Here is a 57671-nt window from a genome sequence, read left to right on the forward strand (position 1 = left end):
ACCATTTCAAGCCTGCAGCTGAAAGATGCCAAGGCCTCGATCACCCTTGATGACGATGGCTCCGGCGGTGAAGGAATCCTTGGCAGTGAGGCGCTGCAGCAGTTCAATCTCCTGCTCGATACCCGCACCGGCAGCGTCTACCTTCGGCTCAATCAGGGCACTGCGGCGCGGACTGCAGAGTAATCGGGCAACCGGTCCGATCAGCGCCGAACGTCGAACTGCTCGCTCTCCAGCAGCGCCCAGACTTCGGCCTCGCGCACGGGACTGAAGTCCCCGGGAATGGAGTGCTTCAATGTGCCTGCGGCCAGACCGAAACGGACGGTGCTCTCTGCATCAAACCCGGACACCAGGCCATGCAGGATCCCGGCCGCAAATGCATCGCCGCCACCAATCCGGTCAACGATGCCGGGCAGTGGTCGCGAGGGTGCCTGTGCGCGGGTGCCGTCGCGCCCGAGCAGCAGCGCACCCAGTACGTGATGATCGGCGCTGACCAGCTCGCGCTGGGTACAGGCCAGCCACTGCAGTTGCGGGAAGCTGGCGAAGGCGGCAGCTGCGGCGGCTTCAACGCGGGCAACCACATCGTCCTGGGCAAAGCGCAGCCCAAGCACCAGTTCGATATCGCGATGATCGGCAAAGATGATATCCGCTTCGGCGAACAGCTCCCGCAGGATGGCGGCAGCGTTGCCACCCCAGCGTTGCCAGAGCGAAGGGCGGTAGTTGCCGTCGAAAGACACACGCACGCCTGCCTTGCGTGCGGCTCGTGCAGCGCTCAATACGGATTCTGCAACATTGGCGCCCAGGGCCGGACTGACGCCGGAAAGGTGCAGCCACTGCGTATCACGCAGCAGTGTCGGCCAGTCATGGTCGGCAAGGGTACCGTTGGCGAATGCCGAACCCGCCCGGTCATAGACCACCTCACTGGCGCGCTGCAGTGCGCCGGTGGCCAGGAAATATAGGCCCATGCGGTCGCGGTCGACTTCGCGCACACCTGCCACGCCCACGCCATGCCGTCGCAGCTCGGCCACCGCATGCCGGCCCAGCGCGTTGCCGGGTACCGCACTGACCATCTGCACATCGTGGCCGAGACAGGCCAGTGAGACAGCTACATTGGCCTCGGCGCCCCCCACGTGGACCTGCAGCTGCGGTGTCTGCAGCAGCAGTTCACGACCGGGTGCGCCCAGGCGCAGCAGCAATTCACCGAAACAAACGACGCGGCTCATCGGTTCTCTCTCACTCGGTAGGGGTGCAGCCCAGCATGCGCAGATCGATGGCATCGGCCATGCGCCGGTAGCCCTCGTCATTGGGGTGCAGGTGGTCGCGGGTGATGTCGGCCGGCAGTGATTCGGGCGACTTCGTATCGCGCATTGCGGCATCGAAATCGATGATGCCATCGAACCCGGTCTTCCCGCCGCGTGCCCACTGGTTGATCGCGTTCCGGGTCGCTGCGGAGACCGGCTCATAGCGCTCGGAGCCGCCGAATGGCGTCAACGTACCCAACCAGGCGCGGATGCCGTGCACATGCAGTCGCGCTGCAACCTGCTGATAGCCCAGCAGCATGTCCGCCGCACTGCGTCCAGGCACCGGCTGCGTACCGCCGCCATGGCGGATATCGTTGATGCCTTCGAACAGGATCACCTGATCGGCATCGGCCACCGCGATCACATCGCGGTCCAAACGTGACAGGGCGCTGTGGCTGCGGCCATGGTCGAGCAGTTTGTTGCCGCTGATGCCCTGGTTGAGCACCACGAAGCGGTCCGGGCAGGCCTGCTGCAGGCGCTGCGCCAGGCGCTCCGGCCACTGGTTGAAGGTGCCACGGCGGGCGGTGGCGCCTTCGGTGATGGAATCGCCGAGTGCCACGATCACCTGCGGGCGTTCGGCACGCTGTACGAGCACCGCGGAGAACACGTTCTGCTGGTAGCTCAGGCGCACGCTGTCGGCGACCGATGTCTGCCTGCCGTCCGCTACCCGCACTTCGGTGCGGCGCACGGCGGGATGGGTAGGCTGCGGGAAGTAGGCCGTCACGCTGATCTCCTGCAGCGGCGCCACCGGCATCGGTACCGGGTCGCTCAGCAGCGCGGCACCCACCGGCACCTCGATGACCGCGCGGCCATCCACCGTTACCGGCAGAGGAGCGGACTTGCCGTTCTTCACTCCTACGCGCAGGTCCTCGATCCGTAACGGCGCAGTGCCGAGTTCGTTGCTGATGCGCAGCCGCAACGCGTCGCCACGGCTGCCGATCCGCATGTCCTGGCGCACGGTCTGCGCGGCGAACTGTACCGGTGCCTCGGGCATTCCGTCCTTGCGGTCGGGTGCCGGTGACGCGGTCCATGCGGTAACCCAGACCGGCGCCGCCCATGCGGCGGGGGCGGTCATGGCGGAACAGAGTGTCAATGAAAGTAGAAGTGTCCAGCGCTGCATGGGCAGGAGTCCGGTCAGGTATCAGGAGAAGTAGGTGCCGCCGTTGACGTCCAGGTTCGCGCCGGTGATGAAGGCCGCCGCATCCGAGGCCAGGTAGACCGCCGCATCCGCCGCTTCTTCCGGCAGGCCCTGGCGGCGCAGCGGAGTGGCGCCCGCCACCGCAGTGCGCACTTCCGGCTTGGTGAACTGGTCATGGAAGCGGGTGGCGATCATGCCGCAGCACAGCGCGTTCACGCGGATGCCCTTCGGACCCAGCTCCTTGGCCATGGCGCGGGTGAAAGTCATCACCGCCGCCTTGGCGGTGGCATAGATCGACGCGCCAGGGCCACCACCATCACGGCCGGCCTGCGAGGCGAAATTGACGATGGCCGCGCCTTCGCGCATGTGCGGCACCACCGCGTGCGTGGTCAGGTAGGTCGAGGTCAGGTTCAGGTCCATCACGGTGTGGAAGAACGCCGGGTCGATCTCGGCCAGCGGTCGACGCTGCACCATGCCACCGGCCACGTTCACCAGCAGGTCGATGCGCTCGCCGAACGCGGCCTGTGCCGAAGCGACCAGGCCGGCCACGGCAGCGGCATCGGTGACGTCGGCGCGATGGGCGATAGCCTGGCCGCCGGCCGCCTCGATGATCGCCAGCGTCTCCAGTGCACTGGCTTCGTCATTGGCGTAATTGAGGCAGACACGGGCGCCTGCAGCGGCCAGCTTGATCGAGACGGCGCGGCCGATATCGCGGCCACCGCCGGTGACAATGGCCACCTTGTCCTGGAACGACATGCGGAAAACTCCTTGGTTTGTGGGGGAATGGATGTACTTGGAAGAGAAGGAGACCCAGGCTCAGCCGCCGCGACGGTCGAGCTTGTGGATCGGCCCGGTCCACCACCACAGTGCAGCCAGCGACAGCGGCACCAGCGCGGCGACGAGGATGAAGATCGGGGCATAGGAGTGGCGGGTCAGCACCGGCACCAGCCAGGTGGTGATCAAGGTGCCGGCGACCGCCGCCAGGCCACCCAGGCCGGCCAGCGTGCCAACCGAGCGACCGTCGAACAGATCGCCGGGCAGGGTCTGGATGTTGCCGATGGCCACCTGGAAGCCGAACAGCACCGCAGCGATCGCCAGCACGGCCAGCAGTGGCTGGTTGGCCAGCACCGCGCCCAGCAGGGCGGGGGCCATGATCACGCAGCCCAGCGTGATGGCCAGCTTGCGTGCACGGTCCACGCTGTGCCCGGCGCGGATCATGCGACCCGACAGCCAGCCGCCGCTGAGGCTGCCCAGCATTGCGCCGACAAACGGCACCCAGGCGAACAGGCCGATCTGCTTGATGTCGAAGCCGAAGGTTTCAGCCAGGTAGATCGGCAGCCAGGACACGAACAACCACCAGATAGGGTCCAGCAGGAACCGACAGGCGAGCATGCCCCAGCTCTGGCGATGGGCCAGCAGCTGGCGCACGCTGGCCTTCGGCGCCGCCTCTGTCTGTTGCCCGGCCTGGTCTTCCATGATCAAGCGGCGTTCGGCATCGCTCACCCACGGATGCTTGTCTGGCCCGGCTCGGTACACGAACAGCCACGGCAGCAACCACAGGAAGCCGATCGCACCAACCAGCACGAAGGTGCCGCGCCAACCCAGCCACAGGTACAGGCCGGCGATGGCCGGTGCGGAGACGATCGCGCCGATCGACGCACCTGCGTTGAACACGCCTTGCGCCAACGCGCGTTCGCGCGCCGGGAACCACTCGGCATTGGCCTTCACCGCGCCGGGCCACGCGCCTGCCTCGCTGATGCCGAGCATTGCCCTCACCAGGCTGAAGGACAGCATCGAATGGGTGATCGAGTGCAGAGCGATGGAGATCGACCACACGCTGATCGACAGGGCGAAACCCAGCCGAGTGCCGATCATGTCGAACAGGCGCCCGAACAGGAACTGGCCGGCGGCGTAGAACAGCATGAACACCGTTACCAGCAGGGCATAGTCGTCCTTGGTCGCGCCTACTTCCTTGGCGATTTCCGGCCACATCACCGCCAGCGCATTGCGGTCGATGTAGTTGATGACCGTAGCCACGGCGATCAGGCCAACGATCAGCCAGCGTACGGCCGACCGCACCGGCACCTTGCGCAGATTGGCCACCACAGCAGGGCCGTTCATTTTCCATCACCCTTGCTGCGGTCGATGCGCGCGTGGCTGCCGCTCCAGCGGTAGGCATGGCCGTCCACGGTCACGCTGTGCTCGCCCTTGGCGCTGCTGTCGTCGGCCACGCCCAGCGCGATGCGTGCACCGCTGGCCAGGCGCAGCTCGATCACTTCTGCGTCGCTGCCACGGGTGCGCACCACCTCGCGGATGCGGCTGTCGGCACCGTGCACGTACTCGGCGGTGCCGTTGTACTCGCCGTGGGGTTCCAGCACGCTGAAGAAAGTCACATCCTTCTGTCCTTCCACGCGCTGCAGCAGTGCAGGTTCACGGCGCAGGTTGAATTCGGGATCGTTGGCGCCGCTTTCCACCAGCAGTGCCTGCGATGGTGCGCTGCTGCCGAAACGATAGGTGTAGAAGCGACCATCCAGCAGCCAAGCCAGCGAGCGCGGTTCGCTGCCAGGCTTGCTGCGCGCATCCAGCCACAGGTGCTGGTAACCGTTGTCCGCACCCAGCACCGGGCGCTGTGCGGGGAAATGTTCGGCCTCGAAGCCGGTGCTGACGATATGCCCGTTGAAGTGCAGCGGCAGGTCGTAGCGCGCGGTCTTGTCACCGTGTACCTGCATCAGGTCCAGCACCACCGGAAGGGCAAGGTCCGGGTGGCGCAGCAGTGCCTGGGTACGGGTGAAGACCACGCCAGGGTAGGCGTCGCGCATCATTGCCGAGGCTATCTGGGTATCGGCATCGGCCTGGAAGAAACGCACCTGCGGCGCATGTTCCTCGCCGCGCTTCCAGTCGCCCTTGAAGTGGCTCTGCTCGTCCACCACCAGGGTGTTGTGGGCCACGGTCTGCTTGGCCCAGCTGCGGTTCTCGGCCAGGTAGATGCCGCCGCGCTTGGCTTCCACGTTGAGGAAGCGGGCGGCGCCGTAGTCGGTCACCACCGGGTTGCCTTTGTCGTAGAACAGCCAGTTGAGCTTGTCGAAGTGGCCATGGCCCATGCCCTGCATGGTGTCCTTCTGCACCAGCGCCTGGCCGCGTTCGCCGTTCATGCGCAGGATCGCCAGGCCGCCGCGATCGCCGTCGGGCCCGTCGCGCAGCAGCATCGGTCGATAATCGAAGGGCTTGGCCTTGTTGGCGGCCAGTGCCTGCGCCACTTGCAGGCCTTCGGGCGACAGCAGCAGGCGCTTCTGCTGCTGTGCCACCGACAGCAAGCGATCGTCGCCGGTGCGTGCATAGGCGATGCCGATGCCAGCCACCAGCTCCTCGGTATCGATGCCTTTGTCGAGGATGGCGTCGTTGATCGGGAAGAACAGGCCGCCGTAGCTGGTCTGCACCAACACGTCCACTGCCTTCAGCAGTACGCCATCGCGACGCTGGAAGATCTTCCGCTGCGGCTCGTTGCGCTCGATGGCGTTGGCGAACAGCAGGAACGGCGCCAACGCATAGCGCTGGTAGTAGGGGCCTTCCTCGTAATAGCCATCGGGCGAGAACAGCAGGTCGATCTGGCGCAGGAAGCCGAACTGGTCGTTCTTCTGGCTGCCACGCAGGGATTTCTCCACCAGCTCCGGGTCGCGCAGCACGTAGCCGGTCATGCCGGTCGCAGCCACCGCCCAGGTCGCATGGTTGTGGATCTGGTCGTAGTTCTTCGGCTCGCTCACCAGGAACTCCGCCATCGGTCGCAACACCTTCGATTCGATGGTGTTGCGATCCTCGGCGGACAATGCATCACGGATCGCGTCGTAACCCTGGATGGCGTTGACCAGCCACACCGAATCGTTCAGTACCTGCCAGAACACGCGGCCGGGAATCTGCCCGCGGCCTTCCGGGTGCGGCCCAAGCGTGGGGTAGAGCTTCGCGTACTGCAGCAGCATGTCGCGCGCGTAATCAACATAGGCCTGGTCGCCGGTCAGCCGGTACAGCGTGCCGGCCGCAAGCAGCGCCTGGTAGTTGCGCTTGTGCTGTTCATGGGTGCGGCCACCGCCTTTGTCCCTGGGCACCGGCACGTCGATACCGGCTTTCATCATCTTCTGCAGAGTCTTCTGCGAGCGTGCCTGTTCCTTGGCAAACCACGGGTAACGGCTGCCTTCGCTGGCCATCTGCTGCCATTGCGCGGCAGTCACCAGCACTGGTGCGGCATCGGCCTGGCGCGCCGATGCCGAAGGTGCCGCCAGCAGCGGCGCAGCGGGAAGCAGGGCGAACGGAACGGTCAAGGCCAGGACCAGGGAAACGGACAACGGTTGCAACCTCATCGATCAACTCCGGTGCTGGTGCGTGACAGGGCAACCTCGCCCACCTTGGGATACCAGTCCACGCCGGTCGCCTCGCGCGCGGTCATTGCGAGGCCGGGATCGGCGCCGACAGTGGGCAGGGCAGGCGCGGGTACCCACGACGCATTGGCGGACTGCTGCAGAGTGACCGCACGGCCTTCGACACCGCCGGGGAACACCGGGCTGGCCTGCGGCGACTGCAGGTTGCCGCTGAAGCTGATGCCGGCCAGCGAACTGGCGGCATTGGGCGGGTTCCTGCTGGTGCGGTTGACGATCAGGTTGCCGGTGAAGCGACTGTTGCTGGCGGCGACCACGATGCCCTTGGCTTCATCATGGCCGACGCCGAAACTGATCTTCGCCACATCCACGAAGGTGTTGCGGCTGATCGCGGCGTTGACCACCGGCGCATAACCGGACAGCGGCGAATCGGCTTGCGCATCCATCACCGCCAGCGCGGAACGGTTGCTGGAACCGGCCAGCCGTTCGAAGTAGTTGTTGCTGACGGTCTGGTCGGCATTGATGATGCGCACGCCGCCGGTGCCGGCCTTGTCATCGCCCAGGAACACGTTGTCGATCACGCGGTTGCCGTTGCCGTGGCGTAGCGTGAGCGCGCCGGCCGAGCGGTAGAACACGTTGCCACGATAGGTATTGCCACCCGACTTGTTGCTGATGATTTCGGTCTCGCCGTCGCAGCCTTCGAACCAGTTGTTCTCCACGGTGCTGTTGGAGTCGCTCAGTGAGGTATCGCTGGTGCCGACGCGTATCGTTTCGCCACCGTTGACGCCCAGTGCCGGGCGCGGCCCGAACCAGTTGTGGTCGATACGGTGCTGGTTGTCCAGGCCTTGGGTTGCATCGCGCACCACCACCACGGTGGGGCCGGCATTGGTCTTGCCGCGCAGCTGGCTGTGGTCGAGGCGGTTGTGGCTGCCATAGAAGGAAATCCAGTAGTCCTGGTCGCTGGCATCGGGGTTGGTGTAGTCGTCGATCACCAGGCCGGTGACGCGGCTGTTGCTGGCGACCGCCTTGCTGGATTCGCGGAACGCCACCACCGCGTCGCCGGGTGCGTAGCCGTTGCGGAACACCAGATTGGACACCTGCAGGTAGCTACCCGCCAGGCGCAGGTCCGAGCGTCCGCTGAGGACGACCTTGCCGGCCGTCTGCGCGCGCAACACGATCGGTGCTGCGTCCGTTCCTTGGCCTTTCAGCAGGAGGCGGGCGTCGGCCCAGGTGCCATCCGCCAGCACGATTTCATCCCCTGGCTGCAGGGATGCCGAAGCCGTCGCAAATTCGGCCATGTCGTGAACCAGCCAGCTTGCCGCAGACGCTGTCTGAGTGGTCAGGCAAATTGCCAGGCCAGTGGTCAGGCACTTTGCGATGAAATAACTGGATCCTGGCTGGTGAGTCGAGCGAATGCGCATGAAATCCTTCCAGAGGCGGCCTTGCCGTCGTTTCAGGGTGGGCTTGCATACCACTTCGGGGTCCTTTGTAAGCCGGATTTGGCGCAAAGTCATGCTGCACAAGCACATTAAATGGCGACCAAGTGGTATGAAACAAAGGCATTTGAATAATTGCATACCAGTTGGTTGACATTTTCATGTCGCCATGCCGAAGCTGCATCCCACGCCTGCCGTGCAGGCGATCCTTTGGGAGGAGGAAACCATGCGGCGACCCGCCGGAGCAGTGCACAGCATCTCGTTGTCCCCCACACCGCTGATCGTGGCGCTGCTCGCCGCATTGGCGGGCATACCCACTGCCCAGGCGCAGTCTGGCAAGGACGCGGCGGGGCAGGATCCCACCACGCTGGACCAGGTGCAGGTCACCGGCATCCGCGAGTCCATGCAGAGTTCGATCAACAAGAAGCGCGACGACACGGTCATTGCCGATGTGCTCTCCGCCGACGACATCGGCGACCTGCCGGCGCCGTCGCTGGCTGATGCCATCGAGACCCTGACCGGTGCCGCCTCGACCCGCGACAAGACCGGCGCCTCGGAGATCTCGATCCGTGGCCTGGGCGCCTTCCTCAGCAGCACCAACTTCAACGGTCGCGAGATCACCAACGGCAGTGGCGACCGCTCGGTCAACTTCAACATGTTCCCGGCCGAGCTGATCAACACGGTGGCCATCTACAAGACCCAGCGCGCCGACATCATCGAAGGTGGCGTGGCCGGCACCATCGGCCTGGAAACGGTACGGCCATTGGAGTACGGCAAGCGCTCGGCGCAGATCGATATGCGTGGCAGCTGGGCCGAGTATGACAAGAAGTACCGCGACGACGACGGCATCGGCTACCGCGGCACCGCCAGCTACATCGACCAGTTCGAGTTCGGCAATGGGCAGAAGCTGGGTATATCGCTGGGCTTCCAGCGCCTGGAAGGTTCCGATCCGGAAGAGAGCATCACCAGCGGTTCCACCTGGTATGCCTGCGATGGCATGCAGAACGTGGCCAATGCCAACTGTGGCGAAGTCAGTGCGCAGGCCATCGCCAACGGCGCGCCGTATTACCTGGTGCCGAGCAGTCGCATCTATCGCCTCAAGCAGGAGCGCAACGATCGGCAGAGCGAGTTTGCCGCACTGCAGTGGCGGCCCAATGACGTGGTCGAATTGAATGTCGACTTCGAACACACCCAGCGCAACTGGTACGAGAACCGCAGCGACCTGAGCCTGTCCAATGCGCGCCGCGGCATCACCCAGCGCGAGGTGGACGACGAGGGTATCGTGAGACACCTGCATGGCAGCACTTCGATCGATTCCACCTCCAATCGCTATTGGCGCGGAGAGGAATACACCGGCGGCGGCCTGAATCTGATCCTGCGGCCAAGCGCGGCGTGGGAACTGTCCACCGATCTTTCCTACTCGCACACCAATCGTCTCGACAGCGAGCGCATGACCCGGCTGCGCGCGAACCAGCGCGACGTCAACAACGCTATCGTGCCCGGCATCAGCAGTGGCGCCACCGGGTTCGTGGACTACGACTGGGACTGGCATGGCGAAGTGCCCAGTGTTGCCCTGGCGCCGAACTTCGACCCCAACAACTGGGACGCCTACACCGGCGCGGCGCGCGTCACTTCCAGCGCAACGGAGAACGACCACAAGATCAAGGCCGGCCGCTTCGATGCCAGCTTCATGCCGGAATCGGGCTTCTTCACCCGCATCAAGGGCGGCGTGCGCGCCAGCCAGGCCGACTACCGCCTGCGAGACAACACCCTGGTGACCGACTACGACCAGCGCGTGGCGGCCGACAAGGCGAAGATCATCGCCGCCAGCCAGGCCTGCCGCGCGCCGTTCCCGCAGGATGACTTCATGGATGCCGCCAGCGGCAACACGATTTCGTCCTGGGCCTACTTCGATCCGAACTGCCTGTACCAGTCGTTCCGTGGCAGCCTGGACAGCGGCCTCGATCCGGGCTTCCAGGATCCGAACAATGTCGATATCACCGAGAAGACCCGCGCGCTCTACCTGATGGGCGAGTTCAGCAGCTCGTTGTTCGGGCTGCCGGTGACCGGCAACCTGGGCCTGCGCTGGGTGAAGACCGATGTGCGTTCCGAAGGGGTACGTACCGGCCTGCGCATTGAAGACAACGGAGACGGTACGATCCGTCTGCAGCCCACCGGCGACTACAGCACCCAGGTGTTCAAGGCGGGCAACGACAAGCTGCTGCCCAGCCTGAACGCGGCTTTCGAACTGCGGCCGGACCTGTTGCTGCGGGTCGGCGCCTACCGCGCGATGTCGCGGCCGGATATCGCCGCGCTGGGCGCAGGGCGCACCATCAACGTCAGCAGCGATGCCACCTACGGCAATCTGGCCGATGCGCTGGACGACATCAGCGCCAGTGGCAACCCGGCTGCACAACCCCTGATGTCCTGGAACGGGGACCTGTCGCTGGAGTGGTACCCGAACCCGGACACCCTGCTGGCCGGTGCGGTGTACTGGAAAAAGTTCAACGGCGGCACCGCCACGGCGCTGGTGCCGGAGACCTACACCATCGATGGACAGAGCGTGACCGTGCCGGTGCGGCAGCAGGTGACCACCGACGAAGACAGCACGCTGACCGGCTTCGAGCTGAGCGCTACCCATCGACTGTCGTACCTGCCCAAGCCTTTCGACGGGCTGGGCTTCAAGGTCAGCTACAACTACGCCGATGCCGACTACCAGACCCAGGATTCGCGGCTGGGCGAGCAGCTGGCCAGTGATGGCACGATCATTCCGGCCATCGTGCCACCGGCGGGTCTGAGCGGTTTCTCGCGGCACGTGCTGTCCGGTTCGATCTACTGGGACGTTGGGCGCTTCAACATCCAGGCCATCGGCAAGTTCCGCTCGCACTATTACCAGGACTTCACTGGCAATACCGCTCAGCAGAACCGCTACTACGACGACAACACCAGCGTCGACCTGCGCCTGCGCTACCGGGTAAACAAGCAGTTGTCGCTGTCGCTGGAACTGATGAACCTGACCAACGAGCCGCGCGTGGCCTACCAGCCGCTTTATGGGAACTTCCGCGAAGTGGTGACCTACGGGCGGCGTGCGTATTTCGGTGTACGATACAAGTTCTGAACAGGGCGGCGCGGCCAGTGGTCGCGCCGTCGCTCCAACCGGACCCTTGCCGGCCGCGGTGGCAGGGCAGGGACCCGGAAGGAATCGCCAAGGGTCAGCCGCATGTCCGCCAACCGCCTTTACCAGACCATCGCCGCCAAGCTACGCAAGCTGATCGAGGACGGCGAATTTCCGCCGGGCTCGCGCCTGCCGGGCGAACGTGAGCTGGCCGAACGGTTCGGCGTCAGCCGGGTGACCATCCGCGAGGCCGAGATCGCACTGGAAGCACAGGGTTGGATCGCCATCCGCATCGGCTCCGGCGTGCATGTGAAGCCGCGGCCGACGCAGGTCCCGGGTGGGTTGCCGGATGTCAGTGCCTTCGACCTCACCGCTGCCCGCGCGGTATTCGAGGCCGAGGCTGCCGCGCTGGCCGCCAGCAACCTGGATGATGCCGGTATCGCCGAACTGCAGGTGTTGGCCGAAGCGCTGTGCCGTCGCGACCTGAGTGACGAGGAAGCCGGCGAGTACGATCGCCGTTTCCATCTGACCATTGCGCGCCTGTCAGGCAATCCGGTGGTGGAGTACTTCGTGCAGCAGATCTGGCGCATGCGCAGCGAGCTGCCGCGCGTCACCGAGGTCTATTCGCGGGTCTGCCATGACGATGGCGCCAGCCGAGCCGACGAGCACATGGCGATCTTCGAAGCCTTGCGTGCGCGTGATCCGGTGGCCGCGCGCAATGCGATGCGCCATCACTTCCAGCGCCTGTTCGAAGCGATGCTGCAGGCCACCGAGAGCCAGGCGCTGGAAGAGATCCGCCGCCGCACGCAGCAGGATCGCGAGCGGTTCATGGCGACGACGCGGATTTGATTCCGGGAAAGATCCTGGCCCGCCCCCACCACGCCCGTTGCCCCAGAACGGGGCTGCCACAACATTTGCTGGCCAATTGATGTCGCCGGGAGTGCCAATAGCGGTAGCTAGGAGCCAGCTCGTGCGCGCTTCCGCTTGAAATCCAGCGGCCTTTCATGACTCTTTTGAGCAGTCCCTATCAGATACTCGACGTATTTTAAGTACTCCGCACAATCTTCAGGACTCATCTGGAGTATGTAAGTAGGGCGTTTGCCAACTCCGCCGCGAGAAGTGCCCACCGCGCACGCGTGCCAGCGTGCGCGATCGTCCCGCTTCATCCAGACGCGATCGTGTAGATCGTCGACGACGCAGAACGTAGGCTTCATTCTAAATTCGCCCATACGAGCAGCAAATCGGTTCGCGACGCCTTGGGTTACTTTGATTGGCCCTCCGTCGGATCTGCCCGGATTTCCTTTGTAGATGAAATTAGTCTTCTTGTTCTTACCGATCACCTGCAGCAGATCATCGGCATACTTCACCTCAGCCGCAGCCCGTTCGTCTGCTGTCTCGGGCGTATCACTCCAAGGTGCTTCGCGCTTGAACAGGAATGGATCAAGGATTGTGATCTCGACAGCGTCTAGTAACCAGCTTTTCAGGAAGTCGTCAGCTACGGCTCGGCCTTGCGCCACCGCCTTCGATGATGGCCCTCCTGCAACGATGAGCTGAGAGAAATCCCCCATTGGCGGCCCATCTCTGAATCGGCAAACTGCCGTTTCACTCGAACGTATCGACTCGATGCTCCTAAGAATGGACGCAGTTTCTTTGGAAACATGCTGTTCCAATCTCTGCTGCTGTTCTTCGAAAATGTCCAGCATTCTGTGTTCCAGACGGTATTCCCACAGTCGTTCCTCACGCAGGCTCCAAAGCAGCCGTTCATCGGAAACGATGCTTCGCACAAAGCAATACAGATCCTGTTCTTCCCCGGGCCATGGGCGCCCCGCTAGTTCGAGGTAGTCTCCGATGCGGCGAGCAATGTGCTCGGCCAACCTATCGCGCATATTCATCCTTGAGTTGCCCTTCGGAAAGTCGGTTTACACAAATGTATACGAATTCCACAATAGAATTGGCAGTCAAATGTCGTTGTTACGCTTGGCCGACGATGCGCCGTTGCCAGTAGCCTGGGGCTCGAACATCGATCACCAAGGCTTGACGCCCACATCATGCAGCCCCCGCAGCTTCTTCTTATTGATCTTGCCCACGCTGGTGCGCTCGATCGAATCCACGAAACTGACCCGCTCCGGAATCGCATAACGTGAGATATCCCCGGCGCGGCTACGGGCTGCGATCAGTTCGATGATCTCTGTCTCGCTTACTTCACTGCCCGGCTGCCTGACCACCAGCGGCAACGGCCGCTCGCCCCATTTCGTGTCGGCGATACCGATCACCGCGACCTCGCTGACCGCCGGATGCAGCGCGATGATGTCCTCCAGCGCAAGCGATGAGATCCACTCGCCACCGGTCTTGATCACATCCTTGATGCGGTCGGTCACGCGCAGGTAGCCGCCGCTGTCGATGTTGCCGATGTCCCCGGTGTGCAGGTAGCCGCCTGCCCACAATGCCGCCGATGCATCCGGATTGTGCAGGTAGCCCTGGGTGAGCCAGGGCGCCCGCACCACGACCTCGCCGGTGGCGATGCCATCGTGGGCGACATCGTTCATGTCCGGATCGACAATGCGCAGGTCCACCAGCGGCACCGGAATGCCGGCCTTGGTTCGCAGCGACAGAACCTCATCCATATCAATCACGGCATCCGCATCGATCTGCGCCAGGGTCAGCAGCGGGCAGGTCTCGGACATGCCGTAGCCACCGAAGATGTCGATGCCGCGTGCCAGTGCCCGCTGCGCCAATGCCCGCGGCAGGGCCGCGCCGCCGATGATCACCTTCCAGTTGCCCAGGTCCGTCTCCGCCGCGAGCGGGTGTTCCAGCAGCATGTGCAGGATGGTTGGTACGCAGTGCGAGAAGGTCACTTTCTCGCGGGCAATCAATGCCAGCAGGTTGGCTGGCAGATAACGGCCGGGGTAGACCTGCTTGATGCCCAGCAGTGTCGCCACATACGGCAGGCCCCAAGCGTGCACGTGGAACATGGGGGTGATCGGCATGTAGACATCGCCGCGGTGCAGGCGTCCCTGGTTGGCCGCGCTGCCCAGCGCCGCCATCCCCGTCAGCGAGTGCAGGACCAGCTGCCGATGGCTGAAGTAGACACCTTTTGGCAGGCCGGTGGTGCCGGTCGTGTAGAACACCGTTGCGCGGGTGTTTTCGTCGAAGTCCGGGAAATGGGTGGTCGCAGTGGCAGCCCGCAGACCGGCCTCGTACTCGGTCACGAAACCGTCTGGCAACGGGCCGCCGGCATCGTCCAGCAGGATGCGCGTGCGCAGGTCCGGCAATTGTCCGTCGATGCCTTCCAGTATCGCCAGGAACTCACGGTTGGCGAGGATAACCCGTGCACCGCTGTGGTTCAGCGTATAGGCGATCTGCTCGGGCGCCAGGCGCACGTTCACCATCATCAGCACCGCGCCGATCATCGGCACGGCGAAATACGCTTCCAGATAGCGGTTGCTGTCCCAGTCCATCACCGCCACCGTATCGCCGTGCTTCACCCCCAGCGAAGTCAGCAATCCGGCCAACTGGCCGATGCGCGCCTGCAGGGTGCGGTAGTCGAAGCGGACCGAATCGCCATAGACGATCTCCTGGTCAGGATTCACCGCAAGCGGCGTGTGCAGCAGTTGCTTGATCAGCAGCGGATAGGCAGAGGCATCGGGAGCGAATGGCATGGGGTGACCTCGTGGGCGGCCTGTCAGTGGCCGGTCTTCATTCGTCCACACTAGCAATCCCGCCTGAGCGCGCCAGCGTACCTAGGTACCCCTGTCCAACGGCAGACGATTTGCTACTCTCGCCTTGCCATGCCGACCCTGCTCATCGCCGATGACCATCCCTTGTTCCGCGCGGCACTGCATCGCGCGGCCGAAGAGGCGGTCGCCGATCTGCAGATCAGCGAGGCCGACTCGCTGGACAGCGTGCTCGAGGTCCTGGAACACCAGCAGATCGACCTGATGCTGCTGGACCTGCACATGCCCGGCAACCATGGGCTTGCCGGCCTTGCGACCATCCGTGCATTGCAGCCGGGACTGGCGATCATCATCGTCTCGGCCAACGAAGAGCCGCAGGTGATCCGCCGCGCAGTTGACCTGGGCGCGGCCGGCTACCTGCCCAAAAGTTCCGGACTGAACGAGCTGCAGTCCGCGCTGCGGTCGGTACTGGAGGGCGAACGCTGGATTCCTGCACTGCTGCGTGAGCCAGTGGCGCGGGTGGCGCCCTTCAGCAAGGATGCCGACCTGGCCGCGCGCCTGGCCAGCCTGTCCGCACATCAGTACAAGGTGCTGAGCCTGGTGGCCGAAGGACTGCTCAACAAGCAGATCGCCGACCGGTTGGGTGTACAGCTGCGCACCGTCAAGGCGCACATGACGCGTATCATGGAGCGACTGGGAGTCCGCAACCGTGCACAGGCGATCCGCGTGCTGCACGAAATGGGACTGGCCGATCCGTCCCGGCAGATTGAAGATACCCAGGACACCTGATCTCTCAGGATGTTGCTGTGCCAGATGCTGCCAGCAGATGGTTGATCGCCCAGCGCAGCGCCAGTGGCTTGAAGGGCTTGTTCAACAGTGAAAGTCCTGCCGCACGCACCGCCTCGCGCGTGTCGCTGCCGGTATCGGCGCTGAGAATGACCGTTGGCCGCTGCCCATGCTCGGCTTGCAGCCGCTGCCAGAGCGCCACGCCGGTATCGCCATCATCCAGGTGGTAGTCGAACAGCCACAACGCGGCCGCATGCGCTGACACGCCGACCTCGCTGGCGGCACGCACCGCGACCACTTCGCAGCCCCAGGCCAGCAGCATCTGCCGCATCGCCTCCAGCGCGTCCGCGTCGTTGTCGACCACCAGCACGCGGATGCCCTTGACGGTGCTGGTACCCGCTGCGGCGGGCTCCGTGGGCGGGGCAGCCGGCGGTGCTGCCCGCACCACGCTGATCGAGAACGTCGAGCCGTGATCGAGCACGCTGCGCAACTGCAGCGGCGCATGGAGCAGCTCGGCGATGCGCTGCGCGATGGTCAGGCCCAGTCCCAGTCCCTGGCCGTTGCTGCGGTCGCCGCGATGGAATTCCTCGAACACGATCGCCTGCTGCTCGGGCGCGATGCCGGGGCCACTGTCATGCACGCCAACCAACAGTGCATGGCCATGGCGGCGCACGCCCAGCAGCACGCCACCATGGCGCGTGTAACGGATGGCATTGGCAAGGAAATTCTGCAGCACCCGGCGCAGCAGCAGCGGATCGGTGTGGACCCAGGCACGGGTCCGCAGGTAGCGGAACTGCAGCCCGCGTGCCGCCGCCAGCACCGCGAACTCCTGCGCGAGCGGATCGAGCACGGTCGACAGCGCGAACGCGCGTGGATCGGCCACCAGACCACCGCCTTCCAGCCGGGAGATATCCAGAAGTCCGGATAGCAGGTCATCGGTGGAATCAAGCGCACCGCGGATCTGGCGCAGGAAGCTGTCGAGGAACTCCGATTCGATGTGCTGCGACATCGCATCGGTCAGCAACTGCGCCGCATGCAGTGGCTGGATAAGGTCGTGACCGACCGCAGTCAGGAAGCGTGTCTTGGCAACGTTCGCGCGCTCGGCTTCGTGCACCGCCTGTTCCAGCCGTGCGGTGCGGTCCTGCACGCGGCGCTCCAGGGTTTCGTTGCTGCGCTTGAGTGCTTCCTCGGCCCGGCGGAACGCAGTGACGTCGGTGAAGGTGGCCACGTAACCGCCGCCCGGCATTGGATTGCCACGGATCTCGACGATGGTGTTGTCGGGGAAAATCCGTTCGGACAGATGCGGCGTGCCGCGCTGCATGTGTGCCACGCGGCGCTGCAAGGCCTTGTCGCGGGAGTCACCGGGTCCTTCGCCGATCTTCAGTTCGTCCAGCGCCCAAGCCGTAAGGTTGATCACCGGCTGTCCTACTTGTAGCAGCTCGGGCGGAAACTTGAACAACGCGGCGTACTGACTGTTCCAAGCCACCAACTGCAGCTGCGCGTCGACCACGCTGATGCCCTGGCTCATGTTCTCCAGCGCCGCCTCCAGCAGGCGCTGGTTGAAGCGCAGCACCTGGGTGGCTTCGCCGACTGCACGGGTCACCGCATCCAGTGGCGCTGCACCGCCGTCGCGAGCGGCCTCCACCAGCAGCCTCGCCATGCCCGCACCGACCACAGCGGTCAGTTCGCGTTCGATGGTGATGACCCGGTCGTCATCCAGCAGCTGTCCGGCATGCCCGTCCATCAGTTGCCGCGCCCGCTCCTGGCCGAGAAAGCGTCCGGCCGTCTTGCGCAGCGAGGCTGCCGCCACCGCATCCCGTCGTCGCGGCAACGAAGGGCGCACCGCGCGCGACACCAGCGCAACCGTCAGCAGGTTCACCGCCAGGCTGGCGCCCATGCTGATGGCGATATGGCCCGGCTGCATGCGCAGCGAGACCACGGCCAGCCAATGCAGTCCGTCGCGGGCGGCCGACGCCGGCGCGGCGGGGATCACCATCGGCAACAGCACCAGCCACAACCAGGCCAGCGAACCCAGCACGATGCCGGCAATGATGGCCGGGGAGGGCGTGCGTGGGCGATACACTGCAAGCAGTACGGCCGGTGCCAGCTGCGAGAGGGCGGTGAATGACATCAGGCCGAAATCGCTGAGTGCCTCGGTGTCGCTCATCGCGCGGCTGTACAGCCACGACATCAGGAACACGGCAAGGATGCCGGCACGGCGGAAGGCGAGCACGCGCGGACGCAGGTCAGCTGCCGCCGCGCCGCCGGCGATGCCGTCCAGCAGCCTCGAACCGAAGCCATGGTTGCCGAGCATGATCGACAGGGTCAGCCCGGACAGGATCATCATGCCGGTGGCGGCGCTCAGGCTGCCCAGGTAAGCCAGCAAGGCCAGCAGGTGGTGGCCACCGGCCTGCGGCAGCGCCAGCACGTACAGGTCGGGCGACACCGATGCGGGCAGCTGCGCGGTACCGGCCAGCGCCATCGGCACCGATGGCAGCCCTATCAGCAGCAGGTAGACCGGGAACAGCCAGCGCGCCGTCTTCAGGTCCGAGGTCTGGCGCAGCTCGACCACGCCGACATGGAACTGGTGGGGCAGGGTAAACGCGGAGATTGCTCCCAGCGCGACCATGGTGAGGTAGTCCGGCATGATGGCCGGTGGTGGAAGTTGTGCCATCTTTTCCAGCAATGGCGTGCCCGCCTGGCGCACCGACAGCGCCGCGTAGAGGCCGATGGCCAGCAGCGCCACCAGCTTCAATAGCGACTCCAGCCCCAGCGCGACCACGATGCCACGATTGGGTTCGGTGGCCGACGCCTTGCGTGCGCCGAATAGCAGCGTGAACGCGGCCATGGTCAACGCGAACCAGAACGACATGTCCAGCTGCGCGCCGGCAGGCGCGAAGCGATCACCGAGCAGGGCGCCCAGGCCCTGGCTGACAGCCTTCAGCTGCAGGGCGATGTAGGGAATGATGCCGAACAGCGCGACCAGGGTGATGGTGAACCCGAGTCCCCGATCCGCACGCAGCCGCGCGACCACCAGGTCGGTGATGGTGGCACTGTTGTGCTGCTTGGCCAGCCGCCCCAGGCGGAGCAGGAACGGCAGGCCGAAGGCAAATATCAGCGCCATGCCCGCCAGGGTCGGTGGAATCGGGAAGCCCCATTGCAGGCCCTGTGACGCCGCGCCGTAATAGGTCCACGCGGTGCAGTGCACTGCCAGCGACAGCGCATAGATGAGCGGCCACACCTTCGAAAGCCGATGCCCCCGGCGCTCGCCCCAGAGGGCCACGCCAAACAGCAGTACGGTCCACGCAATACAGGCGAACAGAACGACGGAGGGCGTCAACATCGCTCCAGTGTAGGCAGAGGACCGGGCAGGGTGGTGCTAGGGGGCGAGCACGACCAGTGACAGATGCTCAGCGACCAGTGCCAGCTCGCCATCGGCAACGCGTTCGACAGCCTTGCGCTGGGTAAGCAACCATTGCCCGGGCTGCCGCGCCTCCAGTGCCACCAACTGCGAGCGCACCCGCACCTCGGAGCCGCTGGGCACTGGCGCCAGGAAGCGGACTTTGTTCAAGCCGTAGTTGAGCACGTGGGCGATGCCGGAAAAGCCGGCCAGGGCTGCAACATCGTCTTCCACGGTGAGCGAAAGCAGCAGGAAGCCATGCGCGATGGTCTGCCCGCCGGGCAGCTCGGCCTGTGCCCGCAGCGGATCGACGTGGATCCAGTTGTGGTCACCGGTGGCGTCGGCGAAAGTGTCGATGCGCGATTGCGTGATGGGTGTGCCGGCGCCCAGGCGCTCGCTGGCTGCCCATTGCCGCAGCGCCTGCAAGGCAGTGGGTAGTGCGTCGATCGGAGCGCCGGCACTCACCGCAGACGCTCCAGCAGCGCCAGGATCGCGTCTCGCGCCTCGGGTTCGGACAGCATCGGCGCATGACCGACATCCGGCACTTCGACCAGGCGGGCGCTTTCCGAGGTCGCGGCCATCTGCCGCGCGACATCGGCCGGCAGGATGTCCGACAGCGCACCCCGGACTACCAGTACCGGCACCCGTGCGGTCAGCCCGCGAACCGCACGCCACAGCACCGGCCGCAGCAACCACAGCAGCCACGGCCGCGTGGTACGGATCACCGCCGGGTCATAGTCCAGCTCCAGCAGGCCATCGCTGCGTGGGCGGAAGGTGCGCACCGCCATTGCCCGCCAGTCATCACTGCTGAAACGCGGGAAGGCGGCCTTGCCGATCGACGCTACGTACGCCGTGGCCTGCTCCAGATCCATCGGCGGCACCGGCTTGCCTGCGTATTTGCCAATCCGTGCCAGCGCCTCGCGCGGCACCTTGGGGCCGGCATCGTTGAGCACTGCACCAGCGATCCGCTCGGGCGCGCGCGAGGCGAGGGTGATGGTGACCAGCACGCCCAGTGAGGTGCCGATGAACACTGCCTTGTCGATGTTCTGCGCGCGCAGCAGCGCGACCATGTCGTCGGCATAGGTGCGCGGGTTGTAGCTGGACGGATCATGCGCACGCTCCGAACCGGCGCGACCGCGGAGATCGACTGCGATCACCCGCCAGCCCACGGTGGCAAGCGAACCGGCAAGCACGTCGAAGTCGGCGCCATTGCGTGTCAGGCCGGGAATGCACACCACCGTGCCGCGGGGCGCCTGCCCTGCATCGGGTGCATGATCACGCGCGTGCAGGCGCAGGCCATCGTCGCTGTTCCAATACAGATCTACGTAAGACTGCATCATGCAGGGGCTTCCTGGAAATCGTAACGGATGCTCTAGAAATCGTAACGGACGCTGAGACTATATTGGCGCGGTGGACCGTAGAAACCAATCAGCGTGCCCACTGCTGGAATGTTGTAGCCAGTGGTGCGGTATTCCTTGTCGGCCAGGTTGGTGCCCTGCAGCGAGAAGGTCCACGCATCATCCAGCCGCCAGATCACGCCGGCATTGACCAGCCCGTAGCCCTGCTGGCGGATCACCGGGCTCAGGTCGGTGGTCGGCCAGACTTCGCTCTGGTAGCTGTAGCTCACCCGTGCCGACAGGTTGCTGCCCTCGGCCAGCTCGGTGCGGTACTCCACGTTGAACGCGCCCGAGAACTCCGGCGCATTGGTGAACTTCATCTGCTTGGCCACATTCATGCCACGGTCCATGTACTCGTCGTACTTGGTGTCCAGCCAGGCGAGGTTGCCGGAGATCAGCCAGTGCTGGCTGGGCAGGTACTGGTACTCGACCTCCAGGCCCTTGACGGTACCCGCGCCGGCATTGGTGAAATCGCCGAAGAAGGAATCGTCGATGCCATCACCATTGGTATCCAGGCCGGTGAACACCGACAGCTGGATGTCCTTGTACTTGTTGTAGAAGGCCGAAAGATTCAGGAACAGGCGCTGGTCAAGGAAGGCCATCTTGCTGCCAACCTCGTAGCTGTCCACGGTCTCGTCGTCGAAGGGCTCAGCTGAGCGCGGCACCGCTACGGCGTTGGCACGGATGTTGTAGCCGCCGGACTTGAAGCCACGCGTGGCCAGACCGTAGACCATGATGTCCGGGGTGATCTGGTAGTCCAGCGAGACCTTGGGGGAGACGTTCTTGAAGTTGGTCTTCTTGTCGAAGTCCGCGGTCACCGCCACCGGCCGGCTGAAGCCGGGGTCGGCGTAGAGGCGGTTCAGCACGATCGCGCGCTTGTCCTCGTCGGTGTAGCGAGCGCCCACATCCAGTTTCAGCTTGCTGGTCAGGTCGAAGGTCCAGTCCGCATACAGCGCGATGCTGTCAGTCAGCACCTTGCCCTGGTTGTCGGCGAACTGCGCGCTGAAGTAGTTGTTCTGGATCTGCCCACCGGCTTCGCCGCTGAACTGGTACAGGCCGACCACACCGCGCACGCGGCCGCCGGCATCGTAGTTCAGCTGCACCTCGTTGCTGACCTGGTTGTCGCTGTAGGTGCCGCCGACGTCGGCCAGCTTGACCGGGGTGGTGTCGAAGTCGATGTTGGCCTCGCTGTCCGATTCGCGCTTGGCCACCACGTACTTCACGGCGATGTCTTCGTTGGGACGCCAGTTGACCGTGGCCGAGGCACCCTTGGTTTCCACATTGTTGAGGTTGCGCATGCCCGAGCGGATATCGTAGCGGCTGTCCATCGGCGGGTAGGCGCGCAGGAACGGGTTGGGCGCCAGCATCTTCGAACCGCGCATGCCGGACTGGTCATCGATCCAGTCCAGCGCGAACTGCACGTCGAAATCATCGCCTGCATACGCGCCCAGGTTCAGGCGCGCCGCATTGATCTGCTTGTCGCTGACCGGCTGGCCATTGAAGGTGTTCTCGCCGAAGCCATCGTTGTTCATGCTGGCAACTGCCACGCGGGCACGCAGGCCGCTGTCGGCACCGCCGATCGGACCACCGATGGCCGCCTTGGCATCGAGCTGGCTGTAGTTTCCCACGGTGATCTGGGCGAACCCTTCGGTCTGGGTCGGCAGACCGCGCGAGATGTACTTGATCGCACCGCCGATGGTGTTCTTGCCGTACAGCGTGCCCTGCGGGCCGCGCAGCACCTCGATGCGCGAGACGTCGAACACATCCAGCAGCGCGCCCTGCGGACGTGCGATGTAGACATCGTCCAGATAGATGCCGACGCCCGGATCCGCGCCCCAGGTGGGATCGGACTGGCCGACGCCACGGATGTAGGCGGTAACCGTGCTGCTGGCGCCGCGTGCCGCGTAGATGGTCAGGTTGGGCACCTGTGCATCGAGGTCGCTGAGATCCTGGACGTTCATCCTGTCCAGCGCTTCGGAGGTAAACGCAGTGACCGCCACCGGTACTTCCTGCAGGGTTTCCTCGCGCTTGCGTGCGGTGACCTTGATGCTGTCCAGATTGGTGGGTGAAGCCGTCCTGCCTGTCGCTGGCGCCGGCTGTGGCGCCTCCTGTGCCAGTACCGGCCCGGTGGCCAGCAGCGCACCGATCATCAGACTCAGACCATTCCGATTCATCCGTTCCTCCCCCAGGGCATGTCCATTGCGGATGGCCCTCTGCCACCCCTGCAGCCAAGGCTAGCGGTGTCACCGGGCGCCGGCGAGTGGACCTAGGTCCAGTCGGCAGCGGCACCGGGATGCGGATACTGGGCGCGCCCCCACCTGCAAGCGCTACCGGTACTCCTTCATCCACGAACCACGCATGAGGATCTGGCCATGAAATCCGGAATCGATTCAATCAAGGCACTCGCACTGCTGCTGTGCAGCTGGCTGGCAGCGGCGGGCAGTGCCTACGCCGCAGGCCCCGCCGGGCATTGGGACATCGGCCTGTACGGCAATCTGTTCGGCGCCCGCGAGTACCAGGTGTGGGTGCCGGCCGGCTACGACGAAACCCGGCCACTGCCGCTGCTGCTGGTGCTTCATGGCTGCGTGACCGGGCCGAACCTGATGGGCGAGGCGTCCGGCTTCAATGACGTTGCCGACAGCGAGGGGTTCATCGTGGTCTACCCCCGGCAGAACGTCACCTCCAACCCGGCACGCTGCTGGAACTGGCAATTGCCGATCAACCAGACGCGCGACAGCGGTGAGGCGTCGATCCTGGCTGGCATTGTGGACAAGGTGAAGTCCGGTTACAGCATCGATCCACATCGGGTCTACGTCACCGGCATTTCCGCGGGCGGTGCGATGACCTCGATCATGCTGGCCTGCTACTCGGATGTGTTCGCCGCCGGTGCCATCCATTCCGGCGGCATGTTCAAAGGCGCGACCACGATTTCCGGTAGCGCCTACGCGTTGCTGGCCGGCAGCATCTACTCGCCGGACAGCAATGGGCGGCTGGCCTGGCAGTGTTCGGGCTCGCCATCGCCGCGTCCGATCCCGGTGCTGGTGTTCCATGGCAGCGCCGATCTCACTGTCAATCCGGTGAACGGGCAGCAGGCCGTGCGCCAGTTCCTGCAGACCAATGACCTGGCCGACGATGGCCTGGACAACGATTCGGTGAAGTACCTGCCGACCAGCACCTACCAGGGGCAGGTGCCGGGTGGGCGCGCTTACACCGTGGATACCTATGCCTATGGTGGCAGGACGCTGGTGCAGCACTACGTGGTGCAGGGCATGGGGCATGCCTGGAGCGGCAGCCAGTCCGGCCTGCCGTTCACCGACCCGAAGGGACCGGATGCCACGCTGATCACGTGGTTGTTCCTGAAGGACTACCAGCGCTGAAGGGAAGGGCAGTCTTCGCCGGTGCGGGAGCCATGCGCTCCCGCATCCGTCAGCGTGGCTCCTGTGGCCGCTGATCGTCGGCGTCCGATGCCTGCTGCCGAGTGCCTCGTTCCGCCAGGAAGCGTTTGGGGGGCGCGCCCACGGTTTTGCGGAACATGGTCACGAACGCCCCGGCACTGTCGTAGCCCAGGTCATCGGCGATGGATTGCACCGTCCGGCCCTTGGCCAGCAGCGGCAGCGCGACCACCACATGCAGCTGCCTGCGCCAGCGTCTCACGCTCAGGCCGGTTTCGCCGGAGAACAGGCGCGACATGTTGCGCTCGCTCATTCCGATCCGGCTCGCCCAGACCTCAAGCGTTGCTCGTTCGGCTGGCGTGTCCAGCATCGCATTGGCCAGCCGGCGCAACCTTGCATCGGATGGCATGGGTAGATGGAGCCACTCCGGCGGCGCAGCAATCAGCTCATCCAGGAACACGCCCATCAGGCGGTCCTGCGCGCTGCCGGACGCATACTGCTGGGGAAGGTTGGACGCGCGCTCCAGCAGGGCCTGCATGAACGGAGTGATCGCCATCGCAGCGCATTGCGTTGGCAGTTCCGGAGCTGCCCCGGGTTCCACGAACACCACGAAGCCGTGCGGCCGTCCACTGCTGCTGGCGCGATGGGACAACCCACCGGGGATCCAGATCGCGCCCTGTGGCGGAACCACCCACAGGCCAGCCGCGGTCTCCAGCATGATCAAGCCACGCGTGGCGACCAGCAGCTGCGCCTTCCGATGCGCATGGAAGGGCATCTGCCAGGCATCTGGAATGGGGTCCAGCCCAAGCACCATCACCGGAAGATCGACACGGTCCGGATAGTCGGGCCCAACTTCGCTCAGCCCCGCAATCGAAATCTCCACGCTGGTACCTACGCCCCAAAGCCACGCCGGGCAGCACGGTGGCGCTTACTCGTCATCGCGTGCCGATCCCGGTTCGCGCCTGTGCCAGACACAGATCAGCCCCATCAGGACATGGATGATGGGTGGATCCGTCCTTCCTGCTTCGGCAGCCAGTGCTTTCTCGCTCACGTTGGCATCCTCTCTGTTCGAGGATCGGTAGCGTAGGCGGCAAGCCGAAGGGCGTCATTCGACAGTTCCGCCAGGTGATTCACCAATCCGGCCATATCCGCAGCCGGGCCAGGCAATCACCACGTGGGCGCCCGCTACAACGCCGGAACCGTGATCCTTTGCAGGTCGAGCTTGGCCCGCAGGGCGTAGTGCTTGCGGGTAACCGGTACCACGCAGGTCAGGCGCGGGTCGACATAATCCTTGAACAGCGGCGGCCGCGGCGAAGACAGATAGAACGCGCGATCCTGCTTGACCGCTGCCGGCAGCAGAACCTCGCTGAGATCGCTGTCGGTGGCATCGGTCACGAGGCAGGGTGCATGCCGGAAGCCGAGCTTGCGCAGCAGGTACAAGCGATGGGAACCGTTGGTCAGGATGATACGGCTGCCAAAGCGCGTCGCACTGATCAGGTTGTCGCTGAAACCGAGATAGATGACGACCGCGTGGCTTGCCGCGCCAAACGGTTCGTAGCCGGTGATCGAGGCCGGGTCGATCGTTGCCACGTCCAGGAAACGCAGGTCGTTGGAGGTGGAGGCAAAGGTGTAGCTGCCATCGGACTGGGTGAATCGCACCTCCGGATGCGCATGGTCCCCGCACCGGGTGACCAGCTGCATGACCTCCTGCGCCGTGGGGGCGGCGCTCAGGGTCGCGGCCAGGTGGTCGATGTGGCGAAGGTTGATGCACTCCTGGAAGACCACCAGCCGATCGATATCGACCATCTGCCAGGCGCGCGGCAGCACGCTGGTCATGCGGTGCATCGACGGTTGGCGCAGGGTCTGGTCAGCCAGCGGCATCATCTCCTCCGGCAGTGCATGGACAGCAATGGCATCGGCGTCATCCGCCTGATCCTGCCGCAGGCGAAGCACCTCGCTGCGTGCAGTCCTCCAATCCGCCACCAGCGCCGCCTCGTCGAAGCTCCCCGGCGGGCAGCGCTCCCTGACGAAGCGGACGAACTTCGGCAGCGGAAACAGCCCTTTCAACAGGAGGGTAGGGTCAAGGTGGTCGTCAGTGATCTCGGTGCTCATCCATTTTCCTTGCCGGGAATCGCATCAACAGCCGCCAGGCGGCGTCATTCGTCACGCCAAAGTAATATGTTATAGCGTAACATTTCAGTGCCTTGACGGCAATCGCCGTGCAACAGACGCGGCGATGGTGGCTTGGCTGCTCCGTATCCAATGCAACGGTGGATACATCCACTGACTAGAGGAGATGTTCATGAACGAGCTGATTGAGCTGGGTGTAGTGGCAGGACAGCAGAACCCTGAAGAACAGGGCGTGGGTGGTGAACTGATCGAGCTGGGCTCGGTGGTTTCGGAAACCAAGGCGCACAACCACGGCACGTTGTGGGATGGCGTGTTCCCGACCACGTCGCCCTGATCTGCCGCGCAACGTAGTACCTGCGGTGCATGCCCTGCATGCACCGCTTCTCCGGTTCCGGCGCAGGAGCGCATGATGGAGCAGGCTGCCGCCCCTTACTTCCTGTCAAAGCACGCCCACGTCTGCGTCACCGGCGATGCCATGGTGATCCTGGATCAGGCCACGGGCAGGTATCTTTCCCTTGAAAGACGCGGCGCCGCAGGCCTTGGCAACCTCATTCTCGATTGGCCGCTGCGGTCCGATGGCGCAAGCATTCCCACGCTTCTGCAGGCCCTGATCGACCGCCGTTTGATCACAGCAGACCCGCTGCAGGGCAAATCCGCCGCCAGCCCTGCCATTACGCTGCCACGGCATTGGGTGCGCGAGGGCGCGCCTCGTGGCCGTCCACCGATCATGGCGCGGGACCTGCGTCGTTTCATTGTCTCGTGTGCCTATGCCGCCTGCAGCAGAACATTCCTTCCTTTCAGTGCCACGGTGTCTGCCGCGCGCCGTCGAACGGATCACGACCACGGCACGCACGTGAGCATCGAAGAACTGGCGTCGCGGGTTCGGGTGTTCGACTGGCTTCGACCCTTGGCCTTCAGGAAGACCGATGAGTGCTTTCTCTACTGCCTGGCGATGCGCGAGTTCCTGTCGAAGTACGGCATCGTTCCGCGCTGGGTGTTCGCGGTCAGAACCCAGCCGTTCGCCGCGCATTGCTGGCTGCAGCATGGCGATCAGGTGCTGACCGACATTCCCTTCAATCTGCGCCGGATGGTTCCCATCCTGGTGCTGTAACCAAACCTGACGCATGTACCGATACATCGCCGTGCTCTGGAACACCTTCTCTGACACCGCAACGGCCCAGGCGCAACAGGCCGTGCAACGCATCGAGGCCGCACTGCCTGGCATTGGTTGTGTGTTGAACGATAACGGTGCTGCGATCTATGCGCAGAGTGACAACCCTGGCTATTTCGAATCCAGTCGATCGGATGCGCTGGTGGTACTCGGTGCGTTGTTCCACAAGGATTTCAGCGAAGGCACCGTGCCCGGCCGCGTGCGCCTCGATGCGGGCTCGGCCGACACTGCCTGCAGCAGCCTTGGCCGGAGCATCGTCCAGCAGTATTGGGGGCGATACGTGGCGTTCGGCTACCAGCCAGAGACAGCGAGCTGGTTCGTGCTGCGCGATCCCACTGCGGAGATCCCGTGCTACATGACCACAGTGGGCCAGCTGACGGTGGTCTTCTCCAACATGGAAGACTGCCTGTTGCTGGGCCTGCGCGATTTCAGCGTCGACTGGTCGTTCCTGTCCTATTCGCTGCTGTATCCGTTTCGTGATGGCCTGCAGACCGGCTTTGAGGAAGTCACTGCCGTCGAAGCCGGCGAGGCGATTTCGATCCGGAACGGCGAACCGGTGGGCCGGCAGTGCCAGTGGGACGTGGTGCGGATGGCCCGCGATGAACCGATCGAGGACGTTGAGGAGGCCGTGCAGCTGGCCCGTTCGACGCTGCTGGGCTGTATCGGCGCGCTGGCCAGCCAGCACCGGCGCATCCAGCTGCAGCTCTCGGGCGGACTGGACTCCTCGATCATCCTGGCCGGCCTGTTGCACGCGCCCTCGGCGCCCGAGGTGACCTGCATCCATCATTACGATGACGGCATCGGTGCCGATGAACGGCTGTTCGCACGCATGGCCGTGGCAGGGGTCCGTGAATCGTCGGGCAGGAACTGCGAATTCATCGAGTACCGGCGGCAGCCACACTGCGCGTTGGAAGAGATCATGGCCTTCCCGCGCACGGCCCGGCCGGCGCATTGCTCCGGCTATCTGCTCCATCGCCGTGACGTGGACTTCGACGGCAACACCGTGCAGTTCACCGGCGTCGGCGGCGACGCGGTGTTCCTGCGCTTCAAGGGCAACGCCGCTGCGATCGACTACGCCTGGCGACGTGGCATCGACCGGACGTTCTTTCGCGTGGCGTTCGAAACCGCGCAATCCGGCGATTCTCTGTACGGCGTACTCAAGGATTCGGTCGTGCACGGCCTGCTGAAGCGGCCGGGCAGCATCAATGGCCGTTGGGGCAAGCCCTGCCCATGGGTGAGGGTGGACCGCGCCGAACAGGGTGGCATGCAGCCGGCCTGGTTGCGGCATGCGCAAGCGCAGGGCCATCGCGTATCACCCTACAAGCTGGCCCATATCGGCCGGATGGTATTCCCGACCAGCGTCCTTGATCCGTTCGAAGGCGCCGGCCACTGGCATGGTGTATCGCCGATCAGTGCGCAGCCGCTTGTTGAACTGTTCGCGCGCATCCCGCTGCACCTGCTCATCGCGGACGCAGAAGACCGCACCATCGCGCGGCGTGCAATGAAGGGACTGTTGCCGGATGCGCTGCTGTCGCGGAAGGTAAAATCCTATCTGGATGATCACTCCGTGGCGGTCACCCAGGGGCACCAGCGGTTCATCAGGAATCTGCTGGTTGACGGCATGCTAGCCAAGCGCGGCTATCTCGACAGCGCGCTGGCCGATACTGGTATCCAGCAGGTCAGTCCGGATCACTCGTCGCAGGTGCTGGGCATCTTCGGCCCTCAGATCAACATCGAGGCGTGGCTGCGGCGCTGGTCCGGCCACGCAGGCGAGCCGGTTGCCGGAGCCGCCTAGGCGCTCCGGCTCATCTCTTCCAGATAGAGATTCTCAAGATCGTTCGCGGTGATCGCGCTGGCATCCAGCGTCCTGCGCAGGCGCCCGGCCTGCATCAGGCCAATCGTGGTCGCGACTTCACGGGCGCGGAACAGATCGTGGGTGGCCATCAGGATCGCCGTGCCGCTATCGCGCTGCCGCACGATCAGCTCATGGAACTCGGCTGACGCCGCAGGATCCAGGCCCGATGTGGGTTCATCGAGAAGCAGTGCCCTGGCTTCCTTGACGATGGCCAGTGCGATGCCGACCTTCTGCCGCATGCCCTTGGAATATAGACCCACGCGTCGCCCGAATGCGTCGGTTGCCAGGCCGGCGGACCTGAGTGCGTCCTTCAGCCGCGCAGGCGAGCGTTCCTCGACACCGGCCAGGCGGGCGAAATAGTCCAGATTCTCGTAGCCGGTCAGCTCGTCGTACAGCGCCACGGTCTCGGGGATGTACAGCAGCCGTCGGCGTACCTCCTGCGGCCGCTGCTGCGCACTGAGACCGTCCACTTCGGCCGCACCGGAGGTGGGTTTCAGAAAGCCAAGGAACAGCTTGATGGTCGTCGACTTGCCGGCGCCGTTGGCGCCCAGCAGGCAGAAGATCTCGCCGGGCCGCACCTCGAAGCTGACATCATCCAGCGCCCGATGTGCACCGTGTTCCATGACCAGGCTTTTTGCAGACAGCATGTGGACGTCTCCTCAGGGCGTTGCCAGCCGGCTGCGCAGTGCTCCGGCCGCAAGCAGGACAAGCAGGGTGGCGATGATCAAGGCAGCAAGATCGGCCAGGACACCGGACCGGACGACGCCCACGTGCTCGCGGTATTGGAAGCGGGGCAGTGCGTCGTACTCTTCAAGGGTCTGCGGCGCGTCACGGTCCAGATAGGCCTTGTGCAACAGCCTTCGTGCCTGCCAGAAGGTGTGGACCTGATGCTGGAAGTCGAGCGCGCGGTCGGCATCCGAGCCTGCGATTCGGTCAAGCGCGTCCTGCGTTGCCACGGCCGGCAGCAGCAGCCGCAGCCGGTCCAGAAGCTGGCGGTGTGCGGCCTCGGCCTGCGCATGCGAGGCCATCAAACGGGCCAGTTCCCGGTCGGCCGCAACGCGGTCGGCATAGGCCTGGCGCACTGTATCGGGGATGAGCGATGACGAAGAAGCCAGTGGCACCGAGTTCGCATGCTCACGTTGCTGGCGCTTGGCGATATCGGACTGCATCGCTTTCACTTCGGTGGCGAACTGCATCTGTGACGGCGGCGGCGCGATCAGGTTCACCGTGGCCAGGGTCAGCGACGGTGCCATGACCACGATCAGCAGCCACAGCGCGCCAGCGGCGATGGCCGCCTCGGTGGTGCGCCGGGCAAGGCAACCGATCAGCAGTGCAAGGGCCAGCCAGAACGCGCCGTAGAGGAGGACGGTCAGCGCCAGCACGGCCAGGCCCGCAGGACTGTGCGCGCCGGCCCCGATCGCCACCGCGAGGATGATGGCCAGTGCGGGCAGCAGCACCGCCAGGCCACGGGCCAGCAACTTGACCACCAGAAGCCGTGTTGCTGACACCGGCTGCGACAGCACCAGCGCAGAGATGCCACGCTCGCGCTCGCGGGACCACAGATCATGGGTGACGACGAGAATGACCAGCGGCAGCAGGAAGACGATGACGAACGCCAGGTCGAACCGCCCCGCAGCCCGTGCTGCCGGATTGCCGATGTCGGCCCAGACGTGCTTGAGCAGCTGAGTCGGATCGCCCAGCGCGACCACATCGGCGGTGTACGGATAGGCGTCTGCCTGGCCGATCGACAGCGCTGCCATGGCGCCGGGCGGAAGCACCGGCTGGGCGCGGGGCAGCACCGAGGGCGCCTTGCCGACGAATTCCCGGCTGCGCTCCTTCGTCTGTTGCTCTTCCTGCTTGATCAGGGCGATGGCCGCCTCGCGCTGGTCCACCCATGCGCGGCCGTTCCACGCGGCGTAGGCACCCAGCCCGAGCAGCAGGACAAGCAGCACCGGCAGCGCTCGATCACGCAGCAATCGGCGGATCTCGTAGCGTGCAATCGACGCAACGCTCATGGCGATCTCCCCAGCCGCCGCGCCGAGACGGCGACCACCGCGCAACCCAGCAGCAGCCAGGCCAGCAGAATGGCGAGATTCACGCCTTGCGCGGCAGCGATGCCAGCCAGGGTCTGCTGTGGTGGCCGGTACTGCACCGACCGGGTGATGCCGGCGATGTCGGCCACGTGCTTCCCGCCCTGTGGTGCCTTGTGCAGCTTTACTTCCTGGTTGAGTGCCTGGATCAACCGATAGCGGTAGTCCTCCACGCCGCGCAGGAATGCCAGATGCGCCGGGAAATCCGTGCCGGCGATGGCGCGCGACCAGGACTGCAGCGCCAGTGTCGGCGAGGCAAGGCCAAACAGGCGCTGGATGGCGTCCTGCTGCTGGTAGGTGGCATGCAGGCGATCGAAATGGCGATTGTAGACGCGCGTCGAGTTGGCCTCGGCAAACTCAAGCGCCACGCCGCGGAAGTTCAGCGGCAGGTCGTCAACGCTGTCGACGCGGTAGCGTGCCATCAACGCGGCGCGCAGGGCATCAAGGCGTTTGTCGGCCGGGTCATGGCCATCCACGCCGTTCTCCGCTTCCTCGGTCACGCCGGCCCTGAACGACGGTGCCGAAGGAGTCGGGTACAGAGACTCGGCGACCGCAGGCGCCACCCTCGGCAGCAGCAGTGTGGACACCACCCAGAAGCCCAGCAGCACGACCAGTGACGTTCGTGCCGAGCCGGCAAGTGCCGACACCCCCACGGTTAGTGCACAGAACACCAGCAGATAGAGCAGGTAGGCGGTAGCCAGTGCGAGCAGGGCGGCAAGATCCGTGGCGCCGCCGTACTGGATGGACAGCCCCGGAAGACTGATCAGCAGCATGGCCATCACCAGCAGCAGCGAGGCGGCCGCCAGGGCAATCAAGCGTCCAGAGATCAGCACGCCGGCCGAGGCGCCGGTACCGAGTTCCTGGCGCAGCGTCTCGCGGGCCACATCGCCGGACAGTGTGGCGAAGCCGGCCAGGATGATCAGCAGCGGCGCCACGACCTGCAGCGCCCACGCCGCAGAGAAACCCTCGAAGCGGCTGAGTGCGGTGCCGCCATCCACGGCGCGGTGCCTGGCCGGGTTCTGTGCGTGGCCCTCGATGAACACCGAGGTTCCCAGGTAATCCGTCAGCCCCGGGTCCAGTGCAGCCAGGGGCCGCACCGGGGCAGCAATGGCACGCCCCACATGTGCTGCGCTATGCGGGTCGATCGTGCCCTGGCTGTCCCAGAGCCGCGCCTCTTCCTCGCTCATTGCCTGGCGCTCCTGCGCCTGCAGGGTAAGGCGTGCAGCACCGCTGAGCACCGACGCACCTGCAATGAACAAGAGGGCGAGGGCGAGCCACAGCACGCGCCGCTCTCGCCACATCAGCGTGAGCTGGGTTGCCGCGACAGCGAACGCCTGCTGGATGGCCACTACGGACCGCGACTGGGCAGGGGAGTCGGCGCGCATGCGGGGGCCTACCAGCGGTGCGTCAGCGTCATGGACAGGAAGCGGCCCAGCGCTGTCGCATTGGTGGGGTCGTAGCCGGTATTGATGCTGTTGACGACGAACGGCGGATCCCGGTCGAACAGGTTCTGCACGTTGAACGCAAGCGAGGTGCCACGCTGCGGGTCCGCCGATGCACCGAAGTGGTAGGCGAGGTTCAGATCGACCGTCGTCCAGGAGCTGACGTGGGGCCGGGCGACATTGGCGGGGTCGCGGTAACTGTCCACGTAGTTCACGAAGATCCCCGCCGCGGCCTGCTGCCGGCTCAGCGCGACACCGCCACGCATCTTTAGGTCCACCGGGTAGTACACCGAATTCACCGCATCCACCTCGGGTGACGTACTGGTCACACGACGCTTTGATTCGATGATGTACTGCCCGGCCAGGCTCGTCGCGATGTGGATCTGGCCGGCGTCGAACCCATAGGATCCGCTGAAGTCGACACCACGCTGCTGGGTAAAGGCGTTGTTGCGGAAGCGGTTGTCGAGGATCACCTGGCTGTTGGTTTCGTCCATGCTTGGCGGCAACGCGTACGGCCCCACGCGCGAGACGAACAGGCCCAGGCCAGACACGCCCAGCTGGCGTGCCTGCTGGATCTGCTGTTGCGTGGGATTGGTGGTCAGGATGTCTACATAAGGTGCGGTTGACTGCTGGAACAGCGACGGGAAGCTGCCGCCGAAACCACTGCCGATGCGGTCAGCGTATTCAATGTGGTAGTAGTTCGCGTCGATCTTGAGGCCGGGCACGGACGGCGGCGCGAACGAGAAGCCGCCGGTCCAGGTCTTGGCACGCTCAGGCCCTAGATCCGGATTGCCGTTGGACAGCATCATCAGGATCGTGTTGCCAGCGGGCGCGCCTGGGTTGGGCACGTTCGCCACCACCACGGTGTTGTTCAACTGCATGTCCTGGTACACCGGCGCCCGGTAGGAACGGCCATAGCTGGTGCGGAACGAAAGCCCCTGGGTCGCCTCCCACAGCAGGCCGAACTTGGGATTCAGCGTGGAACCGAAATCGCTGTAGTCGTCGTAGCGCGCTGCCGCGGTCAGGGACAGGCTGCGCACGCCCGGCAGATCCTTCAGCAGCGGAACGTTGAGCTCGGCAAAGGCGGACCTCACGGTGCGCTGCAGGTCGAGTGGCTTTTCCAGGCCGCGGTGATCGATCAGTTCATAGCCGTCGCGGCGGTAACCCGCGCCGAATGCCGCGCGGACCCCACCGGCGGGCAGGGTGAACAGCTCGCCGTCGGCGACCAGGTCCAGGTAGCGCGATTCGGAGTTGGTATTGGTGGGCGGTGCGGTACTGGCCGAGCTGCCGGTAATGGTCGTGCGCTGGTAGGACACATCGCTCCTGCCGAACCCCGAATCCAGGCGCGCCTGCCACCCGCGCGGAAGATCCAGCGTGAGTCCGGCGAACAGGTCGAACTGCCGCGTGTGCGGGAACAACCGGGTTTCGTCGGCGGTGCCGGAAATGGTGGTATCCATCTCGCGCTTGGCGAACGAGCCGGTCATGTTCAGGGTCAGCACATCGCTGAGCTGCTGCACACCGTCCACATACAGGCTGTGGCGCTTGGATCCCGGGTAGAGGTCGTACGGCTTGACCCGCACGTTCTTCGAGAAATCCTTGTCGACTGCCGGCAGGTTGCTCTGCTTCAGGAACTCGTAGCTGGCCAGCACATGGCCGCCATCCCATGACCAGCCTGCCGACTGCGATGCCTGGTACTCTTCCATGCCGCCGGCGGTGACGGCGCCATAGCGCACAGCAGTTTCGTACCCGGTGAAGTCGCGGCGCAGGACGATGTTGACCACGCCGCCGACCGCATCGGTGCCATAGATGGCCGAGGCACCATCGGTGAGGATCTCAACGCGTTCCACCGCGCTCAACGGTATCAGCGAGACATCCACGTACTGGTAGCGGTTCGACGAGGTCACGCGATGGCCGTTGATCAGGGTCAACGTGGTGCCGGTTCCCAGGCCGCGCAGGTTGATGGCGGTGCCCTGGCCGAAGTTGTTGCCGGTATCGCGGTCGACGCCAAGGTTGGCGACGTTGGCACCATTGGCGCCACCGCCGAAGTTCTGCGGCAGTTTCTCGAACAGCTGCTGCACGGTAGCCACGCCGGTGCGGTCGATGGCGTCCTTGTCGATCACGATGATCGGGGATGCGCCGCCGCCAATGGCATCGCGGATGTTGCTGCCGACCACCAGCACCTGGTCCAGGGTCGCAGTCGGTGCCTGGGGCGCTGCGCCTGCCGCTTTCGAACCGCGGTCATTGCCGAAGTTCTGGGCCAGTGCGGGCAGGCTGGCCAGCAGTGCAGCGGCAATGCTGAGGGCCATGAGTGCGCGTGGCACGGCAGCGGATACGTTCGTCATTCCCCGATCCATCGATCCCATCCGAAAGTGGCCTGCGACGTGGCTACGCCGCTCCTGAATAGATATGTTATAGCATATCATTCAAGGGTTGAATCCACGCCGGAACAAGGCCGATGAAGAAGACTGCTGTTCCGCCACCCGTCGCTGAGATCCTGGGCGCGTACTGGAAGGCTGACCGCAGGCTGCTGCTGCTCATCGCCGGCAGTGTCCTGCTGTCCAGCCTGGCCAGCGTTGCTGCGCCGTACCTTTTCTCGCGCCTGATCGACCGGTTGCCCATCGACGGGGCCAGCGCCCTGGCGGGGGGATTCCTGCTCTACGCCATCATCCTGGGCGCGGCCAGCGCCCTGCAGAACACGGTGCAGTACCTGTCGTTCCTCAGCGGCGAGAACCTCGGCTTCATCACCAGTACCCGCTACTTCGCCCGTCTGCTGAAGAAGACCAACAGCTTCTTCCTGGACTACAACGCCGCCGAGCTGCAAGTAGCAGGGGAGAAAGGCCGTGGCGCGCTGAAGATCGTGGTGCAGCTGGGGTTGGTGGCCTTCATTCCCAGTGCGCTGCAGATTGTGCTGACCCTGATCACGCTGGGCGCGCTGATCAACCTGCAGGTGGTGCTGATCGTGCTGGTCTACGGCATGGTGGCTGTCACCGTTTCCGCGATTGCTACCCGGCGTGCCCGCATCCATCGCGAAGCGGCAGTCGAGGCCGGGCAGCAGAACGCGCGCTTCGTCGGCAATGCCATGAATGCCATGGAGACGCTGCGCCAGTTCGGCGGCAGCGCCTGGATGGTGCAGCGCTTCGAGCAGAAGGCCCAGGAGGTGCGCGACAGCTGGCGCGCCTACGTACTACAGCGGATCGGCTTCATCGTGCTGCTCGGCATCGGCCTGGCGGTCGAGTTCATCGTTACCTTCCACCTGTTGCTGCCGCGCTACCAGAGCGGCGGCCTGAGCGTCGGCGACATCGTCCTGTTCAACCTGCTGCTGCTCCAGCTCAACATGCCGTTCGAGATGATCGCCCGTTCGATCGATGACGTCGCGCGCTCGTGGAGCATGCTGGCCCCGCTTTCCACCCTGTGGGCAGCGCCCGAGGAGCGACAGGCAGCCGATGCCCAGCGCTTTGCGGGTGAAAGCGGCCGGCTGGCGTTCGAGCGGGTCAGCTACCGCTATGGCAACGGTCGCGGGGTAAGCGATGTCTCCTTCGAGGCCGGACGTGGCGGCATCAATTTCCTGATCGGGCCGACCGGGGCAGGGAAGTCGACGCTGTTCAAGCTTGCCCTGAATTCGATCGATCCCCAGCGTGGCCGGATCCTGGTCGATGGTGTTGACCTGTCCCGGATCGACCGTGCGGCGTGGCATGCCGCCGTCGCAGTGGTTCCGCAGGATGTCATCCTGCTCAACGAAAGCCTGGCCGACAACATCCTGCTGGGGCGCGCGCGTGACGATGATCGGCTGCGGCATGCCGCACGCAAGGCCTCGATCCTGCCGCTGATCGAGGCGCTGCCCGAGGGCCTTGAAACGACGGTGGGCGAGCGTGGCCTGAAGTTGTCCGGCGGCGAGCGCCAGCGCATCGCGATAGCCCGTGCACTGTATGGCGAGCCAGCGATCCTGTTCCTGGACGAGGCAAGCTCCGCGCTGGATGAAGCCACCGAGCGCGAGATCATGGACCACATCCGCGCACTTGCGAATGATGTAACCGTGGTGGCCATCACCCATCGGCGAGGCATCGTGAGCCCGACTGACCGGGTGATTGATCTCGAGGGTGATCGCTGAGCGGTTTGGTCATGGCGACCGAACCCTGCCCGACTAGAGCAGCAACAGCGCCCCGATCAGCGCAGGCGGCATCACCAGCGCACCGACGCGCAGGAAGTCGAGCGCGCTGACATGCTCGCCCTCGCGGCGCAGCGCTACCAGCCACAGCATCGTGGCCAGCGAGCCGGTTACCGACAGGTTCGGCCCCAGGTCCACGCCCACCAGCAGCGCGGCGCGGGTCTGCGCCGGCAGGTCGGCCATCTGGCCAAGCGAGCCTGCCGCCAAGCCGACCGGCAGATTGTTGGCCACGTTGCTCAGCAGCGCGGCCGCACCACCGGCCAGCCAGCTGGCCTGGTGCGGGGAAGCCTGCGCAACGGCCTGCAGTGCGCTCGCTGCAGTCTGGATGGCGCCGGTATGGGCCACCGCTTCCACCAGTACGAACAGGCCGGCCACCAGCGGCAGCACGCCCCAGGACACATGGCGCAGCAGCGGCAGCGGGCTGCTGCGCTGACGCATCGCCACCACTGCCACACTCAGCGTGCCTGCGCAGAACGTGGCCAGGCCGAGCGGGCCATTCAGCGCGGAGGTCACCAGCAGCACGGTGCCGGTGAACAGCACGCCCAGTGCGCTGAGCCGGCCGCCTTCGGTCAGCGGGCGATATTCCGGGGCTGCCACCAGTGGCTGCGCGATCTCGCGCCGATGCACCCAGCGCAGCACCAGGTAGGTGGCACCGATGGCGGCCAGCGACGGCAGCGCGAACTGTGCCAGCCATTGCGTCAGCGGGGGCATGTGCTGGCCGTACACCACCAGGTTGGCCGGGTTGGAAATGGGCAGCACGAAGCTGGCCGCGTTGGCGATGAACGCACAGACGAACAGATAGGGCAGGGGGTTGGCGCGGGCGGCCTTGCAGGCGGCGTAGACCGCCGGGGTCAGCACCACCGCCGTGGCATCGTTGGAAAGGAACACGGTCACCAGCGTGCCGACCAGGAACACCAGGTCGAACAGGCGTCGTCCCGAGCCACCCGCATGGCGGACCGCGTACAACGCCAGCCAGTCGAACAGGCCTTCGCGGCGGGCCAGCTCGGCCAGCACCATCATGCCGACCAGGAACAGATAGACATCGCGCCCCTCGGCCACCGCGTGCAAGGTCGTGCCGAACGACACCGCTCCCAGCAGTGGAAGCAGAAGGGCAGCCCCCAGTGCCCACACGTACTCCGGAATGCGGAATGGCCGGAACAGCAGGCCGACGGTGGCCATGGCCACCGCCACCCAGATGAGGAAAGAGGAGTAGGAAGCGAGCATCGGGCGGGGTGTCTCAACGGCGCCGACGCGTACCTCGCAGGAACGCGCCCGCTGCAATCACGGCAGTTCGGGGAAGGCGGCATCATACTCCGTGAGCTGCACCCGAGCTGTAGAGCCGAACCCATGCTCGGCAGCTTGCCGCGCGCCCCTGGCACCGACGCTCCGCGAACGTCTTCTTCGGGCGCTCTTCACCGCCGCTCCGCTTAGAGTGAAAGCCACTCATGGCGCCAAGCGTGGAATCAACGATGTCCGAGTACCGGGACTGGATCTTCAATGCCAACGGCCGAACCCTGGTGGCCCGGGTGGAGCTGGATGACGACGGCGGCGGCACCATCAACCGCTACCAGTTGACTCCGGGTCCCGCGCAGTCCGGGCTGTGCATCAAGGTGGCCTCGCAGGCCGAAGCCGCAAAGAAGCTCGAAACCGAGGTGGCGAAGCTGCTAGGGCCACAGTGGTGAAGAGGCCGTAGCTGGGAGCTGAAGCTGCAGCGTTGCTTCGGCCACCCGCAATCTCAGTCCGTGCGACGGCCAATCGTATTCTTCCGGCCATGCATTCGCCTTCCGACCCTGCAGATTTCATGACGGCCACCCGGCCCTCCGGCTGGGTGCAAAGCGGTGACCGCTGGGATCTGTGGTGGAACGGCCGCTCCGTGGCCATCATCGTGCCGCATGCCGTGTTGGGTTTCCGCCTGCTCCTGGACGTGCGGAAATCACCCCAGCCCAAGGTGGTGGCCGCCGCGAATGCTCGGCAGGCCAAGCGCTACGCCGAGCGCTGGTGCGCCGCCCGGCTCTGCCCGCAGTTGCGGTTGCGCGATGCGGTGGCGCGGCTGGTAGATGCCGTTACTCCACTTCCAATGACGTCCACGCGGCAGCAGCGGCAGCAGGCGCGGCGCCTGGCCGAGGCTGGGTCGCACGAGATGGGCCGGATCAAGGAGGCGCTGGCGTCGAGGCCCTCAGCGATGCTGACCAAGGCCGAGGTGCCGGGGCGGGGTGGAGCCTGGCCGATACCAGGCCAGGCTCCGTCAACCCGACGCCCGGATGGGAGGGTGTTCCCGGCCGGGGCTACGCCGAGAGCTCCTCGCGCACGATCTTCGCCCCTGCGCTGAGCGCCTGCAGCTTGCCCCGTGCCACCTCGCGCGCCAGTGGTGCCATGCCACAGTTGGTACTCGGGTAGAGCTTGTCGGCATCCACGAACTGCAGCGCCTTGCGCAGGGTGTTGGCCACTTCCTCAGCCGTCTCCACCTTGCTGGAGGCCACGTCGATGGCGCCGACCATCACCTTCTTGCCGCGTACCAGCTCGATCAGATCGATCGGTACGTGCGAGTTGTGGCATTCCAGCGAGATGATGTCGAGGTTGGAGGTCTGCAGCTTCGGGAAAGACTCCTCGTACTGGCGCCATTCCGATCCCAGGGTCTGCTTCCAGTCGGTGTTGGCCTTGATGCCGTAGCCATAACAGATGTGCACGGCGGTCTCGCACTTCAGCCCTTCGATCGCGCGTTCCAGCGCGGCCACGCCCCAGTCGTTCACTTCGTCGAAGAACACGTTGAAGGCGGGCTCGTCGAACTGGATGATGTCGACGCCAGCGGCTTCCAGCTCCTTCGCTTCCTCGTTGAGGATCTTCGCGAATTCCCAGGCCAGCTTCTCGCGGCTCTTGTAGTGCGCATCGTACAGGGTGTCGATCATGGTCATCGGGCCGGGCAGGGCCCACTTGATCGGTTGCGTGGTCTGCCGGCGCAGGAACTTCGCATCCTCCACGAACACCGGCTTCGGGCGGCTCACGGCGCCGACTACGGTTGGTACGCTGGCGTCGTAACGGTTGCGGATGCGCACGGTTTCGCGTTTCTCGAAATCGACGCCGTTCAGGTGCTCGATGAAGGTCGTGACGAAGTGCTGGCGGGTCTGCTCACCGTCGCTGACGATATCGATGCCGGCGTGCTGCTGCTCCTGCAGGGACAGGCGCAGGGCATCCTGCTTGCCTTCGGTCAGGCCTTCGTCCTGCAGCTTCCAGGGCGACCAGAGCTTTTCGGGCTCTGCCAACCAGGAGGGCTTGGGCAGGCTGCCGGCGGTGGAGGTGGGGAGCAGTTTCTTCGTCGACATTGCGTCTTGTGTCCTGAGGGGCGAATGGGAAATCAATGGATCAGCGGGCAGCCCACTGCTCAAGCACGGCGCGGTACGGCTTGATGAAGTGTTCTTCGGTGAACTTGCCCTGTTTGACCGCCAGCTGGCTGCGCTCTTCGCGGTCGTAGACGATGCGGGTGGACGAATAGTCCTGGTGCTTCAGGCTGGGCTGGTAGACCTTGCCGGCCACGGAATTTGCGTTGTAGATCTCCGGGCGATAGATCTTCTGGAACGCCTCCATCGTGCTGATGGTGCCGATCAGTTCCAGGTTCGAGTAATCGCCCAGCAGGTCGCCCTGGAAGTAGAACGCCAGCGGCGCGACGCTGCCCGGCGGCATGAAGTAGCGCACCTGCAGGCCCATCTTGTCGAAGTACTGGTCGGTGGGGGAGAACTCGCCCTGGCGGTACTCCACGCCCAGGATCGGATGGTGGTTCTCGGTACGATGGTAGGTCTTGCTGCTGGAGACGCTGATGCAGATCACCGGCCCCTTGCTGAAGTTGGCACGGTAGGCCTCCGATTCCAGGAAGTGATGGAACAGCTTGCCGTGCAGGTCGCCGAAGCCTTCCGGAATGCCGAAGGTGGCCTTGCCCTCATTGCTGGCCGGCAGCACCACGCTGAAATCGTAGTCACGCACATAGGACGAGAAGTTGTTGCCGACGATGCCCTCGGTGCGAGCGCCGGTACGCGTGTCGACAATGGTCGGGCGCAGCACTTCGATCAGCGGGAACGGATCGCTGCCATCACCGCCATCGATGTGCATCTCCACCGAGATGATGTCCAGCTCAACAGCGTAACGGTCTGCACTCGGGTTGTCCCAGTGCGCCAGATCGTTGAAGCGGTTGTTGATCATGCTGATCGTGTTGCGCAGGTTTTCCCGGCGGGACTCGCCGCGAGCCAGGTTGGCGAAGTTGGTGGTGATGCGCGTGCCGTCAGCGGGCTGGTAGTCCTCGTTGAAGGGGATGCGCGTGATGCTGAAGGTGAAGTTCTCGGTCGTCATGGGCGGCGTTCCGGGTTGCGGGGGTGACATCCGAATGCGGGTCGCTGGCATTCGGCATTCAAAGGACTGCAGCGGCCTCGGCATTGGCAGGCGCTGCGCGATGGGACAGGGCAAGCAGGGGCATCGCCCGCTGCACCGCCAGCCGTGCGCGCTGGATCAGGGCGTCGTTGTGCACGCGGCCATCAGCGAAATCACGGTCGGTGGCGTACACGCCCAGGGGCAGGGTGCGGGCCTGGAAGAAGCTGAAGAGCGGCCGCAGCTGGTGGTCGATCACCAGTGCGTGGCGCTCGCTGCCGCCGGTGGCGGCCAGCAGGATGGGGGTGTCGACCAGCGCATCCTGGTGGATGAAGTCGAAGAAGTGCTTGAACAGGCCGGTGTACGAGCCGCGGTAGACCGGCGTGGCAACCACCAGTACGTCTGCCTGTTCAACGGCCACCAGCTGCCGCTCGACACCCTCGGGCAGCTGCGAGCGCCATAGCGCACCGGCCAGCTGCGGCGCCAGTTCGCCCAGCTCGATCAGGTGCGGCTCGCAGGCAACGTCCTCGCCGATCAGGTCCAGCAGGTGCTCAGCCAGGGTCGCAGCCCTGGAGGGGCGCTGCAGCCCGCCGGAAACGGCGACGATACGGAGGGGGCGGGTCATCTGTTCGCTTTCAGCAGGGGAGGGAGCTCCTTCGGGCGATCTGCGGGGGCGCAGTCCTGCAGGCCGGCGAGGTGACCGGGCTGGCAGGCAACCGAAGGCATGACCCGATCCTAGTCACGCCCTTCCATGACGTAAAATGGTATTACTTCACCAATCCATGAGCGGTATTCATCGTCATGCTGGAACGGATCCACCTCAGCATCGTGCAGCAGGTCGAGCAGCAGGGCTCGCTCACCGCCGCGGCCGGTGTACTCAACCTGACCCAGTCGGCGCTCAGCCACAGCATGAAGAAGCTGGAGCAGCAGCTGGGCACCGATGTCTGGCTGCGCGAAGGCCGCAGCCTGCGCCTGACCCAGGCCGGGCAATACCTGCTGGCGGTGGCCAATCGGGTGCTGCCGCAGCTGGACCTGGCCGAGGAGCGGCTGGGCCAGTTCGCCCAGGGCGAGCGCGGTGCACTGCGCATCGGCATGGAATGCCATCCCTGCTACCAGTGGTTGCTGAAGATCGTCTCGCCGTACTTGGCCGCGTGGCCGGACGTGGATGTGGACGTCAAGCAGAAGTTCCAGTTCGGCGGCATCGGCGCGCTGTTCGGCTACGAGATCGACCTGCTGGTCACGCCGGACCCGCTGCTGAAGCCGGGGCTGAAGTTCGTGCCGGTGTTCGACTACGAGCAGGTTCTGGTGGTGGCCAGGAACCACGCCCTGGCCAAGGTGGATCACGTAAAACCACGCCAGCTTGGCCAGGAAGTGCTGATCAGCTACCCGGTGCCGTTCGAGCGCCTGGACATCTACAACCAGTTCCTGCTGCCGGCGGGCATCACACCGCGGCGCCACAAGACCATCGAAACCACCGACATCATGATGCAGATGGTGGCCAGCGGTCGCGGCGTGGCTGCCATGCCGCGCTGGCTGGTGGAGGAGTATGCCGCGCGCATGGACGTGGTGCCGGTGCGCCTGGGTGCGAAAGGCATCCCCAAGCAGATCTACCTGGGCGCACGTGAGGCCGATACGGGTATCGACTACCTGCAGGCCTTCGTCGAACTGGCGCGTAACAGCACGCCGGTTGCCAGCAACGCGCGCGGGGGCGGTTGATGTCTGCACGCACGCCTGACCGGGCGGAGGCCTTCATCAACGCGTTTTCGCTGGAAGTGAGCGCGAAGACCATGCCGGCACTGCGCGCCGAGGCGGCCCGCATCGCCCCCGGAACGACGATCTCGATCCCCTATCTGGCGAGCGAGGACGACGATGCCCGGCTGGCGGCGGCACGCACGGTGCGCGAGCTTGGCTTCGAGCCGATGCCACATCTCTCTGCCCGCCGCATCGGGTCGCGTGCAGCGCTTGAGCGGTTCATGGAGCGTGCCGCCAGCGAAGCCGGGGTAGCGAAGTGCCTGCTGATCGCGGGTGATCTTTCCACGCCCGCCGGGCCGTATGCCGACAGTACTTCGATCATCGAAACCGGTCTTCTTGAGCGTTGCGGCATCAAGGTTGTTGCCATGGGCGGGCATCCGGAAGGGCATCCGGTGATGAACGCCGAGGATCGGTGGCGCGTGCTGGAACGCAAGTGCCAGGCCATCGAGGCGCGGGGCATGGCGCCGCTGATCATCTCCCAGTTCGGCTTCGATGCCGGTGTCGTTCTGGCCTGGCTGGATGCGCTGCGTGCCCGCGGCATCACCGCTCCGGTGCTGGTCGGCGTGCCGGGGCCGGCGAGTATCGCGCGGCTGCTGCGCTACGCCGCGATGTGCGGCGTGGGGGCCAGCGCATCGATGCTGGCCCGGTACGGCATCTCGATCGGCCGGCTGCTGGGAACGGCAGGACCAGAGGTTTTCGTTGATAGGCTGGTAAATGGGTTGGAGAACACCCATGGCCAGGTCAGCCCGCATCTGTTCCCTTTTGGTGGCATTGTGCCGTCGCTGGAGTGGATTGAGCAGTACCGGCGGCGTGCCTCTGTCACCGGCCGCTGATGCCGTGCCCATGGTTCCGCAACCAGTTTCCCTGTGTTCGTCGTCCAGTACGGGGCCTTGGTCACATGGCCTGCTGAGCATCCACGTGTTCAGCTAGGCTTGCAGCAACTGACCGCAAGGACGAGGCTCCCATGGTTCGCTGGCTGTTCCTGGCGCTTGCCGCGCTGCCGTTCGCTGCTGGAGCGGTGGTCATCCGTCACGATGTGGACGATGCCCGATACCGGATCGATGGAACCGAGTTTCCTGCCCTGGCCGACATGCCGGGCGAAGGGCAGGGCGTTCTGATCGCGTCGCAGTGGGTGCTGACGGCAGCGCATGCCGCACCGATGGAGGGGATGGGGCAGACCATCGCCCTCAATGGCAAGGACTACAGCGTGGAGCGCGTGGTCGTGCATCCCGGCTACAGGAGAATGCCCGACGCATTGGACAAGGAGGCGCTGGCGACAGGGAGCCCGGCGAAGATACACGCGTTCCTGGCCACATCGGATGACATTGCACTGATCCGGCTCGCAGCGCCCGTGAACGATGTGCAGCCCGTCGTGCTGTATCGCGGCAGTGCCGAGGTCGCGCAGGTCGCCGCTTTGATCGGAAAGGGCGCCACCGGCAACGGTGCGATGGGACTGGTACCGGGCGGACCGCACCGCACCAAGCTGCGTCGGGCATACAACGCGATTACCGGTGGCAATGATCGTTATCTCTGGTATCGGTTCGATGCCCCGCCGCAAGGTCTGCCACTTGAAGGCGTGTTGGGCAGCGGCGATAGCGGCGGTCCACTGGTGATCGAGGATCACGGCGTCTGGCAACTGGTTGGCCTGGGCTCCTGGATCACCGCTGTTCCCGAGCATGCCCTTGAAGCCGGCTTCTATGGCCAGGTGGTGCACAACGTCCGGGTATCGCGTTATGTGGATTGGATCGAGAGCACCCTCGGTGCGCCCGGTCACCGCCCAGCAACCCCCAATGACTGACAGCTGCCACTGGCTGCAGGGCGCGTGAGTGCGAATAGTGAGCGCCATGGCGATGACGCCGCACCGCCACTTACCAAGGGGACTGGCCGTGAACATGCTGCAGCAACACGCCTCGCAGACGCCGACCTGGGTCTGGCTGCTTCCCGCCATTCTTGTCACGCGCGGCATCGCCGCCATGAAGCCGGGGGGAAGTGTTACTGGCAAGTACTGCCGCCACCTGGCTTCGTGGCGACTGGACGCGGCGGGCAATGGGCTGGAGGCCGCAGGCTGAGCTTGATCTGGCCGTGACGCGTCTCGTCAAGCGCCAAGCCCCAGGACATTGGCGCATGGACGAGGGGGATGAACCGTTCACTCCGAGGGCCTACCTGGCAGGCACCACTTGGCGGATACTCAGGATGATCAACCAGAGGGCCGACGCTTGAGCGCCTCGATGCTTCCCAGAATCATCGGCTTCGATGTGCCACAACTACGTGAGCATGTGGACTTGTCCGCGGACGAAGCAATTACCGCTCTGCTGGATCTGGAGCCCGGTGCGCGATGGACGGAGCTGTTCGTCATGAAGTGCGAAGCCCTGGCATCTCAACTCTCACTGGCCGAAGTCCGTGTCGAGGGCTCGAAGATCTTCTTCTATGGGTCAATCAGCGACGCCCGCGGACTGGCAAGCGCAGTCATGTCCATTGTGCACGTACTGAACGACCAGTTGATGCGAGAAGGAAATGATGTGGCTAGTCGACAGGGCGATGCCTGAGGTTGCCATTTCGATTGGACGGCTCGGTTACGGACAGAAGCATCCAGCATCCAGTGGCGATTTCTGCCGCGCCGGGATTACCGCGCAGGCTTGAACGCTTGGCGAGCCGTTCCTGCAGATCCTCGAGCCATGCTGAGCGTGTTCCATGAGGGTTCCTGACATAGATATCACACGCCAGCCGAATGACCGGGGCAACCTCGTGCCGGAAATTGACTGCGGGTAGCGCGCCCAGGTTGAACGCGGTTTCCCAGTGGGTGAGTTCACGGTCTACGTCGACGTAGTGCCTGCTTCTTGTGCGTTCCATTGCTGTTCTCCTTCAGGGAGATCACTGTACACCCCTTCGCAGGCCAGGCCTGTTCATGGCGCTCGTTCATCCGGGAGGGATCTGCGCACGTCGGAATAACGGATGGATGGGCACTGTCAACCGCAGCAGGGTGACAATGAGCATGACAAGTCAAGTTCCGGGCATGAGAAACCGAGTGATCCCGGCCGTGACATCCGTCACTAAGGCATAGGAAGAGGTCGCGCTCGGCGCGGCTACTTCCGCATTCATTGGGGAATGGCATGTCCTCCCGGTCCCAGGCTGTGAGTCTGATGACGAAGATCATGTTCCAGTGTCGTCCAGAGAAGACGACGACCATGGCGTGTTGCCGATTCTGTTGTGCGCCCAGCCATGGCGGAATGGAGTGTGCACGGTGCTTGACTGAGAAGCTTGGTGCAGCCATCGGGAATCGAGGGGTAGCGTTCAGTTGGTTGGAATCGTTCAGGGCTGTCCAGGAAGAAGAGATGCACGTTTTTCTATGTGCGAGGAAAGTCGACGGGTCAGCGTGGTAGGCGTCGCATTCGGAGCTGACATTGCCTGAGCGTATGCTTGAGGCTTCCAAGGGCACGGATCTACTGTGCTCCTCCAAAGCCGCGCACACTTGTCTGGACCCTGAGTTCTCAGTGATCCATGCAGAGGAATCCGGGAATCGCAATGGCCAGACTGGATCAAGCTCGACCGCCAGGGGTGCGCTGGCTGTTCTTTCGCCTTCGCAGCGGGCAGTCGATCAGTCCCGCGAGGCTGATGTCCGTCTGGTGCGAAGCTGCTGAATCGAACGAGTGCGCTGTACGCCGCGAGACCATTGACGGTGCTGGCTACGTGTATGCCCTTTATGCACCGAACGGCCTGCGCTCACCCCGCGGTGTTGAGCTGCGCATGAGGGCGCTTCTGGAACAGGCAGGTTACGCCTTTACGATGGGGTCGCTGGCTGGAAGGCATCCGGGCGACGGGTAGATCATTGGCGCCGGCATTGCTCGAGCCAGTGGTGCCATATCTCCATTTCATCCATCAGCCCTGTAGCCCCGCAAGCCGGGCACGTCAGTGTCGTGCCTGTCGGGCCCGCTCTGAGCCCCGCGCTCTCGGTCATTGAGGACCGCAGCCCACAGTTCTTGCATGTTGATCGCACCCGCTCGAGGTGGACGATTGCATCATTGCGCGCGAGAAGAAGTTGGATCGTGTGGATCCTGAAGGCATTGGGAGGATGCATGTGCCGAGCCGTCTGGGGGCTGGACTTGGGGGCGAAGCATTTCGCGCCTGGGAAGAGCCGTGAGACAGGAGTGTGGCACCTGCAGGTTAACGGTTGATCAAACCACGTCCGGCGACCTGCATTGCCAGGCATGCCACTCGGATTGCCATCACATGGATGCATTGGAGCTTTGGCGGCGACGGGGTGTTCATGCGGGGTGTTCATTTTCCGCTCTGAAAGCGACCTGTGAACAACAGGGGTGGGCGCATGCTGCTCATGCGGTGAATCCATCGCGATGGAGTAGACCATGAATGACTTTAAACGTGACGCCTCGAACTCGAACAAGCCCGCGGTTGCCGAACCGGACGCTGGGAAGCAGAAGCAGCAGCAGGCACAGCAACTTCAGGACAAGGAGTCCAAGGACCGCCATGCCAACAAGGATGGATCGCACAAGCCGAACAAGTAATCTCGGCTGCAGGTAGTTGGAGGAGGGCGGCGCAGGCCTGCGTTGCCCCCTTTCTGTGGAAGGAGTAACGGGTGTGAGCAGGTTGAATGACAGAAGCACGGACGCGGAGGCCCTTATGGTGCGCATTGCCTATCAGCTCCGAAGTCCCTCGGAGACCACATTGCTGCCTTGCAAGAGATGCCGCAGGCCGAGCCCTGGAGGCTACCTTTGTGCGAACTGTCTGTGTGACGATCTTGCGAGGGCTATCGAGAATCAGGGCGCAGCCAGCAGGTGGCTGTCTTCGGCGAAGATTGCCATGCAGGATGAGGAAACGGTTCTGCGCTACGCACGGAAGGTTTCTACGAGGTAGTTGTTGCCGCCCGCAGCGCTTTGCCAGCATCGCAGGCGGCCTCGAACAGCTGGCATCGCCGCCTGGAGATGAGCAGGTACATCAGGCTGCAACTGCATTTCGGGGCGAACGTTCATCCTGGCGCCGCCCCCAGGTCAAGCGCGATGCGGTAGTGATGACCGTCGTCGCGGAGCAGCACGCTGAGATCCGGTTGCAGCGCGCCATCCACATGCAGCGTCGGCCGGCCCTGCGCACTGCGGGTCACCACGAATTCATAGAAGCTGCGGCCGAAGCGGTAGCTCAATTCGAATGACGGCCAATGATCGGGTAGACACGGTTCAAGCGACAGACGATCACCCTCGCGACGTATGCCGAGCAGGGATTCGACCAACAGGCGATACATCCAGCCGGCCGACCCGGTATACCATGTCCAGCCGCCTCGCCCGACGTGCGGAGGCACGGCGTATACATCCGCCGCCAGCACATAGGGTTCGACGCGGTAGGTCTGGATCGCCTCCGGGTCCAGCGTGTGACTGAGCGGGTTGATCATGCCGGCCAGCTCCCAGGCACGTACCGCATCGCCCTGCTGTGCGAATGCCATCGCCGCCCACACGGCCGCGTGGGTGTACTGGCCGCCATTCTCGCGCACGCCCGGCACGTATCCACGAATGTAGCCGGGGTCCTCCGGGGTCTGGTCGAAGGGCGGATCGAGCAGCTGGATCAGCTTGGCGTCCTTTCGCACCAGGTGCGTGTACAGCGAATCCAGCGCCTGCGAGGCGCGCTCGGGCGCGGCGACGCCTGACAGCACCGACCAGCTCTGCGAGATCGAATCGATGCGGCACTCTTCGTTCTGTGACGAGCCCAGCGGGGTCCCGTTGTCGAACCAGGCGCGGCGATACCACGCCCCGTCCCAGGCATGGTGCTCGAGGTTCCGTCGCAGGCGTTCGGCCTGCTCCTGGCACCACTGCGCACGGGCTGCATCGCCGCGGGCATTGGCCAGCATGATGAAGCGACGAAGCGTGTCATGCAGGAAGAATCCCAGCCACACACTTTCTCCGCGCTGCTGGTCGCCAACGCGGTTCATGCCGTCGTTCCAATCACCGGTTCCCATCAACGGAAGGCCGCGCTCGCCGAGCAACCGGCAACCACGCTCGAGCGCAACGATGCAGTGGTCGTACAGTGTGCCGCGCTGCGTCGAGGGTGTGGGCATGTCGTAATACCCTTCCTCTTCCGCGGTCACCGCACGCCCCTCGATGAAACCGACCACTTCGTCCAGCACGCTGGCGTCGCCGGTGACTTCCAGATAGCGGCAAGCGCCCTGGGGCAACCAGAGATAATCGTCCGAGCAGCGGGTGCGCACACCGCGCCCTTGCGGTGGGTGCCACCAGTGCATCACATCACCTTCGGTGAACTGGTGTGCAGCGCATAGCAGCAGGTGATCGCGGGTCAGGTCCGGGCGGGCGTGTACCAGGGCGAGCGCGTCCTGCAGCTGGTCGCGGAAGCCGAATGCTCCGCCTGACTGATAGTAGCCACTGCGCGCCAGGTAGCGGCAACCCAGTGTCTGGTAGACCAGCCAGCCATTGGCCAATGCGTCCAACGCCGGGTCCGGTGTACGCACCTGCACCGTGGCCAGCACATTGCGCCAGTGGATGCGTACCGCGTCCAGCGCGTCGATGGCTTCCTGAGCCCCCTGGCGGCTTCGTGCCAGCGCCAGCGCTTCCTCGCGGTCGCGCCCCGCGCCAAGGCGGAATGTTGTTTCACTGCGATCGCCCGGGGCCAGCTCCAGCGGTACCTGGATCGCCGCGCAGGGATCCAGGCCCGCACCCAGCCGTCCATCCAGGCGTTCGCGCCGCAGCGCCGCAGGTGCTTGCAGGCTGCCGTTGCGGCCGATGAACTCCAGGCGATCACAGGTCCAGCCGCAGCCATCTGCATCGGTGTCGAAGAAGGCCATCCGGCCTCCGAAATCGGTGTTGTAGGCGTTGCGCGCCAGCAGCGCCCCGCTCTGGTGGTCGCGCTCGGTCGCCACGTGCATGCGCGACTTCGCCCGCAGGTCACCCATCACCCATTCGACGTAGCCGATGGCCGACAGCCGCCGTGTACTGCCCGACAGGTTGTGCAAGCGCAGGACCGAGAACTTCAGCGGCGCGGTGACGTCGACAAATACCCACAGCTCGCTGGCGATGCCGTCCTCGACATGCTCGTAGACCGTGTAGCCGAATCCGTGCCGTGTCCGGTAGGCCCCGCTGCCCCTTCGCGGCAGCGGCATCGGCGACCAGACATGGCCGGTCTCCTCGTCGCGCAGGTAGAACGCCTCGCCGCCCGTGTCCGACACCGGATCATTGAGCCAGGGCGTCAAGCGGAATTCGTGTGCATTCTCGAACCACGTGTAGCCCGGCGCACTCTCGCTGACGACCGTGCCCAGGCGGGCGTTTGCGATCACGTTTGCCCAGGGCGCTGGCGTCGGCGTCCCTTCCCGCAGCACTACGACGTACTCGCGACCGTCCTCGCTGAAGCTGCCGGTACCGTTGTCGAACTGGCCGGTGCCGCGATGGGGAAGGAAAGGCCACGGGTCGTCCATCTCTTCATCGTGCCCGGCGCCGGGGGGCAACCCAACGTCGGGGCCCGAGTCGGCGACGATGGGCAACCCGGGAGCCGACTCCATCGAGAGCGCAAGTTCCTCCTGCACTGCCTGCGGCAACAGGGACGGGATCCTTCGCGGGGGCAGCGGTTGTCGGCCGACCTGCGCGGCAAGGGTGCCGTCCTCGTCGCTGATCACCGCCCGCGCCACCGCCTGCAACAGGATGCGGTCCTCGTGGGTCATGTTCTGCACCGGCCGCACGAAAATGCCGCCGGGGCGATCAAGCAGGCCTGTCTCCGAACTGGCGGCCACCATGCCCAGGATCTGGTCCTGCAGTTCCTGCCGATAGCCGGCCTTGCTGTCGTTCCAGATGACCAGGTCGGTGTTGAGTCCCTTCTGGCGCCAATAGGCGTGAGCCTGCACCAGTTGCCTGACCAGTTCCACATTGTCCGCATCGGTGACCTTGAGAAGCACGATGGGCAGGTCGCCCGAGATGGCATGGCTCCACAGCCCGGATTGTCCGCGCTGGTTCTGCAGGAGGACGCCGGCACCCGCGCGCAGCAGGGGGCCTGCATACAGCACGTGGCTGGCAAGGCGCTCGTACAGCGCCGCCTCGGCCTGGCTGGCGTTGATCTGCCGACGCACCACCTGGCTGTGCGTCCAGGCCAGATCGAAGACGCGGTCCGCCAGACGGCGGTCACGGTATTTGTCCACCAGCACCTCGCAACCGGGGCGGTCAGCGCCGACGCCATACACCATGTCCAGCTGCACGGTCTGCTCTGGCTCAAGCACCACGCGGACGCGGATGGCCACGATCGGGTCGAGCACCGAGCCATCGGTGCCGGAAAGCTCGGCATCGGAAGTCAATGCCTGCGGCGTCCGCGGTGTGTTGCCACGGCCCAGGAATTGTGCGCGGTCGGTTTCGTATGAGATAGACACCACCTCCGCGTCATGCACCGCGACCAGATGGAACATCCACGGCGGCACCTCGTCGTGCGAACGGGGCCGACGCGTGCACAGCACCGCCTGCTTGGCCGCCAGGATTTCGCTCTGCACGAAGAGGTTGCTGAAGGCCGGATGCGCATCGTCGGCCGCCGCAGGTGCCAGCACCACTTCGGCATAGGTGGTGATCTCCACCGTGCGCGGGCGACGGCTGCGGTTGGTCAGGCGCAGGCGCCTGAGCTCGATGTCGTCCTCGGCGGAGATGGCGACCTGTAGGTGGCTCTCGCAGCCGCGGCGCGAACCACGGAATTCCGCCTTGGCGTCCGAGAAGATCGCCTCGTAATTGTCCACCGCCACGCACGTCGGCTGGTACGCGGCAGACCAGAACTCGCCGCTGTCGACGTCACGCAGGTAGCAGAACGACCCCCAGGCATCGGTGGTGCCGTCCTCGCGCCAGCGGGTAAGCGACAGGTCGCCGTGGCGGCTGTAGCCGCCGCCGGCGTGGGTCAGCATGCCGTGGTAGCGTCCATTGGACAGCAGTTGCACTTCCGGGCGCGGGCCACCCGGGTCCCGTAGCACGCGCAGCGACGTCTCGTGCTCGGCCAGGGCGGAGTGCTCGCCCAGCGCTTCCACTTCGTGCGGATGGAAGACGCCGATGCGCGGGATACGCTCCTGCAGCAACAGCAGGGTGGCCTGGAACTCGGCGTCGGCAAGGAAGCGGCGCTGCATTGGCTGGTCGCGCAACAGGTAATCCAGCGACAGCAGGCCCATGCCCTGGTGGTGGGCCATGAACGAACGCAACAGCACGTGATCCTGCCCGGGTGGCAGGCGGGCAGGGGTGTAGTCGATCGCCTCGTACATGCCGAAGCGCCCGGCGAACCCCAATCCTTCCAGCACCTGAAGGTTCTGGCACGCAGCTTCCGGCGCCACCATCAGCGCCATCATGCTGGCATAGGGCGCGATGACACGGTCCTGGCCCAGACCGCGCTTCAGCCCCAACCCCGGCACACCAAACGCCCGGTACTGGTAGTTCAGGCGCGCATCGACAGCGTTGTAGCCGGACTCGGACACGCCCCACGGCAGGTTCAGGGTGCGGCCGTAGACGATCTGGGCCTCGACCGCATGCCGCGCGGTCTGGTCCAGCAGCGTGTCCGGATAGCTGGGCATCACCAGCTGCGGCATGAGGTACTCGAACATCGAGCCACTCCATGACAGCAGCGTCGGCATGCCGTTGACCTCGGTGAGCATCCGGCCGAGCGCAAACCAGCTCTCCTGCGCCAACTGGCCTTGGGCGATGGCGACGAAGGCGCACAGTCGTGCTTCGGATGCCAGCAGGTCGTAAAAGCTGTTGTCGAGGCGATGGTCGTCGACGTTGTAACCGATCGAGAGCAGGTTGCGGGTGCGGTAGAACAGGAACCCGTATTCCATCATCGAGAACTGCCCGGCACGGTGCGCCAGGGCATGCATCTGCTGGATGCGCGCGCGTGCGTCCGCGCCGGCCTTGCCGGACAGGGCAGCCAGCTGGCGCAGGCTGGGCACCGGCGCTTCGTCGTCTGCAATTACATCGGCAGGGAGATCGGCAAGCGACGCGTGGGCGGCATGGCATTCGGCGGCGAGCAGGGCCGGCCAATGCAGTTCGCCTTCCTCGGGTGATGGCGGTGCCGGCCACAGTGCCAGCACGTTGTCTGCCAAGCCGGCCAGCTCCTGCAAGCGGGCGAGAGTCTCCGCCGTTCCGACGGGGCGGTCGATGCGCGTTGACGCCAGACGCTGGCGAAGGTGGTTGAGCGCCCCGACCAGTGGTGCATCGCCGGGGCGATGACGCTGCCGTTCCTCTTCCAGCACGCCGATCGTATCGGCCAGGCCGTCGAACGTGTGCGGTGCCAGCACTGGCGCGTCCACCAGCGCGATCAGGCCCTGGCGCAGTGTCAGCAGATGGCCGGCCAGGTTGCCGCTGTCCACGGTGGAGACATAGCGCGGCGGCAGCGGCGCCAGGGTTTCGGTGTCGTACCAGTTCAGGAAGTGACCGCGATGGCGCGGCAGCTGGTCCAGCGTATCGAAGGTGAGGGCGGTACGTTCAGCAACCGCGTCCATCTGCAGATAACCTAAATCCCACGCCGACAGATTTGCCAGCAGCGACAGGCCGATGTTGGTCGGCGAGGTGCGCCGCGCCACCACCAGCGACGGATGCTCCTGGATGTTGTCCGGCGGCAGCCAATGATCCTGCTCGCGCACCCAGGCCTGGAAGAATGACCAGGTGCGCCGCGCCAGCTGGCCCAGGAACGCCCGCTGCGTAACGGAAAGCTCCGCCACGCTCGCGGCCGGCGGCCGGCCCAGCCATGCCATCAACGCCGGCGCGAAGGTCCACGCCAACAGCAAGGGCAGGGCGAGCGGCAGCGCCTGCGGACGCACGCTGGCCACCACAGCCACCAGTGCGAGTGCCAGCAGAGAGGCCGGTGCCATCACCCGCCATTCCGCGCCGCGGTCACTACCAAGCCGCCGCTCGACTTCGCTGGAGGGGTTCCACTGCAGCAGGTGGCGGCGTGTGACCGCCATGCGCCAGAGCGTGCGCAGCACCGCGTCACCGGCCAGCAATGCTTCGAAGGGCAGGCATGCTATCTGGGTGGACGCGCGCAGCAACGACTGCAGCGTACCGCGCCCGACCTTGATGTAATGCGCCTCCAGCGGCGTGTCGTCGGGCACGCTCAGGGCATCGCGCAGCATTCCTATCAGCGGTGGCGCGAACCACAGCGCCAGCACCCACGCCGTCCATGCGGCGGGGTCTGCGGAATACAGCCAACCCACCAACAGCAAAGCCAGGGCAGCGATCGGCACCAGGCTGCGGCGCAGATTGTCCAGCAGCTTGCCGCGTGACAGCAGACTGAGCCGGTTGCGTTCCCATCCCAGGCCCGGACGCGGGGTCCACGGCATCAACCAGGGCAGCAACTGCCAGTCGCCGCGTATCCAGCGTGCACGACGCTTGGCGTCGGCGGCGTAGCGCTCGGGATAGTCCTCGTACAGTCGCACATCGCTGACCAGACCGGCGCGCGCATAGCAGCCTTCCAGCAGATCGTGGCTGAGGATGCGGTTCTCGGGCAGGTGCCCCTCCAGTGCATGCTCGAAGGCGTCGACGTCATAGATGCCCTTGCCCACGAACGAGCCTTCGTCGAACAGGTCCTGGTAGACGTCCGATACCATGCGCGTATACGGATCGATGCCGGGCTCGCTGCCGAACATCCGGGCAAAACGCGAGGTGCGGCGCCGGCCCAGGCTGGTGCCGACACTGGGCTGCAGGATGCCGTAACCCTCCACCACGCGTTGCAGCGTCGAATCGAAGCGCGGGCGGTTGAGCGGGTGCGCCAGGGTGGCGACAAACGCGCGTGCCGCATCCCGCGGAAGTTGCGTGTCCGAATCCAGCGTGATGACGTAGCGGACACCGATCAGCGCAGCCGCGTCACCGACGATGCGCATGAACGCGGCTGCATCGCCCAGACGAAGCAGGGCATTGAGCGCCGCCAGCTTGCCACGCTTGCGCTCGTGTCCCATCCACACGCCTTCACCCGGGTTCCATTGCCTGGGACGGTGCAGCAGGTAGAAGCGATCGCCGCGCTCGGGCGCGTAACGCCCGTTCAATTCCTCGATCCGCGCAACGGCGTGTGCAAGCAGGGTGTCGTCCATCGGCGTCGTGGCTGCCGATGCGTCGAGAAAGTCCGTCAGCAGCACGAAGCGCAGCTGAGGATCGCGGTTGGCCAGGAAGCGGACCTCCAGCGCTTCGACCAGTATGTCGATTCCCTCGATGCTGGACAGCATCGAGGGGACCGCGACCACGGTGGCGCAGGCGGCAGGAATGCCCTCGCCGAAGTCGAGCCTGGGCAGCGGCCTGGGTGCGACCAGCACCGTCGCGGTCCAGTTCACCAGCACGATGCCCAGCTCACTGAACACCAGCAGCCCAAGCAGCGTGGCCAACCAGAGAGGGGCCGAACCACTGCCGGTTGCCAACAGGCCAGCGGTGGCCAGCACCGCCAGCAGGGTGATCGGCAGCAGGTACAGTGCAAGCGGCACGCGATGCGCCAGTTGCCGTGCCTTGCGGTGGCGCGGTGCTGCCTCGGCCACCGCTTCAACGGTCGCGTGCAGGCCTTCGCCGACAAGCCAGTAGCCAACGTGCGTGCGTTGCCCATCCGGCGGCGTAGCCGCCCGTGCCAGGTCCAGCGCGATGGTTGCAACGCGTTCCTCTGCCATGCGGCTCCCGCGGGCGATCTTCTCCACCACGTGGCGATAGGCGTCGCGGGTGGCGAAATCCATCTGGGCATAGACACCCATCGGGTCTTCCAGCAGCCGCCGCTCCACCACACTCATGTCTTCAACAAAGGTGCGCCAATCCATGGTGGAGAGAAAGCGCAGGCTGCCGATGCTGTTGCCGATGGATACCTGATCGGCCGCCTGCTGCTGCCCTTCAGCGGCGACCAGCTCGTCGACGCGCTGCCCGGCCGCCGCCGCCCACTGTTCCAGCCAGGCGATGGGCATGGCCCACGCGCCGCCGCGCCCCTGCAGCGAGCGCGTCAGCTCGGCGATGAACGCGCCGGTCAGGGGCGGCGCGGACCGTGCCATGTCGGCAACCACCAACACCACATCAGTAGGGGTGTCGGAGGCCGCGAGATTGAGATTGTCAGCCCATTGTGCAGCCAGGCTTCGGTCCGTGCCATCGCGCATCACCCGGGCGGCCATACGCCGCAGATTCTCAAGCAGCGCCAGCCGCAGCATGATGGGTACGGCCCACAGTTCGCCCAGGCTCAGCGGCGCGAGCGACTGGTACGAGGCGATGAACCGGCCCAGCGTGTCGGCGTCAATGCGGCCGTCGCCGTGCGCGATGGCCTGCATCGACAGTTCGTACACACGCGGCAATCCGGCCGAGGGGCCGGAGGCAATCGACGGCAACTGCCGGCTGTAGCCGCGTGGCAGGTGGCGCCGTGCGGTCTGGATCTGTTCTTCGATCAGGTAGTAGTTGTCGAGCAGCCATTCCCCGGCCGGGGTGACCGGCCGCTGCTCACGCACCACGCTGCTGAGCAGCGTGTTGGCGTCTTCCAGCACACGCTCGTTGGCCTGCAGGCGATCGAGCAGGCGCTCCGCGCCAGGTCGCATCCGTACCCGATGCTGGCGCGCAAGCGCGCGGCCGTACACCTCCATCTGTTCAACGCTGTACAGCGCCGCACGCAGGGGGCCCTCGGTGGCCTCGATGGCCGGTGCTGAAGCCTGGCGCTCACGCCAACGCCAACGCACGCGACGACGCAGGCGCAGCCAGCGGCCAAACAGACGGCGAAGGTGGGTCATGGTTTACCGAGGGGAGGGAGGGCGCGTCCTGCATAGTTGCATTGCAGGTGCCGTGGTAGCCGTGAAGGCTGGGCTGTCGGCCCGTGAGGCCGGAGTTGAGCCCCGAGGACGGAACTCCCTCACCACATTCACCTCGCAGCAGCGAAAATGCATCCCTCGGTTCGCTTTGAGGCGCACCGCTCACTGCCTGCAGGAACGTAACGATGTCCAACAACCCTTTCGGTGAATCCTCATGCGCTGCCGCAGCCAGCGGTTGCGTGGAGGTGCGCGGCGCGCGCGAGCACAACCTCAAGAATGTCGATGTCTCCATTCCGCGCAATGCACTGGTGGTGTTCTCCGGGGTGTCGGGTTCGGGCAAGTCGTCGTTGGCCTTCGGTACGGTCTTTGCTGAGGCGCAGCGGCGTTACTTCGAGTCCGTAGCGCCATACGCGCGGCGCCTGATCGACCAGGCGGGCGTGCCCGATGTGGATGCCATCGACGGGCTGCCGCCTGCGGTTGCCCTGCAGCAGCAGCGCGGCGCCAGCAATGCACGGTCCTCGGTGGGCAGCGTGACCACGCTGTCCAGCCTGGTGCGCATGATGTACTCGCGCGCCGGGGCGTACCCGGCCAACCAGCCCATGCTGTACGCCGAGGACTTCTCGCCCAATACACCGCAGGGCGCCTGCAGCACCTGCCACGGCCTGGGACATGTGTACGAGGTGACCGAAGCGCTGATGGTTCCGGACCCGTCGCTGAGCATCCGTGAACGCGCCATCGCCTCGTGGCCGCCGGCATGGCATGGCCAGAACCTGCGCGACATCCTGGTCACGCTGGGCTACGACATCGATGTGCCGTGGAAGAAGCTTCCGAAGAAGGACCGCGACTGGATCCTGTTCACCGAGAAAACGCCAACCGTGCCGGTCTATGCCGGCTTCACGCCCGCAGAGACCCGTGCCGCACTGAAGCGCAAGCTGGAACCCAGCTACATGGGCACCTATACCGGTGCGCGCCGCTACGTGCTGCACACCTTTGCCAACA

General features: G+C 65.1%; 41 protein-coding genes (2 of these 41 running past the window's edge). 18 read left to right on the forward strand and 23 right to left on the reverse strand.

Features of this window, described 5'->3' with window-relative positions:
• Positions 1–183, forward strand: partial view of a retropepsin-like aspartic protease gene (locus AC07M7_RS12965; protein ID WP_495207546.1) — the 3' portion only. Its footprint begins 678 nt before the window's first position; 183 of the gene's 861 nt are visible here — the last part of the coding sequence; the start codon falls outside the window, past its left edge; it ends in the stop codon at positions 181–183.
• Positions 184–200: 17 nt separating this feature from the next.
• On the opposite strand, the gene AC07M7_RS12970 is transcribed toward AC07M7_RS12965, so the two are convergent.
• The 6 genes from AC07M7_RS12970 to AC07M7_RS12995 are packed head-to-tail and all read right to left on the reverse strand — an operon-like array spanning position 201 to position 8101.
• On the reverse strand, positions 201–1220 hold the full coding sequence (locus tag AC07M7_RS12970) for a sugar kinase (RefSeq protein ID WP_032970406.1): 1020 nt from the start codon (positions 1218–1220) through the stop codon (positions 201–203).
• Positions 1221–1230: 10 nt separating this feature from the next.
• Positions 1231–2418 (reverse strand): GDSL-type esterase/lipase family protein, encoded by a 1188-nt coding sequence (locus tag AC07M7_RS12975; RefSeq protein ID WP_495207547.1) that lies wholly within the window; start codon positions 2416–2418, stop codon positions 1231–1233.
• 21 nt (positions 2419–2439) lie between these two features.
• Positions 2440–3192 carry an SDR family NAD(P)-dependent oxidoreductase gene (locus AC07M7_RS12980; RefSeq protein WP_136638001.1) on the reverse strand — a complete coding sequence of 251 codons (753 nt, stop codon included), beginning with the start codon at positions 3190–3192 and terminating at the stop codon, positions 2440–2442.
• Between the two features lie 60 nt (positions 3193–3252).
• Positions 3253–4557, reverse strand: coding sequence for an MFS transporter (locus AC07M7_RS12985; RefSeq protein ID WP_495207548.1), 1305 nt, complete (start codon positions 4555–4557; stop codon positions 3253–3255).
• Positions 4554–6788: an oligoalginate lyase gene (locus tag AC07M7_RS12990; RefSeq protein WP_495207549.1), complete on the reverse strand. Its 2235-nt coding sequence runs from the start codon at positions 6786–6788 to the stop codon at positions 4554–4556. The genes AC07M7_RS12985 and AC07M7_RS12990 overlap by 4 nt, the downstream gene beginning before the upstream one ends.
• The gene (locus AC07M7_RS12995; RefSeq protein ID WP_495207550.1) at positions 6785–8101 is read right to left on the reverse strand and encodes a polysaccharide lyase 6 family protein; all 1317 of its coding nucleotides are present in this window, start codon (positions 8099–8101) and stop codon (positions 6785–6787) included. The genes AC07M7_RS12990 and AC07M7_RS12995 overlap by 4 nt, the downstream gene beginning before the upstream one ends.
• A 364-nt stretch (positions 8102–8465) precedes the next feature.
• On the opposite strand from AC07M7_RS12995, the gene AC07M7_RS13000 reads away from it, so the two are divergent.
• Together AC07M7_RS13000 and AC07M7_RS13005 are read left to right on the forward strand one after the other, a co-directional pair.
• Complete coding sequence (locus AC07M7_RS13000) at positions 8466–11357, forward strand: TonB-dependent receptor (RefSeq protein ID WP_495207551.1); 2892 nt, start codon at positions 8466–8468, stop codon at positions 11355–11357.
• 102 nt (positions 11358–11459) lie between these two features.
• Positions 11460–12203 (forward strand): FadR/GntR family transcriptional regulator, encoded by a 744-nt coding sequence (locus tag AC07M7_RS13005; protein ID WP_046985559.1) that lies wholly within the window; start codon positions 11460–11462, stop codon positions 12201–12203.
• 107 nt (positions 12204–12310) lie between these two features.
• Here AC07M7_RS13005 and AC07M7_RS13010 read toward each other — a convergent pair whose 3' ends face one another.
• Together AC07M7_RS13010 and AC07M7_RS13015 are read right to left on the reverse strand one after the other, a co-directional pair.
• On the reverse strand, positions 12311–13246 hold the full coding sequence (locus AC07M7_RS13010; RefSeq protein WP_295380907.1) for a hypothetical protein: 936 nt from the start codon (positions 13244–13246) through the stop codon (positions 12311–12313).
• 132 nt (positions 13247–13378) lie between these two features.
• Positions 13379–15013 carry a fatty acid--CoA ligase gene (locus tag AC07M7_RS13015; RefSeq protein ID WP_295380905.1) on the reverse strand — a complete coding sequence of 545 codons (1635 nt, stop codon included), beginning with the start codon at positions 15011–15013 and terminating at the stop codon, positions 13379–13381.
• 129 nt (positions 15014–15142) lie between these two features.
• Here AC07M7_RS13015 and AC07M7_RS13020 point away from each other — a divergent pair, with 129 nt between their 5' ends.
• Positions 15143–15817, forward strand: a complete 675-nt coding sequence (locus AC07M7_RS13020; RefSeq protein WP_495207552.1) for a response regulator transcription factor — start codon at positions 15143–15145, stop codon at positions 15815–15817.
• Between the two features lie 4 nt (positions 15818–15821).
• On the opposite strand, the gene AC07M7_RS13025 is transcribed toward AC07M7_RS13020, so the two are convergent.
• From AC07M7_RS13025 to AC07M7_RS13040, 4 genes are read right to left on the reverse strand one after another with little or no spacing between them, the layout of a single operon-like run.
• A complete protein-coding gene (locus AC07M7_RS13025; RefSeq protein ID WP_495207553.1) occupies positions 15822–19157 on the reverse strand; it encodes a hybrid sensor histidine kinase/response regulator in 3336 nt (1111 codons plus the stop codon).
• A 36-nt stretch (positions 19158–19193) separates the two neighbouring features.
• Positions 19194–19679, reverse strand: a complete 486-nt coding sequence (locus AC07M7_RS13030; protein ID WP_495207554.1) for a MaoC family dehydratase — start codon at positions 19677–19679, stop codon at positions 19194–19196.
• The gene (locus AC07M7_RS13035; protein WP_495207555.1) at positions 19676–20554 is read right to left on the reverse strand and encodes an alpha/beta fold hydrolase; all 879 of its coding nucleotides are present in this window, start codon (positions 20552–20554) and stop codon (positions 19676–19678) included. Before AC07M7_RS13035 ends, AC07M7_RS13030 begins: the two co-directional genes overlap by 4 nt.
• 32 nt (positions 20555–20586) lie before the next feature.
• On the reverse strand, positions 20587–22785 hold the full coding sequence (locus AC07M7_RS13040) for a TonB-dependent receptor (protein ID WP_495207556.1): 2199 nt from the start codon (positions 22783–22785) through the stop codon (positions 20587–20589).
• A 198-nt stretch (positions 22786–22983) separates the two neighbouring features.
• Here AC07M7_RS13040 and AC07M7_RS13045 point away from each other — a divergent pair, with 198 nt between their 5' ends.
• Positions 22984–23988 carry an extracellular catalytic domain type 1 short-chain-length polyhydroxyalkanoate depolymerase gene (locus AC07M7_RS13045; RefSeq protein WP_495207557.1) on the forward strand — a complete coding sequence of 335 codons (1005 nt, stop codon included), beginning with the start codon at positions 22984–22986 and terminating at the stop codon, positions 23986–23988.
• A gap of 49 nt (positions 23989–24037) precedes the next feature.
• Here the strand turns inward: AC07M7_RS13045 and AC07M7_RS13050 are convergent, their stop codons facing one another.
• Together AC07M7_RS13050 and AC07M7_RS13055 are read right to left on the reverse strand one after the other, a co-directional pair.
• Positions 24038–24886 carry an AraC family transcriptional regulator gene (locus tag AC07M7_RS13050; RefSeq protein ID WP_006368041.1) on the reverse strand — a complete coding sequence of 283 codons (849 nt, stop codon included), beginning with the start codon at positions 24884–24886 and terminating at the stop codon, positions 24038–24040.
• Positions 24887–25188: 302 nt separating this feature from the next.
• On the reverse strand, positions 25189–26115 hold the full coding sequence (locus tag AC07M7_RS13055; RefSeq protein ID WP_495207558.1) for a hypothetical protein: 927 nt from the start codon (positions 26113–26115) through the stop codon (positions 25189–25191).
• A 190-nt stretch (positions 26116–26305) separates the two neighbouring features.
• Between AC07M7_RS13055 and AC07M7_RS13060 the strand changes: the two genes are divergently transcribed.
• The 3 genes from AC07M7_RS13060 (at position 26306) to AC07M7_RS13070 (ending at position 29099) form a co-directional block, all read left to right on the forward strand.
• Complete coding sequence (locus AC07M7_RS13060) at positions 26306–26467, forward strand: hypothetical protein (protein ID WP_169050313.1); 162 nt, start codon at positions 26306–26308, stop codon at positions 26465–26467.
• A gap of 75 nt (positions 26468–26542) precedes the next feature.
• Entirely contained in the window at positions 26543–27244 is a 702-nt protein-coding gene (locus AC07M7_RS13065) for a lasso peptide biosynthesis B2 protein (protein ID WP_495207559.1), read from the forward strand.
• 13 nt (positions 27245–27257) lie between these two features.
• Entirely contained in the window at positions 27258–29099 is a 1842-nt protein-coding gene (locus AC07M7_RS13070; protein WP_495207560.1) for an asparagine synthase-related protein, read from the forward strand.
• Here AC07M7_RS13070 and AC07M7_RS13075 read toward each other — a convergent pair.
• Genes AC07M7_RS13075 through AC07M7_RS13090 form a run of 4 tightly spaced genes read right to left on the reverse strand, consistent with a single transcriptional unit; the run spans position 29096 to position 35033 of the window.
• On the reverse strand, positions 29096–29806 hold the full coding sequence (locus tag AC07M7_RS13075) for an ABC transporter ATP-binding protein (protein ID WP_046985546.1): 711 nt from the start codon (positions 29804–29806) through the stop codon (positions 29096–29098). The two genes, AC07M7_RS13070 and AC07M7_RS13075, sit on opposite strands and share 4 nt — an antisense overlap.
• 12 nt (positions 29807–29818) lie before the next feature.
• Positions 29819–31219 (reverse strand): ABC transporter permease subunit, encoded by a 1401-nt coding sequence (locus AC07M7_RS13080; protein WP_495207561.1) that lies wholly within the window; start codon positions 31217–31219, stop codon positions 29819–29821.
• A complete protein-coding gene (locus tag AC07M7_RS13085) occupies positions 31171–32634 on the reverse strand; it encodes a DUF3526 domain-containing protein (RefSeq protein ID WP_495207562.1) in 1464 nt (487 codons plus the stop codon). Before AC07M7_RS13085 ends, AC07M7_RS13080 begins: the two co-directional genes overlap by 49 nt.
• Before the next feature lie 8 nt (positions 32635–32642).
• Positions 32643–35033, reverse strand: a complete 2391-nt coding sequence (locus AC07M7_RS13090; protein ID WP_495207563.1) for a TonB-dependent receptor plug domain-containing protein — start codon at positions 35031–35033, stop codon at positions 32643–32645.
• Between the two features lie 113 nt (positions 35034–35146).
• Between AC07M7_RS13090 and AC07M7_RS13095 the strand changes: the two genes are divergently transcribed.
• A complete protein-coding gene (locus AC07M7_RS13095; protein WP_495207564.1) occupies positions 35147–36799 on the forward strand; it encodes an ABC transporter ATP-binding protein in 1653 nt (550 codons plus the stop codon).
• A 33-nt stretch (positions 36800–36832) separates the two neighbouring features.
• Here AC07M7_RS13095 and AC07M7_RS13100 read toward each other — a convergent pair whose 3' ends face one another.
• Complete coding sequence (locus AC07M7_RS13100) at positions 36833–38080, reverse strand: arsenic transporter (protein WP_495207565.1); 1248 nt, start codon at positions 38078–38080, stop codon at positions 36833–36835.
• A 245-nt stretch (positions 38081–38325) separates the two neighbouring features.
• Between AC07M7_RS13100 and AC07M7_RS13105 the strand changes: the two genes are divergently transcribed.
• Both AC07M7_RS13105 and AC07M7_RS13110 read left to right on the forward strand, forming a co-directional pair.
• The gene (locus AC07M7_RS13105; protein ID WP_447781542.1) at positions 38326–38538 is read left to right on the forward strand and encodes a hypothetical protein; all 213 of its coding nucleotides are present in this window, start codon (positions 38326–38328) and stop codon (positions 38536–38538) included.
• 89 nt (positions 38539–38627) lie between these two features.
• Positions 38628–39185, forward strand: a complete 558-nt coding sequence (locus tag AC07M7_RS13110; protein ID WP_478473305.1) for a hypothetical protein — start codon at positions 38628–38630, stop codon at positions 39183–39185.
• Here the strand turns inward: AC07M7_RS13110 and AC07M7_RS13115 are convergent.
• The 3 genes from AC07M7_RS13115 to msuE are packed head-to-tail and all read right to left on the reverse strand — an operon-like array spanning position 39142 to position 41834.
• The gene (locus AC07M7_RS13115) at positions 39142–40176 is read right to left on the reverse strand and encodes a methionine synthase (RefSeq protein WP_253077984.1); all 1035 of its coding nucleotides are present in this window, start codon (positions 40174–40176) and stop codon (positions 39142–39144) included. The genes AC07M7_RS13110 and AC07M7_RS13115 overlap by 44 nt on opposite strands.
• Before the next feature lie 40 nt (positions 40177–40216).
• Complete coding sequence (locus tag AC07M7_RS13120) at positions 40217–41194, reverse strand: DUF1852 domain-containing protein (protein ID WP_495207566.1); 978 nt, start codon at positions 41192–41194, stop codon at positions 40217–40219.
• A gap of 58 nt (positions 41195–41252) precedes the next feature.
• Positions 41253–41834 carry an FMN reductase gene (msuE, locus tag AC07M7_RS13125; protein ID WP_046985537.1) on the reverse strand — a complete coding sequence of 194 codons (582 nt, stop codon included), beginning with the start codon at positions 41832–41834 and terminating at the stop codon, positions 41253–41255.
• 176 nt (positions 41835–42010) lie between these two features.
• Here msuE and AC07M7_RS13130 point away from each other — a divergent pair, with 176 nt between their 5' ends.
• The 6 genes from AC07M7_RS13130 to AC07M7_RS13155 all read left to right on the forward strand — a co-directional run bounded on the left by AC07M7_RS13130 (position 42011) and on the right by AC07M7_RS13155 (position 47481).
• Positions 42011–42925, forward strand: coding sequence for a LysR family transcriptional regulator (locus AC07M7_RS13130; RefSeq protein ID WP_046985536.1), 915 nt, complete (start codon positions 42011–42013; stop codon positions 42923–42925).
• Complete coding sequence (locus AC07M7_RS13135; protein WP_136638024.1) at positions 42925–43794, forward strand: methylenetetrahydrofolate reductase; 870 nt, start codon at positions 42925–42927, stop codon at positions 43792–43794. Before AC07M7_RS13130 ends, AC07M7_RS13135 begins: the two co-directional genes overlap by 1 nt.
• A 131-nt stretch (positions 43795–43925) precedes the next feature.
• Complete coding sequence (locus AC07M7_RS13140) at positions 43926–44759, forward strand: S1 family peptidase (RefSeq protein WP_495207567.1); 834 nt, start codon at positions 43926–43928, stop codon at positions 44757–44759.
• Between the two features lie 88 nt (positions 44760–44847).
• On the forward strand, positions 44848–45030 hold the full coding sequence (locus tag AC07M7_RS13145; protein ID WP_495207568.1) for a hypothetical protein: 183 nt from the start codon (positions 44848–44850) through the stop codon (positions 45028–45030).
• 147 nt (positions 45031–45177) lie between these two features.
• Positions 45178–45507: a hypothetical protein gene (locus AC07M7_RS13150; RefSeq protein ID WP_253077978.1), complete on the forward strand. Its 330-nt coding sequence runs from the start codon at positions 45178–45180 to the stop codon at positions 45505–45507.
• 1815 nt (positions 45508–47322) lie between these two features.
• Positions 47323–47481, forward strand: coding sequence for a hypothetical protein (locus tag AC07M7_RS13155; RefSeq protein WP_169050314.1), 159 nt, complete (start codon positions 47323–47325; stop codon positions 47479–47481).
• Between the two features lie 461 nt (positions 47482–47942).
• Here the strand turns inward: AC07M7_RS13155 and AC07M7_RS13160 are convergent, their stop codons facing one another.
• Positions 47943–56654 (reverse strand): glycoside hydrolase family 94 protein, encoded by an 8712-nt coding sequence (locus tag AC07M7_RS13160; RefSeq protein WP_495207569.1) that lies wholly within the window; start codon positions 56652–56654, stop codon positions 47943–47945.
• Between the two features lie 203 nt (positions 56655–56857).
• On the opposite strand from AC07M7_RS13160, the gene AC07M7_RS13165 reads away from it, so the two are divergent.
• Positions 56858–57671, forward strand: the 5' end (the start) of a protein-coding gene (locus AC07M7_RS13165) for an excinuclease ABC subunit UvrA (protein ID WP_495207570.1). Its footprint extends 1835 nt past the window's final position; only the first 814 of its 2649 coding nucleotides appear in the window; it begins with the start codon at positions 56858–56860; the stop codon falls past the right edge of the window.

The organism is Stenotrophomonas sp. GW821-FHT09E08 (assembly GCF_059416125.1).

Excerpts from the sequence above, each read along its gene's own strand:
- AC07M7_RS12970 (WP_032970406.1), bottom strand. The coding sequence starts at position 1,220 with ATGAGCCGCGTCGTTTGTTTCGGTGAATTGCTGCTGCGCCTGGGCGCA.
- AC07M7_RS12975 (WP_495207547.1), bottom strand. The coding sequence starts at position 2,418 with ATGCAGCGCTGGACACTTCTACTTTCATTGACACTCTGTTCCGCCATG.
- AC07M7_RS12980 (WP_136638001.1), bottom strand. The coding sequence starts at position 3,192 with ATGTCGTTCCAGGACAAGGTGGCCATTGTCACCGGCGGTGGCCGCGAT.
- AC07M7_RS12985 (WP_495207548.1), bottom strand. The coding sequence starts at position 4,557 with ATGAACGGCCCTGCTGTGGTGGCCAATCTGCGCAAGGTGCCGGTGCGG.
- AC07M7_RS12990 (WP_495207549.1), bottom strand. The coding sequence starts at position 6,788 with ATGAGGTTGCAACCGTTGTCCGTTTCCCTGGTCCTGGCCTTGACCGTT.
- AC07M7_RS12995 (WP_495207550.1), bottom strand. The coding sequence starts at position 8,101 with ATGGCCGAATTTGCGACGGCTTCGGCATCCCTGCAGCCAGGGGATGAA.
- AC07M7_RS13000 (WP_495207551.1), top strand. The coding sequence starts at position 8,466 with ATGCGGCGACCCGCCGGAGCAGTGCACAGCATCTCGTTGTCCCCCACA.
- AC07M7_RS13005 (WP_046985559.1), top strand. The coding sequence starts at position 11,460 with ATGTCCGCCAACCGCCTTTACCAGACCATCGCCGCCAAGCTACGCAAG.
- AC07M7_RS13010 (WP_295380907.1), bottom strand. The coding sequence starts at position 13,246 with ATGAATATGCGCGATAGGTTGGCCGAGCACATTGCTCGCCGCATCGGA.
- AC07M7_RS13015 (WP_295380905.1), bottom strand. The coding sequence starts at position 15,013 with ATGCCATTCGCTCCCGATGCCTCTGCCTATCCGCTGCTGATCAAGCAA.
- AC07M7_RS13020 (WP_495207552.1), top strand. The coding sequence starts at position 15,143 with ATGCCGACCCTGCTCATCGCCGATGACCATCCCTTGTTCCGCGCGGCA.
- AC07M7_RS13025 (WP_495207553.1), bottom strand. The coding sequence starts at position 19,157 with ATGTTGACGCCCTCCGTCGTTCTGTTCGCCTGTATTGCGTGGACCGTA.
- AC07M7_RS13035 (WP_495207555.1), bottom strand. The coding sequence starts at position 20,554 with ATGATGCAGTCTTACGTAGATCTGTATTGGAACAGCGACGATGGCCTG.
- AC07M7_RS13040 (WP_495207556.1), bottom strand. The coding sequence starts at position 22,785 with ATGAATCGGAATGGTCTGAGTCTGATGATCGGTGCGCTGCTGGCCACC.
- AC07M7_RS13045 (WP_495207557.1), top strand. The coding sequence starts at position 22,984 with ATGAAATCCGGAATCGATTCAATCAAGGCACTCGCACTGCTGCTGTGC.
- AC07M7_RS13055 (WP_495207558.1), bottom strand. The coding sequence starts at position 26,115 with ATGAGCACCGAGATCACTGACGACCACCTTGACCCTACCCTCCTGTTG.
- AC07M7_RS13060 (WP_169050313.1), top strand. The coding sequence starts at position 26,306 with ATGAACGAGCTGATTGAGCTGGGTGTAGTGGCAGGACAGCAGAACCCT.
- AC07M7_RS13065 (WP_495207559.1), top strand. The coding sequence starts at position 26,543 with ATGGAGCAGGCTGCCGCCCCTTACTTCCTGTCAAAGCACGCCCACGTC.
- AC07M7_RS13070 (WP_495207560.1), top strand. The coding sequence starts at position 27,258 with ATGTACCGATACATCGCCGTGCTCTGGAACACCTTCTCTGACACCGCA.
- AC07M7_RS13075 (WP_046985546.1), bottom strand. The coding sequence starts at position 29,806 with ATGCTGTCTGCAAAAAGCCTGGTCATGGAACACGGTGCACATCGGGCG.
- AC07M7_RS13085 (WP_495207562.1), bottom strand. The coding sequence starts at position 32,634 with ATGCGCGCCGACTCCCCTGCCCAGTCGCGGTCCGTAGTGGCCATCCAG.
- AC07M7_RS13090 (WP_495207563.1), bottom strand. The coding sequence starts at position 35,033 with ATGACGAACGTATCCGCTGCCGTGCCACGCGCACTCATGGCCCTCAGC.
- AC07M7_RS13095 (WP_495207564.1), top strand. The coding sequence starts at position 35,147 with ATGAAGAAGACTGCTGTTCCGCCACCCGTCGCTGAGATCCTGGGCGCG.
- AC07M7_RS13100 (WP_495207565.1), bottom strand. The coding sequence starts at position 38,080 with ATGCTCGCTTCCTACTCCTCTTTCCTCATCTGGGTGGCGGTGGCCATG.
- AC07M7_RS13105 (WP_447781542.1), top strand. The coding sequence starts at position 38,326 with ATGTCCGAGTACCGGGACTGGATCTTCAATGCCAACGGCCGAACCCTG.
- AC07M7_RS13110 (WP_478473305.1), top strand. The coding sequence starts at position 38,628 with ATGCATTCGCCTTCCGACCCTGCAGATTTCATGACGGCCACCCGGCCC.
- AC07M7_RS13115 (WP_253077984.1), bottom strand. The coding sequence starts at position 40,176 with ATGTCGACGAAGAAACTGCTCCCCACCTCCACCGCCGGCAGCCTGCCC.
- AC07M7_RS13120 (WP_495207566.1), bottom strand. The coding sequence starts at position 41,194 with ATGACGACCGAGAACTTCACCTTCAGCATCACGCGCATCCCCTTCAAC.
- msuE (WP_046985537.1), bottom strand. The coding sequence starts at position 41,834 with ATGACCCGCCCCCTCCGTATCGTCGCCGTTTCCGGCGGGCTGCAGCGC.
- AC07M7_RS13130 (WP_046985536.1), top strand. The coding sequence starts at position 42,011 with ATGCTGGAACGGATCCACCTCAGCATCGTGCAGCAGGTCGAGCAGCAG.
- AC07M7_RS13135 (WP_136638024.1), top strand. The coding sequence starts at position 42,925 with ATGTCTGCACGCACGCCTGACCGGGCGGAGGCCTTCATCAACGCGTTT.
- AC07M7_RS13140 (WP_495207567.1), top strand. The coding sequence starts at position 43,926 with ATGGTTCGCTGGCTGTTCCTGGCGCTTGCCGCGCTGCCGTTCGCTGCT.
- AC07M7_RS13155 (WP_169050314.1), top strand. The coding sequence starts at position 47,323 with ATGAATGACTTTAAACGTGACGCCTCGAACTCGAACAAGCCCGCGGTT.
- AC07M7_RS13160 (WP_495207569.1), bottom strand. The coding sequence starts at position 56,654 with ATGACCCACCTTCGCCGTCTGTTTGGCCGCTGGCTGCGCCTGCGTCGT.